The sequence below is a fragment of the Kribbella sp. NPDC059898 genome (assembly GCF_042730855.1).
Classification (GTDB): domain Bacteria; phylum Actinomycetota; class Actinomycetes; order Propionibacteriales; family Kribbellaceae; genus Kribbella.
Genome location: NZ_JBHWKR010000011.1, coordinates 105,791 through 161,894, shown reverse-complemented (window position 1 = coordinate 161,894; position 56,104 = coordinate 105,791). Strand labels below are relative to the sequence as shown.

The window sequence follows — 56,104 nt, the reverse complement described above, 5'->3', positions numbered from 1 at the left end:
GCAGCGACAGCGGGTACGACCCGTGCGGGCCCTCGTAGGTGTCGGTGACCACGTGGTACGGACCCGCGACGACCGCGGTGATGTACGTCGAGATCCGCTCGGTCGGCGGGAACTCCCAGCGCGCCAGCTCCTCGCCGTTCGCGCCCTGGTACGGCGCCGGCTCCGGGGTCGGGGCGTTCGAGATCACGACCCAGCGGGCCGGTGCGGAGACGGTGAAGGTGAAGGGGGCCTTGAGGTCGGGCTGCTCGAAAGTCGTGAACACCCGGCGGGCGTCCGGCACCTCGAACTGCGTGTAGAGGTAGGTCTCCTTGTCAGCCGGGTCGACCGAACGGTGCAGCCCTTCACCGGTCCGCGAGTACAGGCAGTCCGCCACCACGGTGAGCTCGTTGCGCTCGGCCAGCCCGTCCAGCTGGATGCGGGCGCCGTCGTAGACCGTGTCCGGGTCCAGGGCGACGCCGTTCAGCGTCACCTCCCGGACCTGGTCGGCGATCAGGTCGGCGAACGTGCTCGCGCCGGCCTCGGCGGCGAACGTGACGGTGGTCACCGACGGGAACGTCGGTGCGCCGGTCGGGGCATCGGCCAGATCGAGCTCGATCGCGTAGCTCACGTCACTGACCACTGCCGCACGGGAACGCGCCTCGTCGCGCGTCAGGTTGGTTCCAGGCATGTCCGCATCCTATGCACGTGGTTCTCAGGTTCGCCGAGGGTTTCCCCGCGACATTGGGTATTGGATACCAAGACGGTATCCGTGTTCTTCAACTTTGTATGATGGTGAATATGACAGCCTCCGCTGATTTCTGGTTCGACCCGGCCTGCCCCTGGGCCTGGATGACGTCTCGCTGGATGCTCGAGGTCGAGCAGGTCCGGGACGTGAAGACGACATGGCACGTGATGAGCCTCGCCGTCCTGAACGACGGCCGGGACGAACTCCCGGAGCAGTACCGCAGTTTCCTGACCAACGCGTGGGGCCCGGTGCGGGTGCTGATCGCGGCCGAGGAGGCGCACGGCAACGACGTACTGCTGCCGCTCTACACCGCGCTCGGCAAGCGGATCCACATCGAGGGCCGGGGCATCGTTGACGGCGTCGACGGGCTGATCCGGGAGGCGCTGGCCGAGGTCGGGCTGCCGGAGTCGCTGGCCGAGGCGGCCGGCACCGACCGGTACGACGACGCGCTGAAGAAGTCCCACCACGCCGGCATGGACCAGGTCGGCATGGAGGTCGGTACGCCGGTGATCGCGGTCGAGGGCACCGCGTTCTTCGGCCCGGTGGTCACGCCCGCGCCGAAGGGCGAGGCGGCCGGCAAGCTCTGGGACGGCGTGCGGCTGGTGGCCGGCACCGAGGGCTTCTTCGAGATCAAGCGCACCCGGGACCGCGGCCCGATCTTCGACTGACGGTTCAGGGCTTGAACTGGAGCCGTCACTTCGGTGAAAGTTGCTCACTCAGGAATCCGTCCAGTGGGTGAGTAGGTTTCAGATGACCCTGACCGCAGGCATTGCGGTGTTCGACCGCCAGACCGGGCAGTTCGTCCAGCAGCAGCACGCCGAGCGGCAGTTCCGCTCGGCGTCGGTGGTGAAGCTGCTGATCGCGCTCGACTTCTTCTGGGACCGCGGTCCGGAGTACGCCGTACCGGACGAGGACCGGGCGCGACTCGAGGTGATGCTGCGCAGTAGCGACGACGATGCGGCCAGTTACTACTGGGACCAGCGTGACGGTGCGGCGTTGGTGGAGCGCATGGTCGGGCGGCTCGGGCTGGCACGCACAGCAGGGCCGCCCGCGACTCACCCGGGCTTCTGGGGGTACGTCGCTATCACGGCCGCCGACACCGTCCGGATCTACCGGTACCTGCTGGAAGAGGCGCCTGCGCCGGTGCGTGAGTTCGTGATGGGCCAGCTGCACCAGGCGACACGGAGCGGCACCGACGGGTTCGACCAGTACTTCGGGATCGCGTCGGTGTTCGCACCTGGCTTCAGCATCAAGCAGGGCTGGTCCGGGTTCCAGGGCTCCAGCGGCTACAACATCGACAAGGCGAAGCCTGAGTCCGTGGTTGACCTCGTCAGCGAGGCCCTGCACACCACTGGCACCGTGGGCGCGGACGACCGGACCATCGTCGCCGTTTACACGCTGCACCCGTGCGGAACGCCGTACGAGCAGGCCTATGCCGCTGTCACGCAGTTGACCGCGGCCCTGACTGTGCCGGGCGGCGTGCGGGCAGCGGTGAGCTGACAAGTAGATTGCCGCCATGCGAGTGCACATCGGCTGTGACCACGCCGGCTTCGAACTGAAGAACCACCTCGTGCAGCACCTGACCGCTGCTGGGCACGACGTCGTCGACCACGGTCCGGCGGCGTACGACGCCGTCGACGACTACCCGCCGTACTGCCTGCGCACCGGGCAGGCCGTGGTCGCCGACCCGGGCAGCCTGGGCATCGTGATCGGCGGCTCGGGCAACGGCGAGCAGATCGCCGCGAACAAGGTGAAGGGCGTCCGGGCGATCCTGGCCTGGAGCACCGACACCGCACGGCTCGGCCGCGAGCACAACAACGCCAACGTGATCAGCGTCGGCGCCCGGATGCACAGCGAGGAGGAGGCCGCCGGATTCGTCGACACCTTCCTGGCGACCGACTACTCCGGTGAGGAGCGGCACACCCGGCGGATCGAGATGCTGGACGGCTACGAGTCGACCGGCGAGCTCCCGCCGCTGCCCTGATCGCCGCTGCCCTGATCGTCGCTGCCCTGATCGTCGTCCGGTCCGGTCGCCGGCAGGACCGGCCGGCGGTGCACCGGCTGCCGGGGCTTGGACACGTCCCTCGCCCGCATGCTCCGGCCGGTGCCGACCACGGCCGGACTGGCCGGCGAGGCCTTACCGCCCTTGGAACCACCTGTCGTCCCCATAAGAGGAATCATGCCTGAAGGTCACACCCTGCACCGGCTGGCGAACGACGTCTGGGACGCGTTCGGCGGCCGTACTGTCCGGGCGTCCAGCCCGCAGGGCCGGTTCGCCGACGGCGCCGCGCTGCTCGACGGCCACCTGCTGCGGCAGACCGAGGCCCACGGCAAGCACTTCCTCGCCGATTTCGAGGGCGCCGGCTGGCTGCACATCCACCTCGGGCTGATCGGCAAGATGGACATCAAGCCCGCCCCGGTGCCCGAGCCCGTGGGCGCGGTCCGGGTCCGGCTGCAGAACGCCACGTCGTACGCCGATCTCCGCGGCGCGACCGTGTGCGAGGTGATCACCGACGAGGAACGCGACAAGCTGCTGGGCCGGCTCGGGCCGGACCCGCTGCGCGACGACGCGGACCCGGAGGCGGCCTGGAAGCGGATCCACCGCAGCAAGCTGCCGATCGGTCAGCTGCTGATGAACCAGGACGTGCTCAGCGGCGTCGGCAACGTGTACCGGGCCGAGGTGCTGTTCCGGGCCAAGCTGAACCCGATGACGCCCGGCAACGTGGTGAAGAAACGCGAGTGGCAGGGGATGTGGGACGACCTGCTCGAGCTGATGAAGTACGGCGTCGAGACCGGGCGGATCGACACCGTCGCCGACGACCACACACCGGAGGCGATGGGGCGCGACCCGCGGCAGGACGACCACGGCGGCGAGGTGTACGTGTACCGGCGCCAGGGGCAACGATGCCACGTCTGCCAGTCGGTGATTCGGACGAAGATCCTCGCGGGACGTAACTTGTTCTGGTGTCCCAGATGCCAGCGAACCGGTCTCACTCGCAAGAGCTGACAGTCTTCGGTTGTGTCTCGAATTGATGCGCGGACCGATCGGTACCGTTATCTTCTTCACAGCATGAGGAAGAGCGGCGGTCTTGCACTGGTACGACGCATCGGCCGCCGGGTCGAGGCGCTGGGCCGACGCGCCCGCCGTTCGCACCGGGTCGCGTTCGTTCTCCTGATGCTCCTGCAGTTGGTCATCGCGATCGCGAGCCTCGCCTGGCCGGACCTGACGCCGGCCTCGTTCCTGATCGTCCCGCTGGTGGTCGGCGGCGTGCTGCTGCAGTTCCGCGAGCTCGTAGCGCTGTCCGCGATCACCGCGCTCTTCGGGGCGTACGTCGTACTGTCCCGCGGCCCGTCACTGCCCCGGTTCGGGTTCGTGCTGGTGCTGCTGGTGGTCGGCTGGATCATGATCACCAGCGCCAAGGTGCGCAGTCGGCTCGGGGTGCCGGGGACCCGCGGCGAGTCGATGCTGATGGAGCTGCGGGACACGTTGACCGCGCAGGGCGAGATGCCGACGCTGCCGCCCGGCTGGCGGGTCGAGGTCGCGATCCAGTCCGCGGGCGGGTCGACGTTCTCCGGCGACTTCGTGGTGTCGACCGTGCACGACCAGGTGCTCGAGGTCGCGCTGGTCGATGTCTCCGGCAAGGGCATCGACGCCGGGACCCGGGCGCTGCTGCTGTCCGGTGCGTTCGGCGGCCTGCTGGGCGTCGTACCGGAGGAGGAGTTCCTGCATTCGGCGAACCGGTACATCCGGCGTCAGGAGTGGGACGACGACTTCGCCACCGTCGTGCACGTCGCGATCGACCTCGCGACCGGGGAGTTCGACGTACGGACGGCCGGGCATCCGCCGGCGATCCAGTTCGACGCCTGGTCCGGGCGGTGGCAGACGCGGGACGCCGACGGGCCGCTGCTCGGGCTGGTCGAGGCGCCCGAGTTCGCCGTGAACCACGGGCAGCTGAAGCTGGGCGACGCGCTGTTCCTGTACAGCGACGGGATGGTGGAGACGCCGCGGCGGGACATCGGCCGCGGTACCGACCGGCTCGCCGGGCACGCGGAACGGCTGGTGGCGCAGGGGTTCCTGGGGGCCGCGCAGGAACTGGTCGCGACCGCCGGCGGGCCGGGGGACGACTCGGCGATCGTGATCATCCACCGCAAGGCGCATGCCTGAGGCAAGTAAGTCTCTCGTTGTCAGTTCGCGTGTTTGTTGACTTGGGCAACGAGAAGGGCATACTGCTGCTGAGATGTCCGCCCGTGTTATGACCATGTTGACACTGGGGAGCGGGAATGGTCGGCAAGGGGGTTCGTGCTCAGGCTGCCGCGATCGCGGCAGCCGCCGGAGCACTCACAGTTCTGGCGGGTGCCGGGGTGCTGTTGCTGTCCGGGCCGGGTACGTCGGTGGCGCCCGTGGCCGCGATGGCCGCGCCGCCGGGGAACAACGGGACGATCAAGATCGACGGCGTCGAGGTCGGGGACCGGCCGCCGGACAACAACCCGCACCAGGGGTGCACGTTCACGATCGAGTTCTACAACTTCGATCCTGGGCCGAACTACGCGACGGTCACCTTCGCCGATCAGCCGCCGACGGCTGATGGTGGGTTGCAGGTGGTGTCGGGGAATCTGAACCCGTTCATCGGCGGTGGGCCGACGAACAGCAGTGGGCTGGACGCGCGCGAGGTCTACACGCTGAAGTTCACCGGCCCGCCACAACCGCAGCAGGGCTACCACGTCAAGGTCACGATCCACGCCGACGGCTCGATCGGCAACGACACCAAGTCCAAGGTCTTCTGGGTCCAAGGCTGCAACGCCACCCCACCCACCACCCCACCGACCACACCGACCACCACACCTCCCACGACGCCGCCCACCACGCCGCCTACGACACCTCCGACCACGCCGCCGACCACGCCGCCTACGACACCTCCGACCACCCCGCCTACGACACCTCCGACTACGCCACCGACAACCCCGCCGACGACGCCGCCCACCACGCCGCCGACGACACCACCCACGACGCCACCGACAACACCGCCTACGACGCCGCCCACTACGCCTCCGACAACACCGCCTACAACCCCACCGATGACGCCACCGACTACTCCGCCCACCACGCCGCCGACGAGTCCGCCGACGACGCCTCCTGCGACACCACCCACGACGCCGGTGACCTCGCCTCCGACGACGCCCGCGAGTACGGCTCCGACGACTCCGGCCACGACGCCTCCTGCTTCTCCGGTGAGCACGCCGACCAGTGCTCCGGTGGTCTCGCACCACCCGAGCTCGACGACGAGCGGGCTGCCGACGGCAGTTGAAGCCGGACTAGCCAGCGCGCCGACGCGGACCGTGGCCGCCACTACGACCACCGGCAAGAGCGCGACCGGCGGCATCCTGATGACACTCGGCGGGATGCTGCTCGCCGGCGGTGCCATCGCCACCCTGCGACGCCACGGCCGCCACACCCGCTGACCGAGCTTGTCCTCGGCAACAAGCAGCTCACGCACCGGGAAGGTCACCACCAGCCCCCGGTGCGTGAGCGTCAGCCGCAGGCTGTGGAAAACCCAGGATCCACAGGATCAATCGTTACAGAACCGTCTTGACTGCTGTAACGGAACCGAAATACTTCTCCTGGACTTCTTTCCCCTGTTTCTGCACGAGGACGGACATGACCCACACGGGTGTTCGCTCCCGCGCGGCCGGCATCTTCGCCGGCGCCGGAGCGCTCTCACTGCTACTCGGCGCCGCGGCCCTGCTCGTCGCGCCCCAGGCCAACGCCGACCAGGCCACCAACGGCCACAACCCGCCGGGCAACAACGGCACCGTGAAGATCGAAGGTGCCGACATCCAGAGCGGCCCGCCGGACAACAACCCTCACCAGGGTTGCACGTTCAGCGTCGAGTTCTACAACTACGACAAGGGCGACTACTACGCCACGGTCACGTTCGAGGACCAGGCGCCAACCAAGGACGGTGGGCTCACCGTCGTCTCCGGCAACCTGCACCCATTCATCGGCGAGGACCCGGCGGGTGGCGGCAACGACCTGGACGCGCGTGAGGTCTACACGCTGAAGTTCACCGGCCAGCCGCAGCCGCAGCAGGGCTATCACGTGAAGCTGACCGTGAACGCGCCCGGCTCGATCGGCGCGGACAAGAAGCACAAGGTGTTCTGGGTGAAGGGTTGTGACGCCCCGCCGACCACGCCGCCGTCGACTCCGCCGACCACGACGGACACGCCTCCGGCGACGACCGACACCCCGCCCGCGACAACTGACACGCCTCCCGCGACCACGGACACGCCGCCCGCGACGACCGACACGCCGCCGGCGACCACGGACACGCCTCCGGCCACGACGGACACGCCTCCGGCGACCAGCGACACGCCTCCGGCCACGACCGCGTCGCCGGGTTCGTCCGAGACGCCGCCTGCGACCACCCCGGCTTCGCCCAGTACGTCGTCCTCGCCGGCGGCCAGTACTCCGGCCGCCGGTGGGCCGTCCGAGACGCCGACCGGTGGTGTGCCGACCGAGGTCGACGCAGGTTTCGGTGGCACCGCGCACGGCAATTCGGTTGCCGGTGGCAACAGTCCGTTCGGGCTGGTGGGCGGTCTGCTGCTCGCCGCCGGTGGTGCGATGCTCGCCGGTGGTGGATTCGTCGCGCTGCGGCGCCGCGGGAAGCACAGCCAGGCCTGAGATGACCCCTGCCCGTCGCCGCGGCCGTCCCGCTCCGTTCCGGTGGAGCGGGGTGGTCGCGGTGGTGGGGGCGGGGGTGCTTGCCGCCGGCGCGTACCTGCAGTTCGGCGGCGACGACCATGCGGGCGCGGCGACCCGGCCGTCCCCGTCGGCAACGGTGCCGGCCCCCGCGGAGTCGTCGGGGACACCAATGAGTAGGTCGATCCCGAAGCCGGCCGGCCCGAGCAGCCGGATGCCGGTGACGACCCGCCCCGGCCGCCCGACCGGGATCACGATTCCGCAGCTCGACGTGAACGCGCCCGTCGTCTCGATCAAGACGGTCCACTCCGCCCTCACCCCGCCGTCCGACCCGACCACGGTCGGCTGGTGGTCGGGCGGTGCGCAGCCGGGGGCGAAGCGCGGATCGGCCGTCATCACCGGTCACACGGTCCACACCGGCGGCGGCGCCTTCGACGACCTCGGCAAGCTCGTGCCGGGTTCGGTGGTGCAGGTCGCGACGGTGCGGGGCAAGCTGCAGTACCGGGTCGCCACGGTCACGACGTACCGGAAGGCGACGCTGGCGAAGCAGGCCGCGCAGGTGTTCGACCAAGGTGTTCGCGGCCGGCTGGTGCTGGTCACGTGCGAGGACTGGAACGGGCAGGTGTACCTCAGCAACGTTGTCGTTGTCGCCCTGCCGATGGCGTAGCCTGCTCCGTCGTGACGATCGATGGGCTGGGCGACACCTTCGGCGCGGATCGGGCCGCGCCGGACGTCTCGTTCGACGAGCTGGTCGCGATGATGCCGGACACGTTGCGCGAAGTGTTCCCGCCGTACCACTGGCAGCTCGCGAAGCTGTGGGAGCTGGACCTGAAGGTCGAGCCGGTCGAGATCGCGGACCTGCTCTGGATGTTCGACCTGCCGCTGTGGCAGCTGGCGGGGGAGCGGTTCAGGGTCACCCCGCACCAGGTCGCTGAGACGCCGATGAACTTCCGCGCGCACTACCAGCGGGTGATGGACGCGGACCTGGACTTCCCGATCAACCTGGTCGCGTACCGCGGGCGGCTGGTCGTGCTGGACGGCATGCACCGGCTGCTGAAGGCGCACTTCCTGCGCCGCCGCTGGATCGAGGCCACGATCGCCACCGCGACCCAGCTGCGGTCCTGCGCGCCGTGACGGCCGGATGCGCCTACTATTGGTGACATGACATCAAACTCTGACGACGAGTACGTGCCGAGTACGGCAGGCTGGGTCCGGGACCAGGTCGACAAGGTGACCGAGACCGGGACCACCGACGCGGTCAGCATCCAGGGCATGAAGGTGGTGCTGCTGACGATGCGCGGCGCGAAGTCCGGGAAGATCCGCAAGGTGCCGGTGATGCGCGTCGAGCACGACGGCGTGTACGCCGCGTTCGCCTCGCTCGGCGGCGCCCCGAAGAACCCGGTCTGGTACAACAACCTCAAGGCCGACCCGAAGGTCACCCTGCAGGACGGCGACGTCGCCGGCGAGTACGTCGCCCGCGAGATCGACGGCGCGGAGTACGACGAGTGGTGGGTGCGCGGCGTCGCGGCCTACCCGCCGTACGCGGAGTACCAGACCAAGACCTCCCGCAAGATCCCGGTCTTCCTGCTGGACCGGGTCAACTAAGTCCTTGCAAAGATCTCGCTCCGGACGACGGTCGGTGACAGGAGCGGGACCAGGCCTGTGAGACGCTGGCGGCGGCCGGGTTCACCTTGACCCGGTCCGGCGCCCTGCGTCGGCTGAGTTCTGGGAGTTGTCCTGACCACACACGACGCGGTGCGGGAACCGTTCGTCGGGTCGACGCGGCTGCGTCTGGCCGGACTTGCACTGCATGCCTATACCGCGAGCGGAACGGTGCTCGCGCTGCTGATCGTGATCGCCGCCATCGACGGCGACGCCGTCCGGGCGCTCTGGCTCGGGCTGGCGGCCCTGGTGATCGACGGTACCGACGGGATGCTCGCGCGCCGGCTGCGGGTGAAGGAGACCATCCCGTGGTTCGACGGGGCGATGCTCGACAACATCGTCGACTACCTCACGTACGCGTTCGCGCCGATCGTGCTGCTCTGGACCGGCGGGTACCTGCCGGCCGGCACCTGGGGCGCGGTGCTCGGCGCGCTGCCGCTGCTCGCGTCGAGCTACCAGTTCTGCCGGGTCGACGCGAAGACCGAGGACCACTTCTTCCTGGGCTTCCCGAGCTACTGGAACGTGGTCGCGTTCTACATCATCGTGCTGGGTCTCAGCCCGGTCGTCACCGGCGTACTGCTGGTGGTGTTCTCGGTGCTGGTCTTCATCCCGGTGAAGTACGTGTACCCGTCGCGGACCAAGGCGTTCCGCTCGCTCAACCTGCTGACCACGGCGATCTGGCTGGCGTCGTACGCCGTACTCCTGGCGCAGATGCCGCACCCGAACCCGGTGGTCGTGGCGATCTCGCTGGCCTACCTCGTGTACTACGCGGGCCTCAGCCTGTACCTCACCTGGCGCCGTAGGGTCGTTGCGTAGTGGTTCTAGGTCTTGGCGCGGCGCTCGGCGCCGCGGTGCTGTTCGGCGTCGGGGCGATCCTGCAGGCAGTGGGTTCGCGGAAGGTGCCGACCGAGTCGGAGCTGGATCCGCGGCGGCTCGGCGGGTTCGTGGTCAAGCTGCTCAAGCAGCCCGCGTTCCTCGGCGCGCTGGCGCTGAACCTGGCGGGTTTCGGGCTGCACTTCGTCGCGCTCCGCCTCCTGCCGCTGTACCTCGCCCAGGCGGGGATCGCGGTCAGCCTGGTGGTCACCGCGCTGCTCGCGACCCGGTTGATGTCGGACCGGCTGAGTGCGCTCGAGTGGTCGGCGGTGATCGGCGTCGTCGTCGGGCTCGGCCTGCTCGCGGTCGCGGCGGGCGACGCGGGTGCGGCCGCCCAGCACCACGGGCTCACCATCGGCATCGTCGTCGGCCTCGTCACGATCGCCGTACTCGGTGCTGTCGCGAGCCGTTCGCAACGTGGCGCGTCGACCGCGCTCCTCGGCCTGCTCGCCGGTCTCGGGTACGCCGGGGTCGCGATCTCCGCGCGCCTGCTCAAGGACGGGTCGGTGGCGGAGCTGTTCCACAGCCCGACCCTGTACACGCTGCCGATCAGCGGAGCGCTCGCGTTCATCCTGTACTCGCTGGCGTTGCAGCGTGGCTCGGTGACGCTGGCCACCACGCCGATGATCGCGCTGCAGACCATCACCCCGGCCGCCGTCGGCGTGTTCGTCCTGAACGACGCCGTACGCGCAGGCTGGTGGCCGGCCGCGATCGCGGGCTTCCTGCTCTCGGCAACAGGATCCGTGATCCTGGTGCGCTTCGAGAGCGTCAAGCACTAGCTATCGGCTGGGCCACTTCCACGGGGGCTCGTCGAGCGGGCCTTGGCCGGCGATGGTGGTGGCGCCCTTCTCCTTCACCAGCTCGATGGTCTGAAGGTCGGGGGAGAGGGCCTCGAGTGCGCTGATGAACGGGCGGGAGTGCGAGACCACGATCACCTGCGTCTCCTTCGCCGCGGTGACGACCAGGTTGGCAAGGGCCGGCAGCAGGTCCGGGTGCAGGCTGGTCTCCGGCTCGTTCAGGACCAACAGCTCGGGCGGTCGCGGCGTGAGTAGCGCGGCGACCCACAGCAGGTATCGCAGCGTGCCGTCGGACAGCTCGGCGCCCGACAGCGGGCGGAGCAGCCCGTGCTGGTGGAACGCGACCTCGAACCGCCCCGCGGTGTTGACGACCTGGATCCGGCTCCCCGGGAACGCCAGCTCGATCGCCTCATCCAGCGCGCCGCGCGGCCCCAGCTCGCGGACAGTCTGCAGCGCGGCCGCCACGTCGGCTCCGTCCGGGGCGAGTACGGCGGTCCGCGTGCCGACCTGCACCAACCGGGCGGGCGCTGTCGCGTCGGTCCGGAAGTGGTCGTAGAACCGCCAGCCCCGCAGGCGTTCCCGCACCACCATCAGCTCCGGCGCCCGCTCCGGGTCCGCGAACTCGCTGAGCATGCTGTCGAACGTCTGCAGCTTGTGCCCCGCGCGCTGCCACTCGCCGCTCGCGGACCGGATCCGCACCTCGCTGTTGCTGCGGTCCACGAGCAGCGCCGCGGGCCGCAGGAACGGGCCCGCCCACAGCGCCTCCCGTTTGATCTCCGGATCCAGGTCGAACTGCGACCCGTGCGCGATCGGCAGCCCGAGATCCATCAGGTAGCCGTAGTCGTCGCCCGCGAACCCCATCCGCAACGTCACCGGCCCGGTCCGCCGCGTCCCCTGCGTGGGCCGGTCCTTGCGCACATGCTCCGGCCCGGCCCACAACGTCGACTGCAGCCCACCCTCCCGCGCCAACGCCGCCACGGCCCCGTTCCGCGACGCATCGGCCAGCAACCGCAGCGCCTTGTACAGACTCGACTTCCCGGTCCCGTTCGCCCCGGTCACCACGTTCAACCCACCCAGCGGCATGACAACCCGCCGCAGCGACCGATAGTTCTCCACCGCCAGCGTCGTCAGCATCACGTCAACCTATCGGGCGCCACCGACAGCCTGACCGTTTCCTGCCATGGCCGGGGTGCGGCCGGCTGCCGTTCGTAGGGTTTCGACGTGCTGAAACGGATCCTTGCCTGCCTGATCGCCCTCGGTGCGTTGGCCGCCTGCGGGGCCTCGACCAAGCCACCTGCCGCCCCGCCGCCGCCCAGGCGGCCGACGACCGCCACGCCTACTGTCACGCCTACTGTCACGCCCAGTGCGACGCCGACGATTCGTGCGTTCACGATCTCCGCGAAGGGGCCCTTGATCGGTGCGGCGGCTACCAAGGACCCGCTGGGGCGGATCGTGTATTCGGACGCACCGTACGGCACGGACGACGAGTTCGTCGGGTCGGAGCCGGACTACAACAAGTACTACGACCTCGGTGTCGTCGCCTGGCGGTGATGTCACAGGATTCGGGGCTGTCTCGTCTCGGGGGTTAAAGACGAGAAGGGCACGAACTATGCGTGTGTTTGTTGCTGGCGGCAGCGGGGTGTTGGGGCGGCGGTTGGCGCCGCAGTTGGTGGCGCGGGGGCATGAGGTGACTGCTACGACGACCAGTGCGGCCAAGGTGGACCAGTTGGTGGCTGCTGGTGCTGTGGGTGTCGTGATGGACGGGCTGGACGGTGCGGCCGTGGGTGAGGCTGTGGCGTTGGCCAAGCCGGACGTGATCGTGCATCAGATGACGGCGATCTCGATGACGCATGCGGGCAAGCCGGACATCAAGCACCCGGACAAGTGGTTCGCCAAGACCAACCGGCTGCGTACGGAAGGAACAGACCATCTCCTGGCCGCAGCTGAGGCCGTAGGCGTCCCGCACTTCGTTGCGCAGGGCTACGCAAGCTGGAACGGCATCCGTGAAGGCGGTTGGGTCAAGACGGAAGAGGACCCGCTGGACCTCCTGGAAGGCACAGCAGCCAACGTAGGCCTCAAAGCACTCAGCCGGATCGAGGACCTCGTGCTGAAGATCGGTGGCGCGGTCATGCGGTACGGCGCGTTCTACGGGCCGGGTGCTATCGACGACCAGGTGGAGCTCGTACGCAAACGCCAGTACCCGCTGGTGGGGAAGGGGACTGGCTACAGTTCTTGGGTGCACCTGGACGATGCTGCGAGCGCTACCGTGCTGGCTGTCGAGCAGAAGGTCACGGGCGTGTTCAACATCGTGGACGACGACCCTGCGCCTGCCAGCGACTGGCTTCCATACCTGGCGCAGTGCGCCGGTGCTAAGCCGCCCATGCGTATCCCGGTGTGGCTGGCGCGTCCGCTCGCTGGGGACCAGGCTGTGGTGATGATGACCGAAGGACGTGGCTTCTCCAACGCCAAGGCGAAGCGGGAGCTCGGCTGGAGGCTGCAGTACCCGTCCTGGCGCCAGGGCTTCAAGGCTGAGCTGAGCTGATGCCTTCCAAGGACGAGCAGTTCGAGGAGCTGCGGCCGCTGCTGTTCTCGATCGCGTACCGCATCCTCGGCAGCGTCAGCGAGGCAGAGGACGCCGTTCAGGACACCTGGCTCCGGTACGCCGGTACGCCGACAGAACCCGTCTCCACGAAGGCCTTCCTGTCCGCGGTCGTCGCCCGTATCTCTGTCGACGTACTGCGCTCCGCCCGTCGCAGGCGGGAGGAGTACGTCGGGCCGTGGTTCCCGGAGCCGTTGCTGTCCGACCCGTACGAGGACCCGGAGCGGGCGGCCGAACTGGCGGACTCCGTGTCGATGGCGGCGCTGCTCCTGCTCGAGCGGTTGTCGCCGTTGGAGCGGGCGGCGTTCGTGCTGCGGGAGGTGTTCGGGTTCGGGTTCGCGGAAGTGGCTGCGGCGGTGGGGCGGTCGGAGGCGGCCTGCCGGCAGCTCGTCGTACGGGCGCGCCGGCACATGGACGCGGGGCGGCCGCGGTTCGCGGCGGATCGGCGGGAGCGGGACGAGCTCGCTGTGCGGTTCTTCGGGGCGTTCAAGGACGGGGATGTCGGGACGTTGATGAAGTTCCTGGCGGCCGACGTACAGCTGGTCGGGGACGCCGGCGGGAAGGCGCCGCAGTGGGGTCGTGGGCTGATCGCCGGTGCGGCGAACGTGGCGCGGATGCTGGCGGGGCTGGCGGAGCCGTTCGCACGGATCGGCGGCGTGGTCGAGCCGCACGAGGTGAACGGGCAGCCGGGCGCGATCTTCCGGGACGCGGACGGGCGGGTGGTGAACACCTGGACGCTGGACATCGCCGACGGCCGGATCCAGGCGATCCGCGCGGTGGTGAACCCGGACAAACTCCACCACGTCGGCCCGGTCGCCGACGCCTGGTCCGTGGTCCGGGACGCGGGCGCCGCCCGCCGCTCATGACGAAGGGGCGCAGCGAGTCGCTGCGCCCCTTCCCCTGATGCTGTTACGCCAGGGACTCTTCCCAGGCTTGGTGCAGGCCCGCGTAGTGGCCGTCGACCGTGATCAGGTGGTCCGGTGACCCGTCCTCGATGATCTGGCCGTACTCGAGCACCAGCACCCGGTCCGCCGTCTCCACCGTGGACAGCCGGTGCGCGATCACGATCGCCGTCCGGTCCGCCAGGATGGTCTTCAGCGCCCGCTGGATCAGCCGCTCGCTCGGGATGTCCAGACTCGACGTCGCCTCGTCCAGGATCAGCACGGCCGGGTCCGCCAGGAACGCCCGCGCGAACGCGACCAGCTGCCGCTGACCGGCCGACAGCCGCGACCCGCGCTTCTCGACCGCGGTGTCGTACCCGTTCGGCAGCGCGGTGATGAACTCGTGCGCCCCGATCACCTTGGCGGCCGCGACGACCTCCTCCATGGTCGCGTCCGGCTTGCCGAACCGGATGTTGTCGGCCACCGATCCGGTGAACAGGAAGTTCTCCTGCGTCACCATCACGACCCGCTCGCGCAGGTCGTCCTCGGTCAGGTCCCGCAGGTCCACGCCGTCGAGCAGCACCTGGCCGCCGGTCGGGTCGTAGAACCGCGACACCAGCTTCGCGATCGTGGTCTTGCCCGCACCCGTCGTACCGACCAGCGCCAGCGTCTGGCCCGCCGGTACGTCGAGCTGCAGGCCGGGCAGCACCGGTACGCCGTCGACGTACTCGAACCGGACGTTCCGCAGCTCCAGGTGACCGTGCGCCTTGCCGGGCTTGACCGGCTTGATCGGCTCCGGCACGTCCGGGGTCTCGTTCAGTACGCCGGACAGCTTCTCCAGCGCCGCCGACGCGGACAGGAACGTGTTGTAGAACTGCGTGATGTCCTGCAGCGGCTCGAAGAACTGCCGCAGGTACAGCAGGAACGCGGTCAGTACGCCGACCGTCACGTGCCCGTGGTACGCCTGGTAACCGCCGTACGCGAGGATCGCGACGATCGTGATGTTGCCGACGCCCTTGATGGCCGGCATGAACACCGCGTTCAGCCGGAACGACTCGAGGTTCGCCTTCCGGTAGCGGTCGTTGACCCCGTGGAAGATCTCCTCGTTGCGGGGTTCCCGGCGGAACGCCTGCACCGCACGGATCCCGGTCATCGACTCGACGAAGTGCACGATGACGAGTACGACGGCCTCCCGGGTCTGCCGGTAGACGACCGCGGACCGCTTCCGGAACCACGCCGTCAGCACGAGCAGCGCCGGGAACGACAGCAGCGCGATCAGACCGAGCTTGACGTCCAGCGTGAGCAGGATGATCGACGTACCGACCAGGGTCAGCACCGCGGTCACCAGGCTGTCGAACCCGCTGGCCAGCATCTCGTCGATGACCTGGACGTCGGACGTCAGCCGGGAGATCACCCGGCCGGACGTGAACCGGTCGTGGAACGCCGGGCTCAACCGCTGGAAGTGGTCGAACACCCGCTTCCGCAGCCCGAGCAGGATGGTCTGGCCGAGCCGGCCGGAGCGCATCAGGAAGATCTGCCGCGCCCACGCCTGCAGCAAGGCCGACGCCAGGACGGCGATGACGATCGTGATCAGCTGCTTCGAGCCCTGGCCCGCCAGGATCGGCGGGATGCCCTTGTCGATGCCCAGGTGGACCAGGTACGGCACCGCGAGCCGGGCGGCGTTCTCGACGATCACGATCACCACCAGCAGCCAGATCAGCTTCTGGTACGGCCGGAGCAGCTCACCGAGCAGCTTCCGGGAGTCCTCCTTCAGCCGGATGCTGGTAGCGCGGGAGATCTCCCGGTCGGGGTCCTCCTCGAACAACCCGCGCCACTTCTGCTCCTCGGGCTGCTCTTGCTGTTCCTTGTCGTGAGGAGGTGTCTGCTGGGTCGTCGACGACACGGTCATGCGTGCACCTCCTCTTCCTCCGCTGCCAGCAGGTGCCGGTACGCCGGTACCGTCGCCAGCAGTTCCTGATGGGTTCCTACGTGTGTGACTGTGCCGTTCTGCAGGAGCGCGACCTTGTCGGCCAGCATCACGGTGGACGCACGGTGCGCGACCACGATGCCGGTGGTGTCGGAGAGCACGTTCCGCAGCGCCTCTTCGACCAGGGCCTCGGTGTGTACGTCGAGAGCCGACAGGGTGTCGTCCAGCACCAGCACGGCCGGCTTGGCGAGCACTGCGCGCGCCAGGGCGAGCCGTTGCCGCTGGCCACCCGACAGTGACATGCCCTGCTCGCCGACCCGGGTCTCCAGACCCCACGGCAGGTCGTTGGCGAACTGCGCCTGTGCGACGTCCAGCGCCTGCTGTACCTCTGCTTCAGAGGCGTCGGGCCTGCCGAGCGTCAGGTTTTCCCGGACGCTCATGGAGAACAGCGTCGGGTCGTCGAACGCGGACGCGACCGCCGTCCGCAGTGACACCAGGGACAGGTTCCGGATGTCGTGGCCGTCGATCGTGATCCGGCCCGCCGTCACGTCGTACAGTCGGGGGACCAGCGCGGTCAGAGTGGTCTTGCCCGAGCCGGTGGCGCCGACCAGGGCGAGCGTCGTACCCGGAGCCAGGTCCAGGTTGATGTCGTGCAGCACCTCGGCCGAGTCGTCGGAGAACCGGAAGCCAACGTGTTCGAAGCGCAGGTGCCCGCGGGCGTCGGCGAGCTCGTCCGGGCCGGACGTGATCACCGAGTAGGTGTCGAGGATCTCGCTGATCCGGTCCGCCGCGGTCATCGCCTCCTGCGCCATCGCGAGGATCGCTCCCAGTGAGGTGACCGGCCAGACCAGCGACAGCATCAGCGTGATGAACGCGACCAGGGTGCCGAGCGTGATCGCCTCCCGGCCGACGGCGAGCGCGCCGAGCAGCAGCACGATCACCAGGGTCAGGTTCGGGATCACGCCGAGGAAGCTCCAGAACCGGCTGGCGAGCCGGACCTTCGCGACCTCGGTGTCGTACAGCGTGGTGGCCTCGTCGTCGAACTGCGACTGCACGTACGGCCGGCGGCCGAACGCTTTGATCACCCGGAAGCCGAGCGCGGACTCCTCGATCCGGGTGGCCAGGTCGCCCTGCTGGTCCTGCACCTTGCGGGAGATCCGCAGGTACTTCTTCTCGAACTTCAGCGACACCGTGACGATCGGCACGGCGGCGACCAGGACGACCAGGCCGAGGGGCCAGTACAGCTGGAGCAGCAGGATCGTGACCACGATCAGCTGCAGGACGTTCATCACCAGGAACAGCAGGCCGAAGCCCATGAACCGGCGGATCGTGGACAGGTCGGTGGTCACCCGGGACAGCAGCTGACCGCTCTGCCAGCGGGTGTGGAACTCCATCGGCAGTGACTGCAGCCGGACGTACAGGTCGTGCCGCAGCGTGGCCTCGAGGTCGCTGACGGTCCGGGACTGCGCCCAGCGGCGCATCCAGACCAGGATGACCTCGGAGATGCTCAGCCCGAGGGCCAGCAGGGCCAGCGGGACCAGCAGGCTCAGCTCGCGGCGGGTGACCGGGCCGTCGATGATGGCTCGGGTGACCAGTGGGACGGTGAGGCTGACACCGACGCCGAGCATGGCGGTGGTGAACATCACCGTCAGCCGCCAGCGGTGTGGCTTCAAATAGGGACGCAGCCGCCAGAGGTTTCGGCTACGTTCGGGGGCACGGGTGGAAGGGGCAGCGATCGACGGCGCTTGGGCACGGTGCTCGGAGGGCATCTGGACGGGCGCACTTCCCATCTACTTCGATTCGAAATTGGGTTTGGCGACCTGAAAACGGCGCACTTTCCAGTATCGCCCACTAGGTAAGCGCTTGTCCTGCCAATTCCATTCCCGGTGAATGAATCGCAATAGGCCGTCGCGGCTCCACGCGGAAGCGGCCTCCGGACCTATCACGGATCGCTATCAGTCCCGCGCGATCGATCGCGCGACTTCGGGCAGGACCCGCAATCCGCGGAGTGGTGAGACCGCCGCGACCAGCAGCCCGGCGAGCATGCCGGCGGTGACGATCAGCAGCGTGGGACGGATCCCGAGAGCGGTCGCGAGTCCTCCGCCGGCCACGGCGCCGACCGTCTGCCCGCCGATGACGAGGGTTCGCCAGGACGCGGTCACCTGCCCCAGAAGATGCTGTGGCGCCATTGCCTGCCGCAGGGTGCGTTGCGGTACGGCGAACAGCGACATACCGAGTCCGGTGCACACCTGTCCGAGAAGGATCACCGGTGTCAGGCCGGTGAACAGAGAGACGCCGCTGAGTGACGCAAGGAATACACCGGACAGATAAGCGCGACCAATGCCGACCCGGTTGCACCAGCCGGTGGCGACAAAGCTGCCTGCCACCGCGGCGGCTCCGAACGTCGTCAGACTCAGCCCGACGAACGCCGGGGACTTGTGCAGCTCCCGGATCAGGAACAGTACGACGAGGGGTCCCTGCATCGCTCCGGCCATGGCCGCAATTGCCGCCGACGTGACGAGCGGCCTGAGCATCCGGTCGCCGAACAGCACCCGCAGCCCCGCTGTCAGCCGTACCTCGGACCGCGGCCGTGGGGGTGGCCGATCCGGTTCACGGATGAGGTACGCCGTCACCGTGGACACGACGTACGACGCTGCGTCGACAAGGATCGCGAACGGTGCCGTGAGCACCTGGACGAGCAGGCCGGCCGCGGAAGGCCCTAGCGTCGACGCGAGGTTCAGGTTGAGCAGGGCCGCGCTGTTGGCGCGCATGAGGTCCTCGCGGGGCACCAGGGCCGGGATGATCGTCTGCGAGGCGGTGTCGAAGAGCAGAGTCAGCACTCCGGTCAGTACGGCGACGACGTACAACTGCTCGATCCGCAGCCAGCCCAGGCCCGCCGCCAGGGGCACAGAGCTGAGCAGTACGAGTCGGCCGAGGTCTGTCCAGATCATCACGCGGCGCAGGGACCACCTGTCGACCCAGACACCGGCCAGGAGCCCGAAGACCAGGTGCGGTGCGATGGACAGCGCCGACAACGCACCCATCTCCACGGCCGAGGCATGCAGGGTCACGACGGCGACCAGCGGCAGTGCGACCGTCGTGACCGCACTACCGGACGCGGACACCAGTTGTCCGAGCCAGAGCTTCCTGAACTCACCTCTCACGACCCATGCCATGACGGTGAACCTGTCACGCAGCAGAGCGACGCGACTACGCCTGTTCGCCTGCAGCAGAGCGGTTTCACTCCACGCGAAACACAGGACCCCTTGCGGTGAACGGCAGTGATGCACCACGCGGGATCAGCCACGCGTGCTCCCGCCGGACCCGGACGACGTCGCATTGCCCGTCCGTGATCAGCAGGATCGGCCCGTGCGCCGGGAAGTCGTCCGCACGCTCCAGCAGGTCCACCCCCGGCTGCAGTACGGTCCCGCCGCGCCCGTGCACCTTCATACGGCCGGCAATGTCGTCCACGGGCACGTAGCCGGCGTCGTACGCCGCGGCATCGCAGTACACGACCCGCGCGGCCGGTACGTCGCGAGCCCGTGAGTACGACGCGATCGCACCGAGCGCCTTGCCGAGCAGTTCGCGGTTCATCGACCCGGACGTGTCGAGAACGACGCCGTACGTCGGGAGGCGCTCCAGTTCGAGCGGGCGGATCCAGCCGGGTCGCGGGATGTCCGGCGTACCGGACTGGCGACGGGAGGCCCGTGCGTACGTGCGGCGCTTCTCGACGGCGGGAACGTGCTCCTCGAACCAGCGGGCCAGTTGTGCGTCCCAGGCGAGCGGCGGGTGGTCCAGCGCGCCGATCTCCTCCACCAGACCGGCAGGCAGCGTGCCGCGGCTGGGGTCGTGGTAGGCGAGACCCGTGTTCAGCGCGCGGCGGTAGATGTCGTCGAGCCCGGCTGCTCTGGCTGCCTCTCCCGCGTGCGGCAGCGGGTGGCCGAGTACGTCGCCCAGTCCGACGCCGCGCAGCGTCGCCAGCTTGCGGTAGCGGCGCAGATCCGTGGTGATGCGGTCGTAGACCTCTTCCGCGGACATGCCCTTCAAGACTGGGTCGTGCAGTGCGCCGTCGGGCATGGTGCCGACGCCCATCTCCAGCAGCCAGCCGTTGATGACCAGGTCCGCGGCGACGTTCCACAGGTACGGATCGCGGCCGCCGACGCGCTCGCCGTGCCGGAGGGCGGCGTGCAGCATCTCGTGCGCCATCACGAACCGCCACTCGTTCTGCGTGAGGTCGGTCAGCGGGTTCACATAGATCTCGCCGGCGGTAGCGTTCACCGCCGCCACCTGGATGTCCCAGCCGCGGGCGAGTTCCGGCTCCGCGACGAGCGTCATGCTCGCCGCGATCGCACCCAGCAACGGGTACGACGAGACGAACCAGCCGAGCGCCAGGTCCCACTTGTCGCGGCCTCTTGTGCCTAGCGACGAACGGACGCCGCCTGCGACCTCGACGGCCGCTGCGGCCGCTGCGGAGAGGCCTGCAGCGAAAAGCTCGCCCCAGTTCGGTGGCTTGCCCCAGCCGTTCCAGCGGGCCGTGATGATGTCGGCCGCCTGTCCGGCGACGCCTTGGCCCTCGTACTCGGGTGGCACTCCCGAACGCCGCCAGAGCCGAGCCAAGCGGTCTACTTCCATGCTGGGAAACGTCGTTGGGAGTTCGACCACCGGTGTGCCGAGCTTGAGCGAGTGTAGGTACCGGTTGACCTCTACGTCGTATGCAGGACCAGCTGTGGTGTGGCCGAGCCCCAGGTGGATCAGCAGGTGCGCGAAGACCCACGTCCACTCGTGTGGCGTTGCCCGGCGGGTGCGGTGGGTGTGGATCTGCCCGTTCGAGTCGATGACCGCCCAGCCGTCGTCCGGGCAGCTGTCGTCGCGCTGCGGGGCGTACATCCGGTCGATCATCGGCGCGAACAGCGGATGGGTCGTCACCGTGGTCCAGCCGGCCTGGATCGCCTCCAGCTCCGGGTCCTGCTTCTTCCGCTTAGGCACGGGCCGCCACCAGACGCGGCAGGTCGCGGCTCACCTCGACCAGGAACCAAGTTGGCAGCACCGGGCGGCCGTTGTCGTCGGAAGCGATCACCAGCTGCGCCACCTCCAGGGAGATCTCCGCCAGCTCCACCAGCAGCGCCTTGCCGCGGTGTGCGAGCTGCCGGGCCGCAGGGCTCGCGGACGCCTTGTCCGCGGCCAGCTCCTTGACCAGCCGCGCCCGGAACGTCTCGGCCAGGAAGTACAGCAGGTCGCGATCCTCGGGTGCAGCCGGCCAGCCGGCCTCGCCCTTGAGCACGGCGTCCAGCCCGAACGCGTGCCGGACCGTCTTCACGTACGCGCGGAACGCGGACGCGTGCCCGGAGGACAAGGTGCCGAAGGCAAGCACCCGGAGCGTCTCGTCGGACACGTCCTCGCCGTACGAGTGCAGGGCGTCCGACAGCATGTGCCAGCTGCGCGGGGTGGAGAACGGCTCCTCGGTCTTGGGCGGCGCGGTCCACAGGTGGTCCGGGCGGTTCCGCAGGTACTCCAGTACCCACGGGTGGATGCCCGCCGTACCGGCCCACTCCAGCCAGCCGGTCGCGGAGGCGCGCAGGTGGACGTGGACCAGCCGGTTGACCAGTGCGCTCGCCATCGGGCGGGCCAGGGCGTTGTCGGTGGCGCGGTTGCCGGCGCCGATCACGACTGACCCCTCCGGCAGTTCGTACTCACCGATGCGGCGGTCCAGGATCAGCGAGTAGAACGCCTTCTGGACCTCGGCGGAGGACGCATTCAGCTCGTCCAGGAACAGGCAGTACGGCTCGTCGCGGGCGATCGCCACCGGCGGGGCGAACCGGCTGCGGCCGTCGACGATCTGCGGTACGCCGATCAGGTCCTCCGGAGCGAGTTGGGTGCCCAGGAGCGTCACGCACTCCAGGCCGAGCGATTCCGCGAACGCCCGTACCAGGCTGCTCTTGCCGATGCCGGGTGCTCCCCACAGGAACACCGGGCGGACCACTGCGACGTGCAGTAGTACTTCTGGCAGTTCGGCTGCCGATACCGTGATTCCTGCCTGCATGCGTTCCTTCCGCTTGGTGGCCAACGTTCCAGGGTCCTCGGGAGGTCACGGGGTGTCACCTGGTTTTCGCGCGTCGCTTCCGTTACTGGCGGTTACTGGCTAGGGTGCGATGGCTTATCAGTGGCTGGGGGGTCCCGTGTTTCGTGCCAGAGCCGTTGCTGTCTGTTCCGTCGTACTGCTGCCGCTGACCGCAGTGCGGGCGAGTGCTGCCGATCCTGTCGAGGCCGGGCTGCTGGTCCCGGGCCACGCGGCGGCCGACGTGGGTCTGTCGGGTGCGCGGGTCGTCGTTTCGGACCCGTCCACGCATGCCGTGTACGAGACCAGCAACAACGGGACGTCCTGGACGGCGTCGGGTGGCACGTCGTCCGGCAAGCCCTTGCAGGTGGAGGGTGCGGCGCTGCTGACGTTCGACGGCAGTACGGCGAAGGTCGGTGGGCTCACGTTCCCCGCCGCGGACGACGTGGTGCTCGGGAAGGGCGGTGTGCTCGTTTCCCACCGTGCCGCGAGCGCTACGACGGCAGAGGTGTACGACGTTGCCAGCAAGACCAAGCTGGCCGACGTGGAGCCGCCGTTCGCGCTGTCGGGCAACAAGGTGTGGAAGGTGACCTCGCCTGGGCATCTGGACGGCAAGAACCTGACCACTGGTGACGTCAAGACCGTTCTTGTTGCCAGTGCGTGCAGTGTGGCGCCTGGTGCCGTCAACGGGCGCTGGGCGGTGCTGAGCGGCTGCAACCAGGTCGTTGACGTCAACGGCCCGCAGCCGCCGCGGAACCTATCCGTTGCGGCGGACTCCCAGTTGGGCAACGGGTTCGCCGTACAGACGTCAGGGTCGAACCTGCTGGTCACGGACCTGAACGACCCGGAGCTAGGGCAACGCAGTTACGGCCCGATCGGCCACAGCTTCCGAGTGGACGGGTCCGGGCTGGCCAAGCTCGTGTACGCCGACGCGTCCAACAACGCGCGGGTGGCGACGTTGGGCTGGCTTACCGCTGACCCGCAGCAGCACCCGGACACGGTGGCGCCCGTACTGACGTCCGCGTCCGCGGGCGACCGGGTGCGGGACAACACGAGCCTGTCGTTCGACTGGGCGTACGAGGACCCGCAGGACCCGAACTCTCCCGCCAGCGGGGTGCTGAGCTACGACGTACGGATCCAGCAGAGGCCGAACCGGACATCGCCGTACGGCGCGTGGAACGAGCTCCCGGCATGGCAGGGGCTCAAGACGACTGCTGCGAGTCTTACGGCAGCCATTGGTACGGATACGTGCTGGCAGGTGCGAGCGCGTGACTACGCGGGCAACGTGAGCGCTTGGAGCACGTCGTACTGCAGTGAAGTGGACGGTACGGCGCCTTCGCTCGTCACGTGGCGGATCGGGGACCGTGTCCAGCTGAGCGGGACGGCTACGGTGCGGTGGGCGTACAAGGACGACACCGACATCGCGTCGTACGACGTCGTCTACAAGACCGCGGCGACGGGCACCGCGCTCGGCAAGTGGATCTACCCGGCCAACTGGCAGAACACCCGCATCACCGCGATCACCTGGGCACCCAGGCTGGGCTGGGACGAGTGCTTCATGGTGCGAGCCCGCGACTACCTGGGCAACCAGTCCGCCTGGTCCGCCCCCATCTGCTCGGTAGCCCCCGAAGACGACCGCGCCCTCACATCAGCCGGCACCGTGACCCGCACCACAAGCACCCTGGCCTTCCAAGGCACCACCACGATCCTCAAGTCCAACGGCGCTTACCTGACGAAGGCCACCGAGGCCGGCCAACGCATAGCGCTCGTGGCGATCCACGGTCCCGGCCAGGGGCGCGTGGACATCTACCACGCCAACATCAAGATCGGCACAGTCTCACTGTCATCGTCGACCACCGGACGCGTCGTGACTTACTTGCCCACAACGGTTTTCCGCACCGGAGCGCTCAAGATCGTGTCCACCACGACGGCTCCGGCGTCGATCGACGGCATCGCCTTTCTGCGCGCTCCCTAGGCCCGGCAGAGAATTTCGGTACGACTCGGTCCCGATCGCGGTTTGGTCACGGCCGGAGTGGGGAAGACAGACGGAGTACTGAAAAAGACTCGGGGACTGAACTGGGAGGGAACCCTTGTCACTGCAGGATCCGTCGGCCGGCAACGGCGACGACCGCTACTTCGTGGTGCCCGTTGGTGGACCGTGCTTCTTCTCGACCGAGGAGGCGCCGCAGCGAGCCGGATAACGAACCCCGATGGACGCCTACGCCCTGCAGCACAGCTGGGATCGGGTCACGAAGCACGGAGAACAGGTAGCGCTCTACTTCTACTCGCACATCTTCGTGTCGAATCCCGAGGTGCGGTCGATGTTCCCGCTGCAGATGTCGAACCAGCGGGACAAGTTCGTCAGCGCACTCGGCCGGATCGTCAGCCACGCCGACCAGATCGACAACGACGCGGCCTTCCTCCAGCACCTCGGCCGTGACCACCGCAAGTACGCCGTCATCGCCGAGCACTACAACGCGGTCGGCGCCTCGCTCTGTGCGACCCTGAAACACTTCCTCGGCCCCGAGTGGGACGAGGAGCTCGCCGCCGAATGGACGGCGGCCTATCAGGTGATCGCGCGGATGATGGTCGAGGCCGCGGAGAACTCCCAGGAGTCCACGCCGGACTGGTGGGACGCCGACGTGCTCTCGGTCGAACGACGCACCATGGACCTCACGCTGCTCACGGTCCGGCCGCGGCGCGCGTACCACTTCCTGCCCGGCCAGTCGGTGTCCATGGAGATCCCGCAACGCCCGCGGCTGTGGCGGTACTTCAGCCCTGCCAACGCACCTCGCGCGGATGGTTCGATCGACCTGCACGTCCAGCAGATCGACGGTGGCCAGGTGAGCCCGAGCGTGGTGCGGAAGCTCCAGCCCGGCGACGAGGTCAAGCTCGGTGCCCCGGTCGGCGACCGGCTGACCAGACGGAGCCAGGACCCGGGGGACCTGCTGATGGTCGCGGGCGGTACCGGTCTGGCCCCGCTGCTCGCCGTACTGGAGCAGATCGACCACGAGTGGGCACGGACACGCACAGCGCCGCATGTCCAGCTGCTACACGGTGTTCGGATGCCCTGGCATCTCTACGAGCGCCCCCGGTTGCGTGAGCTTGCGCAGACGAGGCCCTGGTTCGACTACACCGAGGTCGTCTCGGCCGACGGCTCATACCCCGGGACACGCGGCAAGGTCGGCACAGTCGCGGCCCGGCAGGACCTGTCCGGCCGTACGGCGATGGTGTGCGGCGGCCCGCAGATGGTCGCGCACACGCTCGAACGCCTCGCCGCCGCCGGGCTGCCGACCGAGTACATCAAGTACGAGAACTTCTACTACGCGGCCGCGGACGACCACACGGCCAACCCAGCCTTCACCAGGTCAGGAGACGTCAAGTGACCAACACCAGCCGCCGCCACGGCTCTCGGCAGTACCAGACACCCGACCAGATCCGCGGCGAGCTGTTCCGCCGCAAGTGGCGCGGTCTCGACCCGCAAGAGGTCTTCGGGTACCTCGACGTACTGGCCGATCAGGTGCAGGACACGGCACGGGATCTCAGCACGAGTCGCGCCGAGAACGAGCGCCTCCAGGGCGAGTTGCGGCGGGCGCAGGCAGAGTTGCAGCGGGTGCAGGGTGAGCTGGACGAGTACGAGCAGGCCGGCGACAAGGTGAACGAGCAGATCGTCCAGCTGTTCAGCCAGGCGCAACTGGTGGCCGAGGAAATGGTCCAGGACGTCAGCCGGGACGCGCGCGAGCGGATCGGGCAGGCGCGGGCGCACGAGCGCCGGATCGTCGAGGAGGCGATGGACACCGCCGGCCAGCAGGTCCGTACGTACGCGCAGTCGGCGCAGCTGCGGATGCAGTCGATCGTGGACTCGTTCGGCACCGAGATCGAGCGGATGGGCGGCGACACCGCGGCCGGCGGTGAATCCGGGCGGCACCAGAAGGACGCGTGGTTCGACGACATGAGCGACTGGCAGCGCCGGCTGCGGAACGAGCGGGGCCCGGAGTTCCCGGGTCCGGAGTTCCCAGGCTCGGCGTGAGCGGTACGGACAGTGACATCATGGCGTACAGCGAAGGGCACTGCCCTGCCCGCACGAACCTGACACCGTCCCGGCCCCGCAGAGCCCTTGCCCGCCGGTTGCCCGCCGTACCGCTCGCGGTCCTCGGCCTGACGCTGGCCGGTGCGGCGCTCGGGCTGCTCGGGCTCGGGGGCGACGTACCTGGCGGTGTCCCGGCCGCCGTACCGATCACACTCGGGCTCGCGATGCTCGTCGCGGCCGCGGGGATCTGCGCGCACCACCTGGTGGCGGTGCGGGCCGGCGAGCAGTTGTTCCACCTCAGCGGACGGCGCGGCGTGCCCCGGCCGGGCCGGCGCGCGGCAATACGTCGCCCCTCGCGGGCGACGGCGGCACCGCGGCGTCCGGCGAACCGGCCTGAGGCGGAGCAGGTGCCCGCGCGCGTGGACACCGGGATGGTCCGGGCCGCGGCGAAGGAGTTCCTGGAACTCTTCCACGGCGAGAACCCGGAAGCCGGGCCGCTCGGGCCGCGGCTCGCCGCGGTCATGCGCGAGATCGACGCGACCGGGACGTACTGGCACACGTCCGAGGAGCTCGAGTTCGGGGCACGGGTCGCCTGGCGCAACAACAAGCGGTGCATCGGCAGGCTGTACTGGCGCAGTCTGCAGGTGCGCGACCTCCGCGGGGTGTCGGACGCCGGCGGGGTCGCCGGGCACTGCTTCGAGCACCTGTCCGCGGCGCACAACGGCGGGAAGATCCGGCCGATGATCACGGTGTTCGCGCCGGAGACCCCGTCCCGGCCGGGCCCGCGGATCTGGAACGAGCAGCTCATCCGGTACGCCGGGTACGACCAGCCAGGCGGGCGTCCGCTCGGGGATCCGCGGTACCGCGCGTTCACCAGCGGGCTGATCCGGCGCGGCTGGCGACCGCCTGAGCGCCGCGGGGCGTTCGACGTACTGCCGCTGGTCGTCGAGACCGTCGAGGAAGGGCCGAAGCTGTTCCGGCTGCCTCAGCAGGCGGTGCACGAGGTCGAGCTGCGTCATCCCGACCTGCCGTGGTTCGCGGACCTGGAGTTGCGGTGGCACGCGGTGCCGGTGATCAGCAACAACCGGCTGGTGATCGGCGGGGTCTCCTATCCGGCGGCACCGTTCAACGGCTGGTACATGGGTACCGAGATCGGCGCCCGCAACCTGGCCGACACCGACCGGTACGACCTGGTTCCGGAGGTCGCGGAGCGGATGGGTCTCGACACCTCACACGAGACCACCCTCTGGCGCGACCGCGCCCTGGTGGAGATCAACCGCGCCGTCCTGCACTCGTTCAACCTGAACGGCGTCACGGTCACCGACCACCACACCGAGTCCCGCCGCTTCCTCCTCCACCTCGAGAAGGAAGAACGCGCCGGCCGCACCTGCCCCGCCGACTGGAGCTGGATCGTCCCCCCGATGTCCGGCTCCCAGACCCCCGTCTTCCACCGCTACTACGACACCGACACCAAAACCCCCGCCTTCACCACCGACCCCGACTCCACCACCAGAGCCCTCCAAGCCGACCCCCCAGCCTTCCCCTGACAGCTCCCGCCCCCGCCCGACGCGGGTCGCCGCTCGAAGGTATGACCCCGCCGAACACACACCAGTACGCCGACAAACGCCCTCAGCCGACCGACCAACCCGACCCGAGCCGCCGAGCGAAGCGAAGGCGCCAGGGGGTGCGGGTGGCGAAGCCCCCGCCCGCGCCGAGCGGAGCGACGGCGCACAAACGACGAGGGCGAGCCGGTCCGCGCACTCTGCGGACACGGCTCGCCCTCGGCCGAGAGCGGGTGACGAGAATCGAACTCGCGTAATCAGTTTGGAAGACTGAGGCTCTACCATTGAGCTACACCCGCGTGGTGCTCGGACATGATTCCACATGCACCCGGGTGGACTCAAAACGGTATCTGGGGGGCCCGGTGGCGCGAGCACTGGTTCGGGTCGACTAGACTCGTGCGGTCACTGCGGGGCGTAGCGTAGTGGCTAGCGCGCCTGCTTTGGGAGCAGGAGACCGCAGGTTCGAGTCCTGTCGCCCCGACAAACCCCGTGCAGTACCGGCTGTGGCGTCGGCTGTCCGGCGTCGCAACATGTCACCGAATCAAGGAGAACCGCCACCGTGAAGAGCACCGTCGAGTCCTTGAGCCCGACCAAGGTCAAGCTCATCGTCGAGGTGCCGTTCGAGGAGCTCAAGCCGAGCCTCGACGCGGCGTACAAGAGCATCGGCCAGCAGATCGTGGTGCCGGGCTTCCGCAAGGGCAAGATCCCGCCGCAGGTCATCGACCAGCGCGTCGGCCGTGGCCCGGTGCTCGAGGAGGCGATCAACGACGCGCTCCCGAAGCTGTATTCGCAGGCGGTCAGCGACAACCAGGTCAAGGCGATCGGCCGGCCCGAGGTCGACGTGACCGAGTTCAACGACAAGGAGAGCCTGCAGTTCTCCGCCGAGGTCGAGGTGCGCCCGGAGATCACACTGCCCGACCTGGAGGGCCTGGAGGCCTCGGTCGAGGACATCGCGATCTCCGACGACGAGGTCGACGAGCAGATCGAGTCGCTGCGGCAGCGGTTCGGCTCGCTGAACCCGGTCGAGCGCGCGACCGCGGACAAGGACTTCATCACGATCGACCTGTCGGCCAGCAAGGACGGCGAGAAGGTCGAGGAGGCGCAGGCCACCGGCCTGTCGTACCAGGTCGGCTCCGGCCAGCTGCTGGACGGCCTGGACGAGGCCGTCATCGGCCTCAGCGCCGGCGAGAAGAAGACCTTCGTCACCCAGCTCGTGGGCGGCTCGCTGAAGGGCGAGGACGTTGACGTCGAGGTGACGGTGACCGCGGTCAAGGAGCAGGAGCTCCCGGAGTTCGACGACGAGTTCGCCCAGACCGCGTCGGAGTTCGACACCGCCGACGAGCTGAAGGCCGACGTACAGACCCGGCTGGAGCGCGGCAAGCGCCTCGAGCAGGCCGGTGAGGCCCGGGACGCGGTGCTGGAGAAGATCCTGACGCTGGTCGACGTGCCGGTCCCCGAGGGCCTGCTGACCGACGAGCTGGCCGCCCGCAAGGAGAACCTGGAGCAGCAGCTCGGGTACTCCGGGATGACCATGGAGCAGTTCCTCGAGGGTGAGGAGCAGACCCAGGACGAGTTCGACGAGGACCTGAAGAAGCGTTCCGAGGACGCGATCAAGGCGCAGTTCGTGCTGGACCTGGTGGCCGAGCAGCAGGAGCTGAGCGTCAACGACCAGGAGCTGACCGAGCACATCGTCCGGCACGCGCAGCGTTCCGGCGTCAGCCCGGACCAGTTCGCGCAGCACGCGGTCGAGAACAACCTGGTCCCGAGTCTGGTGTCCGAGGTCGTCCGCGGCAAGGCGCTGGCCTACCTGGTGGAGAACGCCAAGGTCACCGACGCCTCCGGCAATACGGTGGAGCTGCAGACCCTGCAGCCGGACGGCACGTACGCCGACCCGGAGGCCGCCGAGGCTGCCGAGGCTGCCGCGACCGAGACCCCGGCCGACGAGCCGGAGCCGGCCAAGGCCTGAGCAACCAAGGCCTGAGCAAACCAAGGGCCTGAGCAAGTCCGCCGACACGGCCCGGGAACCCCACGCGGGGTTCCCGGGCCGTTCGCATGCCGTCGTACATTCGCGATCCGGCTGTGAACTTCCTCGCCTAGCGTGCTCGGTGAAACGATTTCCACGCGGAGGAGGCGGGTGTGGCCACGCTGCTGGAGGAACCGGAGGTACGGCGGGACGCCGACCGCCCGGACGTCCGCGAAGTACCTGACGGGACAACCGTCGAGGAGTCCGGGTCCGTCCTGCTCTGCGGCTGGTGATTTCTTCCCGGATTCGCTGACAGCAGACGAGCGGTGCGCCGTGAGCGAACACCTCCGGCCCAGCCTTAGGTCTGTCGCCACGGACCAGTAATGTCGGGTTCGTGAACGAGACATTTGCAGCCAGCCCCACCGCCGCGGGCGGCAACGGATCCGGCGGACAAGACGACGACATCTACCGCGAGCTGCGGAAAAGCCGGATCATCTTCCTGGGGTCCGAGGTTCGCGACGACAACGCGAACGCGATCTGCGCGCAGATGCTGCTGCTGAACGCGCAGGACCCGACGGCGGACATCTGGCTGTACATCAACTCGCCGGGCGGCTCGGTGGACTCCGGCATGGCGATCTACGACACCATGCAGTGGATCTCGAACGACGTCGCCACCGTCGGGATGGGCCTGGCCGCCTCGATGGGCCAGTTCCTGCTCTGCGCCGGCGCGAAGAACAAGCGCTTCGCGCTGCCGCACGCGCGGATCATGATGCACCAGCCGTCCGGCGGCATGGGCGGTACGGCCTCGGACATCAAGATCCAGGCCGAGCAGTCGCTGCACCTGAAGGCGCTGCTGTTCCAGCTGATCGCGGAGCACACCGGCCAGCCGCTCGAGCAGGTGGAGAACGACGCCGACCGGGACCGCTGGTTCACCGCCGCGCAGGCCAAGGAGTACGGCTTCATCGACCACGTCTTCACCAGCGCCGCCCAGATCCCTTCGGGTAGCCCGAACTCCTGATCTCCCACTCCGTCAGTTAAGGACGCACCAATGAACTACTTCATCCCGCAGTGGGAGGAGCGCACGTCGTACGGCATGCGCCGGATCGATCCGTACACGAAGCTCTTCGAGGACCGGATCATCTTCCTCGGTACGCCGATCACCGACGAGATCGCGAACGCCGTGATGGCGCAGCTGCTCTGCCTGCAGTCGATGGACTCCGACCGTGACATCAGCATCTACATCAACTCCCCGGGCGGCTCGTTCACCGCGCTGACCGCGATCTACGACACCGTCCGCTACATCAAGCCGGACGTCCAGACGGTCTGCCTCGGCCAGGCGGCCTCCGCCGCGGCGGTGCTGCTCGCGGCCGGTACGCCGGGCAAGCGGCTGGCGCTGCCGAACAGCCGGATCATCATCCACCAGCCGGCCACCGAGGGCACCTACGGTCAGTCGAGCGACATCGAGATCCAGGCCAACGAGATCCTCCGGCTGCGCTCGCTGCTGGAGAAGATGATCGCGGACGCCAGTGGCAAGTCCCACGAGGAGGTCTCCCGGGACATCGAGCGGGACAAGTTCCTGACCGCCGAGCAGGCGATCGAGTACGGCCTGATCGACGACGTCCTGCAGACCCTGAAGACCCCGGTCCCGGCCGGCGTCTGAACGGGTTCGAAACTGGCTCGGCCGGTCTGACCGGCTGTCAAGAGCCTGACGCGTTCGCCACCGGCGTAGTCACAACCCGGTGGCGGGCGCGGTTTTTCGGCCCCGTACGGGGTACCGTCGAATTCGGTCCGACTGCGCATAGAAGGGATCTCCACCGGTGGCACGCATTGGTGACGGCGGCGACCTGCTCAAGTGCTCGTTCTGCGGCAAGAGTCAGAAGCAGGTCAAGAAGCTCATCGCCGGTCCCGGCGTCTACATCTGCGACGAATGCATCGATCTCTGCAACGAGATCATCGAGGAGGAGCTGAACGAGGGCTCCGAAGTCGGTCTCACCGAGCTCCCGAAGCCGCGGGAGATCTACGACTTCCTCAACGCGTACGTCGTCGGTCAGGACGTGGCCAAGAAGGCACTCGCGGTGGCGGTCTACAACCACTACAAGCGGGTCCGCGACGGCCAGGGCGGGTCCAGCGCCGGCCGGCACGCGAAGGACGAGGCCGTCGAGCTGGCGAAGTCGAACATCCTGCTGATCGGCCCGACGGGTTGCGGCAAGACGTACCTGGCGCAGACCCTGGCCCGGATGCTGAACGTCCCGTTCGCGATCGCGGACGCGACGGCGCTGACCGAGGCCGGGTATGTCGGCGAGGACGTCGAGAACATCCTGCTGAAGCTGATCCAGGCCGCGGACTACGACGTCAAGAAGGCCGAGACCGGGATCATCTACATCGACGAGGTCGACAAGATCGCCCGCAAGAGCGAGAACCCGTCGATCACCCGGGACGTCTCCGGCGAGGGTGTGCAGCAGGCGCTGCTGAAGATCCTCGAGGGGACGACCGCGAGCGTGCCGCCGCAGGGCGGCCGCAAGCACCCGCACCAGGAGTTCATCCAGATCGACACCACGAACGTGTTGTTCATCGTCGGCGGCGCGTTCGCCGGGCTGGACCACATGGTCGAGCAGCGGGTCGGCAAGAAGACGCTCGGCTTCAACACCAGCCGCGAGCCGGAGAAGCCGAAGGAGCTCGGCGGGTACGCCGACGTGATGCCGGAGGACCTGCTGAAGTTCGGGTTGATCCCGGAGTTCATCGGCCGCCTCCCGGTGATCACCACGGTGTCGCCGCTGGACCGTGACGCGCTGATCAAGATCCTCTCCGAGCCGAAGAACGCGCTGGTCAAGCAGTACCGGCGGCTGTTCGAGATCGACAACGTCGAGCTGGAGTTCAGCGACGACGCGGTCGAGGCGATCGCCGACCAGGCGCTGCTCCGCGGCACCGGCGCGCGCGGTCTGCGGGCGATCATGGAAGAGGTCCTGCTGAACGTGATGTACGAGGTGCCGAGCCGCGAGGACGTCGCGAAGGTCGTCGTCACCGGCGAGGTCGTGCTGGAGAACGTCAACCCGACGCTGATCCCGCGCGACCAGATCGAGCGCACCAAGCGCGACCGCCGCGAGAAGAGCGCATAAGCACCATCACTCCACAGAGGGAGGCCGGGTCCGCCGTACGGCGGGTGCCCGGCCTCCTTCTCGTGGTGGACGCGGCGGGAGGAACGGCGCGCCTACGGTCGGTGACATGACGCCCAGAAGAATCCTTCGAAGACTGTCTGTCGCCGGTGTGGCCCTGGTGCTGCTGACGCCGCTGACCACTGCCGTCGCGCAGGCGAAGTCCGTCGTACCGACGATCGTGTGGGGGAGCTGCGGGACCGACCCGAAGCTGAAGCCGTTCCAGTGCGCGAGTGTCGAGGTGCCGACCGACTACGACAACCCGCACGGTGCGACCACCACGATCGCGCTGACCCGGCTGCCGGCCACCGACCCGGCGCACAAGATCGGCACGTTGTTCACGAACCCGGGCGGTCCCGGCGGGCCGGGTGTCGTGTTCATCCATCAGGCCGGGCAGCAGATCTACTCGCCGCAGGTCCGGGCGAGGTTCGACATCCTCGGGTTCGATCCGCGCGGGGTCGGCGGCTCCGACCCGGCGACCTGCTACCCGACCAAGGCCGATGAGGCCAAGGCGATGGCTGACGTCCCGCCATTCCCGGTCGGCGCGAAGGAGGAGCGGCAGTTCATCGTCGACGGCGCGAAGCTCGCGATCAACTGCCGTACGACGTCCGCGGACCGGATGGCGCACTACTCGACCGCGAACGTCGCCCGGGACATGGACCTGCTCCGCCAGGCGGTCGGCGACGACAAGCTGTCGTACGTCGGCTACTCGTACGGCACCTACCTCGGTGCGACGTACGCCAAGCTGTTCCCGAACAAGGTCCGCGCGTTGGTCCTCGACGGCACGCTGCTCCCGGAGTGGTACTCGGGCTCCGACGGCGACAAGTCCCCGGTCGGCGTCCGGATGCGCCAGGGCGAGGGCGCGTACGACACGTACGAGCAGTTCCTTGCCGAGTGCAAGAAGGCCGGTGCGAACTGTGCGCTGAACAGCCTCGGTGACCCGAAGACGGTCGTCGAGGGCACGCTGGCGCGGCTGAAGACGCACCCGGTCGACTTCGCCCTGCCGGACGGATCCACGGTGAAGATGACGTACGCCCTCGCGGTGGCGGTCACGTTCTCGAGCCTCTACGACCCCAACGGGTTCCCGGCACTCGCCGACATGTGGGTCCAGCTGGCGCGCACGAACCGGGCGTTCGCCACGGCCAAGGCGCCGCAGGCGATCGTCGAGTGGAACCGGCGCAAGGACGACTACGCCTCGATCGGGACCGCCCTGCAGCCGTGCGTCGAGGCGCGGCAGTCCGGCCGTCCGCTCGCCTACCCGGCGTACGCCGCAGCCGCGGACAAGCGGGCGCCGCACTTCGGGGCGTACCGCGCGTGGATCGGCATCCAGTGCGAGTTCCTCGGCATCCGCGACCAGGACGCGTTCCTCGGCCCGTGGCCGAACAAGGTGAAGCAGCCTGTCCTGGTCTTCGGCACCCGCCACGATCCGGCGACGCCGTACGAGGCGACCCGGCCGTACGCCGACCTGTACCCGGACGCGCGGATGGTGACGGTCGAGGGGTGGGGCCACACCACGATCGGCAAGAGCGCCTGCGCCGACCGGCTCACCACGCAGTACCTGACCGAGCTGAAGGCGCCCGCGGACGGTACGACGTGCGACCAGGACCGCAAGCCGTTCGACCCGGTGCCTACAGGGCAGCGAGCACCGAGTCTGCTGCCGCAATAGTCTCGTCGACCTGGGCCGCGGTGTGCTCGGTGGACAGGAACCACAGCCCACGCGGGACGATGTTGATCCCGGCAGCGAACAGCCCCGCGTGGAACCGAGCCATCGCCGCCCGGTCGCAGGCGGCGAACGAACGGTAGTCGGTGACCTCGGCCTGATCCGTGACGTACGTCTGGAACACCGGGCCGGGGCCGTCGACCAGCAGCGGTACGCCGTGCCGCGTCGCCGCGGAACGCAGCCCGTCCATCAATCGGAGGCCCATCGCGTTCAGCGGCGGGTAGACGTCGGCACGGTGCTCGTCGAGGTGCCGCAGTACGGCGTCTGCCGCCGCCATCGCGACCGGGTGCGAGTTGAACGTGCCGGCGTGCGCGACCTTGCCGTCGGCGATCGTCGTCATCACCTCGCGGGACCCGACCAGCGCCGACACCTGCATGCCGCCGGCCATCGCCTTCCCGAAGGCGGCCAGGTCGGGTACGACGTTCAGCAGCTCGCCGGCGCCGCCCGGGCCGACCCGGAAGCCGGTGATGATCTCGTCGAAGATCAGCAGCGCACCGTGTTGCCGAGTCAGCTCACGCAGTCCTTCGAGGTATCCGGGCGACGGCGTGATGCAGCCGGTGTTGCAGAGCAGCGGCTCGAGGATGACGGCAGCGATGTCGTCGGCCATGACCTCTTCGACCGCCTGAAGATCGTTGTACGGCAGGACGATCAGGTCGTCGGCGTCGTGCCGCGGCTGGCCCGCCGAACCGCCGACCGCGGTCGGGTGCCGGGCGTCGCCGGCCAGTGCGAGGTCCGGGTGCACGCTGTACAGCACCGGGTCGAGCCAGCCGTGGTAGTTGCCCTCGAACTTCACGATCTTCGGCCGTCCTGTGTGCCCGCGGGCCAGCCGGATCGCGCCGTGCACCGCCTCGGACCCAACGCTGTTGAAACGCACCAGTTCTGCCGCTGGAACCATGCTGCACAGGCGTTCGGCGACCTGTGCTTCCAGTTCGTGCTGTGCGGCGTAGGCGACGCCACGACGTACCTGTGCCGACACCGCGTCAGCTACGAGCGGTGCGGCGTGACCTAGCAGGTTAGGACCCTGGCCAAGCACGTAGTCGACGTACCGATTGCCGTCCACGTCCCACAGCTCCGCACCGCTCGCGTGGTCTACGAAGAGAGGGCGCTCTGCGCGGCGGGCGTCGCTGGACACTCCTCCCGCGAGCACCTGCTTGGCGCGGGCGTACAGCTGGTCGGCTTGGGTGTGCACAGCGTCCTCCAAGGGCGGTCAGTCGAGCTTTTCGGTCAACAGCCGGAACTGCTGGCGTGGCCGGCCGCCGCCGGTGGACCGTGCCGGTGGCAACGGCCAGGCGAGGCCTGCGTCGACCAGTTCCTTCAACATGCGGCGGCCGGTGCGCTGGGTGACCTGCATGATCGCGGCGACGCTCTCGACGTCCACGACGACCTGCCGGCCGGGCGTTGGGCTCATGGCGGACGCGATCGACGTGACAATCTCCAGCGCCCGCTGGTCGCTAGGCGTCTCGTCCGGCGCAGCGTCTGTGGTGGCAGGGCCTGGCTCCAGGTCCAGCCGCTCGCTGCTGCCGTCCAGGTACACGGCCACCTTCCCGCCAGTTGCTACGGACTCCTCCACAGCCATCAGGGCGTTGGCCTCAGCAGCACGAGCGGTCTGGCCCGTTCCAGCACCTACAGCCACAGGTACGCCGAGCTGCGCCGTCAGCGCGCCCAGAAACGGCGCAAACGCGAACTGCTCGGTCAGACGCACCAGGGCGCCGTACGTTGTGGTCACCAGGAACAGGGTGTCCGAACGGCGCGTGACCGAGGCTCCCACCTGCCGTGCCTCGGCCAGCAGCTTCTGGTGCGTCAGCAACGCCAGCTCCTGCTGCCAGTAGTCCCCGGACTCAGCACGCGACGGAATCACCTGTACGGCGATCATCGCCAACTGGTGCGCCCCCATCCGCGTGCCCTGTCCCAGCAGTACCGCGGTCTCCAACGCGTCCCGCACACTCGACCGCGTCGGCGCGATCCGCAGTACGGGTACACCGGCCGCCTGCAGGTCCCGTTCCACCGACAGGATCGTGGTCAGCGCGACCGTGGTGTGCTGCCGCTCGTACTTCTCCTGGTGGAACGCCGCGAACCCGTCCACGGAGGCGGGCCCTTCGTACGGCACGTCATACACCTCGGCGGTGTCCAGGCCGATCTCGGCGTACGCCTCCGCGACGTCCGCGAGCGAGAGCGAGTCGATACTGACTCGGCTGAGGTCGACGTCCTCGATCGTCAGCGACGCCCGCAGCAGGGCGGCGTACAGTGCGGCGCCCGTGAGCGGCAGGTGGGTCGACGGGACGGTCAGCCAGTGGCCGGTCGTGGCCAGGTCGAACGCCCACGGGCCGGGGAACACCGCCGAGTCGATGCGGTCCCGCAGCCGCAGGTAGCGCTCCTCCGCCTCGGACTGGTCGTCGTACCCGCCGGTGAGGAACCGGATGCCGTGCGCGGACCGCTCCGCGACCTCCTGGCCGACCTCCGCCATCGTCTTCACCAGCCGGCGCGGCCCGAACAGGCCGACCGTCACCGCCGGCAGCGTCTCGTCACTCATCCGTCAGCCCCTCGTTCTCCCGGCCCTCCCGGCAGCGGCCGCCACCGGAACAGCTTGCGGGCGTTCCCGCTGAGAACATCTTGGCGTTGACCTTCCGTCAGCGGCGCGCACACCACCCGGCCGAGCGACATCCGCTGGTCGATGAACGGGAAGTCCGAGCCGAACAGCACCCGGTCGCTGCCGACCTGGTCGACCATCGAGCGGATCAGCGGACCGGTCATGTGCGAGCCGCACACCTCGAGCAGCAGCGACTCGTACCGGCGCGCCGCCTCGATCGCCTCGTCCACGCCAGGCGGGGTGATCCCGGCATGTCCGAGGATCACCGACGTACCCGGGTAGCGTTCCGCGACCTCCTGGAACATGACGGGGGAGTCGTACGGCGACCTGTGCTCCGAGTGCGTGAGCACCGGGCAGCCCGTGTCCTCGGCGAACTTCCAGACGGCGGCGTACCGGGCGCCGCTGACGGGGTAGTGGTGCAGGCTCGGGTGCACCTTGATGCCCACGAACCGCTCGTCCTCGGCGAGCCGCGCGAGTTCGCGCTCCGGGTCCTGCCACGGGTTGATGACGGCGTACGCCGCGATCCGGTCCGGGTACGCGTCGACCGCGGCGAGGGACTGGGAGTTGCCGAGGTGCGCGTCCTGCTGGATCGCGCGGTTGGCCGCGAGCACGGTGACGTCGGTGCCGGTCAGGTCCATCACCGCGACCATCGTCGCGGCGTCCGGCTCGGGAATGAAGAACAGCGAATACGGGCCGAGATGCGCGTGCACGTCGACACTGCGGTACTGCGGCCGGCGGCCGATCACGCTCGCTCCCCGAAGAACAGCCGGCGCGCGTTGCCGACGCCGACCTGACGGACCGTGGCGTCGTCGAGCCCGGACCAGGCCAGCCGTACGACGCTCTCCCCGGGGTCGCGGACGCCGAGGCCGGTGGCGAACAGGAGCCGGACGGCGCGGCCGTTCGCGGCGAGCCACTCGACGCCCTGGTGTGCCGCGAAGTCGACGAGGTCGAGGTGAACGTTGGGGTGACCATCGAGTGCGGCCCAGAGCTCGCGGAGCTTCCGGTAGCCGAGGGCGGAGATCACGATCGGGAGCCCGGGGTGGCGGGTCGCGATCGTGCCGAGGTCTCCCCAGGAGAGCTCGGCCGCGTCGACGCACAACGGGAGGTGGTTCGCCTCGAGCGCTTCGTACAAGTCGTTGAGCAGGCCGGGGGAGTAGCCGTGCGACGCGGGATGAATGCGGAACGCGGCCACGCCTTCGTCCATTGCTTGGGCGACCAGCCTTGGCAACGAGTCCAGCTCACCGGCGGTTGCGGGTACGGCGGTCCAGCAGGCGAGGACGCCACGATCGGCCAACTCGTGCGCCACGGCGGACGCTTCCAGGTTCCCGCCGATCGGGTCGTGCAGCCAGGACGCCATCGCGCTCACCAGGGCGCCGGACAACGCGAAGCGTTCGAGATGGGCAGCCACATCCGTCGCCGGCAGCAGGCTTCGAGGATGCCTGCCCGTCACCACCCGCGCGTCGAACCACCCGTGCGTCACCGCCTCAGCCATCACGCCCCGCCTCTGCATCCACAGTCCAGGGACCGGCGTACGGGAGGGTGAGGTGTGCCCATTCGCCCTCGACCTCGACGTCCAGAGGTATGCCGTTCAGCCGGAGCTGTCCACAGGACCGAATCCACAGACCACAGCGTCCGGAGCTGTTGACCTCGAACTGAAGATGAGAGCCGGTGAGCCTTGCCAGGACGTCGATGTCGTGGGTGGACCGGAGTAGTCCGCGAAGCTCGCGGGTGCGCCAACCGGTTGCCCATGACAACTTCCCGTCGACGGTGCGGGTGCACGTCGACGTACTCAGCCGATCGACCGTCGCCCCGAAGCGGATCACCAGCTCGTCGCTGTGCTCGACGGTGACGTCGGGTGGTTCGGGTTGGGCGTGCGGTACCAGGACCGTGGTCAGGTCGCCACCCGCCAGCGCGAGCGAGTGCATCGGACCGTACTCAGCCGACTGAGTCTCCAGAACCGGTCGGCGAGCAGTTCCCACAGTCTGTTCGGCGCTGGTTGTGGTGAGGAGGAGAAGGTTGGCTGTGTTGTAGACGCCTGGCCCCACTTCCTGCCACGGGTGCAGCGCGTGCCAGTAGGTGCGGCACGGCGCGGCCTCCGTCTCGTCCAGCACGACGAAGTACGTCGGTTCTTCGCGGACCATGACAATCCTCCGCGACTGAGGGACCCCATAGCCGCTGTGTCGCCCGGAGAAGACAGCAACCGGTCCCGTGTCGACCAACGAGTCGACCTCCACGCGACGGTCCGTGGACAGTTCCTGGCCGTCCACCACCACGGTGTTGTGCCCGACGCCCGACTGATACCAGGTCAGGTACGACGGATCGTCGTAGCTCGGCGGACCACCCGCCTCCCACAGCACCGGCTGCCCCCACCCGTCCACCACCAGGTCGAGTACGGCGCGGTGGGAGTGGGACTCGAGCTCGTGCTCGATGTGCGGCCCGTGGTTGATGACGGCCCGCATGTCCGCACCCCGCAGGACCGTGTAGCCCGACTCAGGGAGGACCGTCGACGGCGTCAGCTCACCGACCGTCGGAAAGCCCCAGCGCTCGAGGGACTCGGCCGGCCACTCGATCCCGCTGTCCTGCAGGTGTGGCATCCAGCCGCCGGAGGACACCAGCTCACGCATCCACTGGTGCATGGCAGCAAACCGAGGATGTGCGGCAACAGCCGGGTCGATCCTGGCAGCGGTCTGCAGCGCGGTCAGAACCATCCGGTGATACCCAGGCGACCGCTCGTAGTGCCCGCCGTCCGGATACACATCCAGCAGCAGATGCTCCGAGATCCGCTCCCGCGCACGCGAGGCCCAGTCCGCAGACTCCACCAAACTCGGAAGGACGGCGCTGATGTGCAGCAGTTCGGTAGCGCACACCAACTGCCAGTTCCCATGCCGGAACACGTCATGCTCGTCGTACGCCCACCGCGCACCACCCACAAGCGTCGCGACCAGCCGTCCCCAGACGCGGTCCGAGAGCGGTGAGTCGGTCAGCACCTCAAGAGTCGGCAACAGGCTCCGGCAACGAGCCCAGGTGCCTAGCGAGTACCAGATAGGGTCCAGCCCCGGCCACTCGCCGACCACGGAGTCGCGTTGGGACACCCAGTCGTCCAGGTGCTGCTCAAACGCTTGCAGATAGCGAAGATCGTCCGTCAGCTTCCAAGCCTGCACCCCAGGCAGCAGCCAGCCGAGGTAGTGAAAGCCGTAGAGCTGTGAGCGCCCAAGACCGCTCCCCGTGACATCAACACCCTCCAGCAGCGGAGCCGCAGCCGCTTCATTGCCGACCGCGAGCGGCCAAGCAGGCGGCCGCAGCTCCGCACCCACGAACGCCCGAAGCCCAGCGAGATCAGCGGCCGGTGAACCAAAAGCCTTCAGCAGGTCGTCGGTCGAGATCCGGTTGATCCGCCCGTCGATGTGCCGGGGTTTCTCGGGACCCGGGTTCACGAGACCTCGACCGGTTGCCGCGTCTCGATCGACCGGTGCGCCGCCTCGAGGACGGCGGTCACGTCCCGGCTGCTCTCGATCGTGATCAGCGGCTGCCGCCCGGTCCGGCAGCAGTCGACCCAGTGCGCGATCGCGTCGGCGTACGCACCGGACGGGATCCCGTGCATCACCCGCTGCAGCATGTTCCGCGGGTACGTGTAGCCCTCCGGCCGCGCCAGTACGACGCTCTCCTTCTGCCGGTCGAGCTGTACGACGCCGTCGTCCGCGATCACCGAGACGTACGAGTCCACCGTGGTCGGGAACGTGTTCGGGTAGATCCACGCCGACTCGAACGTCGCCACCGCGCCGCGCGAGTACTCCGCCTGGATCTGGATCGCGTCCGGCGTGTCGATCCCGAGCGACCGCAACTTGCCCCAGCGCGCCGTCGCGTACACCCGCCGGACCTGGTCGCGCAGCAACCACGAGACCAAATCTATGTCGTGGCTGGACAGGAACCACGCGCACGTCGTCCGGTCCGCCCAGGACAGCATCTCGGTCGGCACGAAGATCGTGTCGTCCTTGCGCGCGTACGCGACCGCTCCCTCGCCGAGGCCGGCGAGCAGCTCGTAGGCCTGCGCGTACGCCGGCACCCACCGGTGGTTGAACAGGCACATCGCGACCACGTCGTTCGCCCGGATCGCGGCCACCGCCGCGTCCGCCTCCGCGACCGACGTGGTCAGCGGCTTCTCGACCAGGATGTGCTTGCCGGCCGACGCCGCCCGCACCATCATCTCGCCGTGCAGGTCGTCCGGCGTGGTCAGTACGACGGCGTCGACCGAGTCGCTCGCGAGCAGTGCCGCGAGATCGGGATACACCTCCGGCCGGGAGCCGCGGCCGGCGATCTCGTCGGCCAGCTGCCCGGCCGACGCCGCCGAACGGCTGGTGACCGCGGTGATCACGGCGTCCGGCCGGGCGGACAACGACAACGCGTTGCCACGCCCCATGATCCCGGCGCCGACGATCCCGATCCGTAGCGTGTCCATCAAGTCACTTGCCCTTCGCCAGTGTGTCGTTCCAGGCCTTCTCGGCGGCGTCCAGCGCCTGCTGAGCGGTCTTCGTCCCGGACATGTACGCCCGGACCTGGTCGTCGAACAGCTGCCGCAGCTGCTCGTCGTTCCCGGAGCCCATCGACGCGTCCACGCTCTGCTTGAAGGTGTCGATCAGGATCTTCCGGGCCTGGTCGGCCGGTGACGTCCCGGTGATGTCGGTGAAGAACGGGTCCTCGAGCGCCTTCACCGAGGACGGGTAGATCGGCACCAGTTTGCAGAGCGCGAGCTGTTGCTCGGGCGCCGCGACGTACTTGAGCCACGCGGCCGCGGCCGCCTGATGGCTGGACTTCGCCGGGATGCCCATCACCTGCTGGCCGGGCATGTAGAACTTGCCGTCGGCACCGGTCACCGGCGGGCCGACCACGATCGACGAGTACACCGCGGGCGCGTTCTTCTGCACGTTGAGCAGCGAGCTCGACACCGCGGCCGGGTTGAACGCGATCAGCTTGTTCTCCAGCGACTGCGGCAGATCCCGCTGGTTCTCGCCGAGGCTGCCGGGAGCGATCGCGCCGGAGTCGAAGAGCTTCTTGAACTTCTCCAGCAACGCGAGCGTCCCGGGTGTGTTGAACGCGGCCTTCTTGCCGTCCTCGGAGAGCAGCTTGACGCCGTCCGCCTGCACGACGCTCGAGTACGCCATGAAGTTCGTCGCGGACTTCCCGGTCGCGTCGTGGTACTTCGTGGCCAGCGTGAGCGCCTCGTCGTACGTCGTCGGCGGCTTCGCCGGATCGAACCCGGCCTTGGCCAGCAGATCCTTGTTGTAGAACGCCAGCGACGTACCGCCGTTGTACCAGGGGATCGCGATCCGCTTGCCGTCGACAACCAACGGCTCGGTCAGGTTCGGCAGGTACGCCGCCACGTCTTCCTTGCTGAACAGCGAGCTCAGGTCGGCCATCGAGGAGGCGAACAGCCCGGTGGTCGCGGAGGTGAAGTTCACGACGTCGGGGACCTTGCCGCTGGCCAGCGCGGCGAGCAGCTTCGTGGTGATGTCCTGCCCCGGGACGTCCACCCACTTGATGTGCACGTCCGGGTGGTCCTTCTGGTACGCGTCGATCCATTTCTGGATGTCCGGTCCGTAGTTCTTCTGCAGGTTGATCGTCCACCACTCGACGTCACCGGAGTACGCGTCGCCGGACTGCTTCTGGTCGCCGCCGCCGGCCGGACTGCCGGAGACACAGCCGGCCAGTGCGAGTACCAGGGTGGCAACGAGTGCGAGTCGGAGTCGGGCCATCATTGGCTCCTCAGAACGGAATGTCCTAAACCTGACTTACAGACACCAGAGTGTTCGCCATCGATTCGCCCGAGTCAACGGAACAAGCCAGAAATTTTCTGGAGTTAGCGCTTCCAAGGCTCGTCGATCGTGCGCTACGGTTCCGGTCTGAAAGCCAGGTTTCAGACACAAGGAGCATGGATGCCGGGTCTGAAGGGCCGCGTGGTCGGTCAGCACTGGTACACGCCGTACGTGTTCATGCTGCCCGGGCTGCTGTTCTATGCCGCGATGTTCGCCTGGCCGGCGGTGATCGCGATCCAGCTGGCGTTCTCGGACTACGACATCGTGCATCCGGTGCGCTTCTCCGGCCTGGACAACTTCGTCCACCTGGTGCACGACCCGCGGGTCTGGATCGCACTGCGGAACTCGCTGCTGTTCGTGCTGATGTTCCTGCCGCTGACCGTGGTCGCGCCGTTGTTCCTGGCGATGCTGGTGAACCTGAAGCTGCGCGCGATCCAGGCGTTCCGGATGCTCTACTACCTGCCGGTGATCACGTCGATGGTCGCGGTGGCGGTCGCCTGGCGGTACGTCTTCAACCGCGAGGGAGTGGTGAACTGGCTGCTCGGCCTGTTCGGCGCCGGCCCGACGGACTTCCTGCTCGACCGGCACTGGGCGCTGCCGACCGTCGTCCTGCTGGAGGCGTGGAAGAACGCCGGCCTGTTCATGATGATCTACCTGGCCGGGCTCCAGGCGGTGCCGTCCGACCAGGTAGAGGCCGCGACGATCGACGGTGCCGGTGGGTGGCAGCGGCTGCTGTACGTCGTCGTACCGGCGCTGCGGCCGACGTTCGCCGTGACGCTCGTACTGAGCATGCTCGAGGCGATGCGGGCGTTCGAGTCCGTCTACGTGCTGACCCGCGGCGGTCCGCTCGACGCCACGCTCACCCTTGGCTACTACATCTGGTCGAAAGCCTTCCAGGACTACGACATGGGCTACGCCAGTGCCGTCGGATTGTTGCTGTGGGCAATCATGATCGTGCTGGCCGGGTTCAACCTGCTGGTGACCCGGCGGAGGGACGTCTGATGAGTCGCCGAATCGGCTGGTACGTCCTGCTCGTCGCGGTCGCGGCGTTGTTCGTCGGCCCGTTCCTCATCCTGCTGAGCGCCGCGACCAAACCGGCCAGTCAGGACGTGTTCGGCTTCCCTCCGGACCTGATCCCGCGGCCACCCGTCGGCACCTGGTTCCGCGAGGCCTGGACGACGATCCCGTACGCACGGTTCCTGCTGAACTCGGTGATCTACGTCGGCATCACGGTCCCGGTGTACCTCGTGGTGTCGGCGCTGACGGCGTACCCGCTGGCCAGGATCGCGTTCCGCGGCCGCGGCGTGTTCTTCATGCTGTTCCTGTCGATCATGTTCCTGCCCGGCGAGCTGATGCTGATCCCGCGGTTCCTGGTGATGAGCCAGCTCGGGCTGACCGACACGTTCGCGTCGGTGATCCTGCCGGCGATCCTGTCCTCGCTCGGGATCTTCCTGCTCCGGCAGGCGTTCGCGCAGATCCCGGACGAGGTCGTCGAGGCCGCCCGGGTGGACGGCGCGAACGAATTCCAGATCTTCGGGCGGATCTGCGTCCCGATCGTCGCCCCGACCCTCGCCGTGCTCGCGATCCTCGGATTCGTCTCGGTGTGGAACAGCTTCATCTGGCCGCTGGTCGTGCTGACCAGCCAGTCCAAGTTCCCGATCGCCCTCGGGATCGCCTACCTCAGCGGGGTCGCCGGTACCGATGTCCGCGGTCTCGCGGCCGGCACGGTGATCTCGCTGGTACCCGTCATCGCGGTCTTCCTCCTGCTGCAGAAACGCATCCTCAACAGCATGGGCGGCGCCGTCAAAGGCTGATCCGCCCCGACCCTTGTGAGGCTCTCATGCAACCCTCCCGCCGCACCTTCGTCCTCGGCGCCACCGCCGGCGGCATCGCCGCCTGGGCAGGTCTCCCGTCGTTGACCGCGTCCGCCGACCCACTCGTCTACGACTCGCCGCAAGCCTTCGACGTCGCGCAGGCCGGCTATCTCGCCTCGAACCCACAGGACAACGAGGCCGGTGTGTACGCCTGGGGCGAGTCGTACTTCGGGCTCAGCCTGCTCCGGATGTACGAGGCCTACCAGGACGAGCACTACCTGCAAACGTTCGAGGACCGGGCCCGGCTGCTGATGCGGACCACGGACCACGCCCGCCACGTCGTCGACTACGCGGGCCGCTCGGGCAAGGTCTGGCGTACCGCGGGCAACTACACCGCGGGGCACGCCGTAGTGCCCGACGGCACCGGCAAGCCTGCGGTCCAGCTGCGGTGGGCCGGCACCCGTTCGGCCGAGTCGACCGCGGAGGTGTCGAACGTTGCCGGCAGCACCTTCACCCTCGTCCTCCGCAACCCGGGCACCACCTCGGTCGTGACACTGCGGAACGTCGACCTCGACCCGGCGTCCCCGGCATACGTCGTGACCGCGGTGAACAACGCGTACAACGCCGGGCTGCGCTGGACCGCGGTCGAGCTGCGGGACGCCCCGGCCGCGGCACCCGCGCCGGCAGCGAGCACGATCACTTTCCAGTCGCAGTACTACGTGTTCGCCGTGCACACCGGGATGATCGCGTTCCCGCTGGCCCGGTACGCGCGGATGGTGTTGCAGTCGTCCAAGCTCGGGTCGCGCCAGAAGTTCGCGAGGGAGGTGCTGGACGCGGCGATCCAGGCCGTCAGGTTCCACGACCCGGAGTGGGACGGCAACGGGAACTACCTGTGGCCGAAGGGCGCGCCGATCCCGTTCGACGGCACGATCCAGCCGTACAACCAGAGCCAGGCGCTCGGTCAGGTGATGGTCGAGTTGTACCGCGTGACGAAGAAGCCGGAGTACAAGACCCGGGTCCAGCAGCTGCTGACGTCGTACCAGCCCGCGCTGCGGTCCGTTGACGGCGCGTACGTGTGGACGTACTGGCCGCCGTACAGCCAGTTGTACACCGGGTATCCGAAGACCGCGGGCATCTCCGAGTACACGCCGTCGTACCCGGCGTCCACGCAGGTCGAGGACCTGAGCCATGCGGCGATCACTACCGAGTTCGTGCACGCGGCGTACGACGCGGGCATCGACGGCGGGTCGGCGACGGACGTGCGGGCGTTCGCGAAAACCTTTACGCAGAAGCTGGTCCGGTCCGCGAACGAGGTCTGGTTCCGCGTCGACGGGACAGGGGACGCCGTACCGGCGAACGCCGTGCAGTGCGCGCGCTGGGTCGAGTATGCCGAGCAGGACCTGGTGATCTACCAGCAGTCGTTGCGCGTGTACGAAGCGGTGCAGCTCCAACCCGTGCAAGGCTCGCACGCGTTGGGCATCGCCTACCTGAACTGGGCGAAGAACTCTGGATGGAGGAACAAGTGAGACTGCTCCGGATCCATACGCCGGACGGCCTGCGCGACGCGATCCTGACCGACGACGGCAGGGTCCAACTGCCGGACGGCGCTGCCCTGGACCTCGCGGAGGTACGGCTGGCGGCCCCGCTCGACCCGGGGAAGATCGTGTGCGTCGGCCTCAACTACGCCGACCACGCGGCCGAGGGCGGGCAGGAAGCCCCCGCCGAGCCGATCCTGTTCCTGAAGACTCCGGACACGGTCGTCGGTCCGTACGACGACATCGTGATCCCGCGGGGGAGCGAGAAGACGGACTGGGAGGTCGAGCTCGGCGTGGTCATCGGCCGTACGGCGGCGTACCTCGGCTCCGCGGCGGAGGCGCTCGACCACGTCGCCGGGTACGTGCTGGTGAACGACGTGTCCGAGCGGCACTTCCAGCTCGAGCGCGGCGGGCAGTGGGACAAGGGCAAGAACTGCCCGACGTTCTGCCCGCTCGGCCCGTGGATCCTGACCGCCGACGAGGTCCCCGATCCGCAGGCGATCAAGCTCGGCCTGGAGGTGAACGGCGAGCCGTTGCAGGACAGTTCGACCGCCGAGATGATCTTCGGCGTCGGCTACCTCGTGCACTACATCTCCCAGTTCATGACCCTGTACCCAGGCGACGTGATCAGCACCGGTACGCCGGCCGGCGTCGGCGCGGGCCAGAAGCCGCCGCGCTACCTGAAGGAAGGCGACGTACTCCGGACCTGGGCCGACGGGCTGGGAGAGCAGCGCAACAAGCTGGTCGCTAGCTCTTGAGTGCGGCGGCGATCGAGTCGGCGACCGGCGTGGTCGGGCGGCCGATCAGGTCGGCGAGATCGCTGCCGCGGGAGTCCAGCAGGCCGCGGACGACCGCGCCGTCGATGTCGAGGAGCACCCCGACGTACGGCGCCGGGATGCCGGCCGCGGTCAGCGCCTGGGCGTGCTCGTCCGGCGACACGTTGCGGTAGGCAACGTCCTGGCCGGACTGCTCCGCGACCTCGGCGGCGTACTCCGCCATCGTCCAGGACACGTCGCCGTTCAGCTCGTACGCCTTGTTCTCATGGCCGTCACCGGTCAGTACGGCGGCCGCCGCGGCCGCGTAGTCGCGCCGGGCCGCCGAGGCGATCCGCCCGTCGCCCGCGCTGCCGAGGATGCCGTGCGCGAGCTGCCCGGCGAGCTGGTCGGTGTACACCTCGTTGTACCAGCCGTTGCGGAGGAACGTGTACGGCAGCCCCGAGTCGAGGACCGCCTGCTCGGTGGCGAGGTGGTCCGTGGCCAGCTCGAAGTCGGCCTTCGACCCGCCGAGGACGCTGGTGTAGGCGATCCGCGCCACGCCGGCGTCCTTCGCGGCGCCGATCACCGCGCGATGCTGGTCGCGCCGGTTCGGGTCCATGCCCGAGATCAGCAGGACCGTGTCGCCCGCCCCGAACGCCTTAGCGAACGCGTCGGGGTCGTTGTAGTCGGCGATCCGTACCTCGACGCCGCGCTCGGCGATCGGTGCGGCCTTCGCGGCGTTCCGCGCGACCGCGACGACCTGGTCGGCGGGCACGCGCTGCAGCAGTTCGTCGATGACGAGAGTGCCCAGGTGGCCGGTTGCTGCGGTGACGACGATGCTCATCGGTAGTCCCTCTCAGTTGATGTCTGTCACCGACAGTAGACGCGGGGCGCGAGCGGATCTATGTCCATCAGGCGCTGGTTTATGTCCGATCGTCTTGATCATGGCGCGTATGATGCAGGTATGGATGTGCTCGCCGATGTTGTCTCCGCGATGAAGACCGGTCCCGCCACCTCCGGACGCACCGTCGTCCGCGGTCCGTGGGGCCTCGGGTTCGCGCACTCGTCCGGTGCCACCTTCCACCTCGTGCTGCAGGGTACGGCGTGGTTGCTGCCGCCGGACGGTTCGCCGATCCCGCTCGGTCCCGGGGACGCCGTGCTGCTGCCGCGCGGCCTGGACCACGCGCTCGTCGACCACCCGGACTCGCCGGTGGTCCCGTTCGACCCGTCGGTCGAGGAGCCGCCGCAGGGGCAGGGTGCGCGGGCGTTGCTGCTCTGCGGGACGTACCGGCTGGACCGCGAGCGCCCGCACCCGGTGCTGACCCGGCTGCCGGACGTTGCCGTCGTACCGGCGGATCCCGGGCGGCACCGGACGTTGCACACGGCAATCAGCATCCTGGGGGAGGAGCTCGACGCGCAGCGGCCCGGTGCGGCGGCCGTCGTACCGGCGCTGGTGGACGCCTTGCTGGTGCTGATCCTCCGGGCCTGGATGGAGGACCACGACTGCCCCACAGACCGCGGGTGGGCGCGGGCGCTGACGGATCCGTCCGTCGTGCAGGCGTTGGAGTTGCTCCACGAGCGGCCCGGCGCGGCGTGGACGGTCGCCGACTTGGCATCGGACGTCGGTCTGTCGCGGGCGGCGTTCGCGCGCCGGTTCACCGAGGCGGTCGGGGAGCCGCCGCTGACGTACCTTTCGCGCTGGCGGATGACGACCGCGGCCCGGCTGCTGCGCGACCACGACCGCCCGCTCGCCACGGTCGCGAAACAGATCGGGTACACGTCGGAGTTCGCGTTCGCGAAGGCGTTCAAGCGCGACTTCGGCGTACCGCCGGGGACCTATCGCAAGCAGCTCACTCCGGCCTGAGGGTCGCCACCAGTTCGCCGCGGCTGCGGACGCCGACCTTCGCGAACGCGGCCTTCAGGTGGTCCTGGATTGTGTGCGGCGAGATCGCCAGCCGGTCGGCGATCGCGACGGTGCTGTGCCCGGCGATCACCTCCAGGCAGATCTCCCGCTCCCGCGTGGTCAGCCCGTACGCCGCGAGCAGCATCCCGAGCAGGTGCCGCCCGGACGCCGGCTCGATCGTCACGACGACTTCCTCGTCGTCGCTGATCAACCGGCTGCCCTGCATGAGGATCCAGCCGCCGGACGGCGTCTGAAGCCGCGCCTGGAACGTGCCGGACGTCGCCGCCCTGGTCCCGGTCACGACGGCGTTCAGCAGTACGTCGAACCGCTGCCCGAGCTCGTCCTGCCAGGTCCGCGCGGCGGCCGTGATCGCCCGCGGCGTACCCGTCGGGCCGGTGACGACGATCGACGGCCCGGCCCCGCCGCGGTACCCGTGCGCGTCCGTCCGGACGGCGACCCGGGTCGCCGCGCCGATCACCGGCGCCACCGAGCCGAGGAACTCCAGCTCCCGGTCGCCGAAGTCCGGCCCGCTGCGGACGAAGCCGGCCGCGCCCCAGCAGTCCCCGTCGACGACGAACGTGGTCCGCACCTCGTGCTCGATCCCGAGCGGCCGCCACACCTCGTTCAGCCGCCGGTGCCCGACCACCTCGCGGTGCGGCAGGTCCGACAGGCGCGCGACCGGGTGCGACGTCCGCGCCAGTTCGGCGAACGAGTTCGGCACGGTGCCGGCGTACTCCGTCTCCGCCAGCCGCGGCTCGTACTCCGCCGGAATGCGGGCCGCGCCGCTGGTCATCGAGCTGATCACCAGCGTGGCCGGGTCGATGCCCGCCCAGCAGGTCAGCTCGCTGCCGACGATCCGTTCGACCACCTCGATCGCGGCCGCGTGCAGTTCGGCGACGCCCATCCCCGCCGTCGCCAGTGCCGCGATGTCCCGGCGCGCGGCCCGCGCCCGGCCCTCCCACATGGGCTCAGTATGCGCCGCCGTACCGCGGCCGCCTATCCCGTAAATGTGGGGATCCCGGCCTGTTTCCAGGGCCTGTTCGCACGGGATGGTTCGCCGCTGGGGTGCCGCCTAGCGTGCGGTTCATGAGCGAGACAGTGCATCTCAGCAGCGCGGGCACCGGCGTCGAGTACGCCGCCCCGGACGCGACCGTGACCGTGAAGATCGGCACCGAACACACCGCCGGTCAGTACGAGGTGTTCGAGATCGACGCCCCGCGTGCCGACGCGGCACCGCCGCACCGGGAGGCGTGGAGCAAGGCGTTCTACGTCCTGCAGGGCCGGATCCTCGTCCAGGCAGAGGATCAGGGCTACGACCTCGGTCCCGGCGCCTCGATCAGCATCCCGGCCGGGACGCTGAACACGTTCTCGGTGCTGACGCCGACGGCCAAGTTCCTGACCATCAGCCAGACCGGGCGGATGGGTGCGTTCTTCGCGGAGTTGGCAGGCGCCGACCCGACCGACTACGCGGCGCTCGGGCAGGTCGCCGCGCGCCACGGGGTGGAGCTCCGATGAGTACGGCGGCGCAGGTGCTCGCGTCCGTCATCGCCGTGCTGCTCGCGTCGGTGTGGTTGATGGAGTCGTTCTTCTACCGCCATTCACGGCTGTATCCGCTGTTCCTGCTCGAACGCCGGGACTTCGACGCGGTCAGGCTCTGGATCGTCAACCTCGGCTTCTACAACCTCTCGACAGCCATCGCGCTGGCGCTCGGCGTCGTACTCGCGCGGTCGGGACATGTTCCGCAAGGCGAGGCGCTGGTCGCGTTCACGGCCGGGCAGCACGTGTTCCTGGCACTGGTGCTGCTCGCGACCGAACGCCGGCTCTGGCTGAACACACTGCTCGAGGGAGTTCCTGCCCTGGTTTTGCTCATCCTCGTCCTGTAGGAAAGTTACCGATTCTGCGCCATCATGGGTACGAATGCACCGCACACACTCAAGGTTCCCGAATGGTCACCGAACGTTCGGCCTGACCGGGGACCCACCGCCCTGAGTATCCGTGAAGGTGAGGCCCATGAGCTCGATCAGCCGCAGGACCCTCGTTCTCGGCGGACTCGCCGTGGCCGGCGCCGGCGCACTCCCTGCCGCCGCCGTCTCCTCGGTGATGACCGCCACCGCCGCCGTCCCGTACCCGTTCCAGCTCGGCATCGCGTCCGGCGAGCCCGACGCGAACAGCGTCGTACTGTGGACCCGCCTGGCGCCGTCGCCGACCAACGCCGACGGGCAGGGCGGGATGGCGAACGCCGACGTCGCCGTCGACTGGCAGGTGTCGGCGACCGACACGTTCGCCACCCTCGTCGCCTCCGGCACTGTCACCGCGCAGTACGCCGCCGCGCACTCGGTGCACGCGATCGCCGGCGGCCTCGCCTCGGACTCCGACTACTTCTACCGGTTCCGCGCGCAGGGCCACATCTCGCCGGTCGGCCGGACCCGCACCACGCCCGCCGTCGGCGCCGCCGGCCGCGACCTGCTGATGGCGTTCACGTCCTGCTCGCACTACGAGGAGGGCTACTTCACCGTGTACCGCCGGATGGCCGAGGAGAACCCGGGCGTCATCCTGCACCTCGGCGACTACATCTACGAGTACGGCGCGACCGCGGGCCGGACCCGGTTGCACCTCGGCAGCGAGATCGTGTCGCTCGCGGACTACCGCCGCCGGTACGCGCAGTACAAGACCGACCCCGATCTGCAGGCGGCACACGCCGTCGCGCCGTGGATCGTCGTACCGGACGACCACGAGGTGGAGAACAACTACGCGGGGACGATCCGCGAGAACAACACACCCGCGCTGACGGCGGCGCAGTGGACCGCGCGACGTTCCGCGGCGTACCAGGCGTACTACGAGAACATGCCGCTGCGGCCTGCTCAGGTGAACAGCGGCAACAGCATCCAGCTGTACCGGCGGTTGCGCTGGGGGAGCCTCGCGACGTTCCACATGCTCGACACGCGCCAGTACCGCAACGACCAGGCCTGTGGTGACGGCTGGAAGGTGTGCTCGGACGCGGACCTCGCGTCCCGCAGCCTGCCCGGCAACCCGCAGGAGAGTTGGCTGCTGGACGGTCTGGGGCAGCACCTGGGGACGTGGGACATCATCGGCCAGCAGGTGTTCTTCGCGCGCCGGTTCAACTCGACAGGGGCGAGCATGGACTCGTGGGACGGGTACCGGGCGTCGCGGGCGCGCATCCAGCAGGGTTGGGTGGACCGGTCCGTCCGCAACCCCGTCGTACTGACCGGGGACGTGCATCGGGCGTGGGCGAGCGATCTCAAGGCCGACTACAACAACGCGAGCTCCGCGACGATCGGCACGGAGCTGGTGACCAGCTCGGTGACCTCCAGCGGTGACGGCGACGGGGCGACCACGGTGCCTGACGTGGGTACGAACCCGTGGCTGAAGTTCTACAACAACCGCCGCGGCTACGTGCGGGCGACGGTCAGCCCGACCGAGCTGCGGGCCGATTTCCGCAACGTGGCAAAGGTTTCCGAGCACGGCGCCGCTGCCGCGACCGTGAAGTCGTTCGTGGTCCAAGAGGGCCACCCGGGCCTGCAGGCGGTGTGACGTCCCATGAAGAAGCTACTCGCGTTTGCTGCTGTTGCTACTGCCTTGACCTTCACTGCGAGCCCTGCATCGGCTCACATCGCCGCGCCTACCTGGACAACGGCCAACAGTGTTTCGACCGGTGACCAGGACAACTCCTCCGTGGCGATCAACAAGAACGGGTACGTCGCCGTGGTCTGGGAGGACGACCGCGACACCGACAATGCGACCGACAACGTCCACAGCGAGATCTACCTACGCCTGTTCCACAACGGCACAGCTGTGTACGAGAAGAAGCTGTCCGCGGGCGGCAACACCGGCGTGACGACCTGGCGGCACCTGCACCCGGACGTCGGCCTGGACGACAACGGCAACGCCGTCGTGGTCTGGCAGGACGACCCAGACGGCAACGGGTACTACAACATCCCGTACCGCGTCGTGAACACCGCAGGCACCGTCACGGCGTCCGGCAACGCCAACAGCAGCTCCACTGGTCAGCAGATCAACCCACGGGTCGCCGTAGATCCGGACGGTGCACCCTCTGGTGCCGCGGTTGCATTCACGGTCGTGTGGGAGGACATCCAGACCGGCGCACAGGCCTCCGTGAAAGCTGCTGGCTTCACGGGGCCTTCTACGCGTGCCTGGGAGGTTTCGGCCTCGGCCACGACAGGCCAGCACCACAACCCGGACGTAGCCGTGTCCGCATCGGGGGACGCCGTAGTCGTCTGGGACGACGACGCCGACGGCAACGGCTACTACCAGATCGGCCTGATCCGGCTGGCTCGGACGAACGGTGCAGCAACGCTGTCACGGCGCTCCGCAAACGCGTCCGGTGGCGGCCAGCAGAGGCACGCGTCGGTCGCGGCCAACTTCAACGGCGACTTCGCAGTCGCCTGGGAGTCCGACCACACCGGTACGCCGGGCGTCTGGACCCGCTCGTTCACACCGGCCGGTACGGCGCGCTACGCCGACACGGAGGTCGCCGCCGGCGGCACGGCTCCGTCGATCGGCATCGACGACCAGGCGCAGTCCGTGGTCGGCTGGACGGTCCAAGGCGCTGACCCTGACGTCTGGGTCCGCGGCTTCGGCACCGATGGCACCGACACGAGCCGCCTGTCCGCGCAGAAGCTCAGCTCGGTCACCACGGGCCGGCAGGAGCAGATGGCGGTCGCGGTCTCGCCGTACGCCGAAGTGGCTGTCGCGTACACCGACGACAACGACGGCAATACCTACGACCAGGTCATGCTGGGCACGGGCATCTCCAACAACAGTTGGTGAATCAGTGCGTCGTCGGGGACACCGTGCTGAGTACGGTGTCCCCGGTGTCGACCACATCGAGGTGGTCGATGTCCTGCAGCGGGATCGACGTACTGGCCGGGACGTTCGCCTGGTAGCTGCCGTTGGCCGCCCACCAGCCCGCTACCTGGGTGCTCCCGTCGCGGCCGTGGACGACCAGCATGCAGTGTTCGTACGGCTTCAGGTCGGTTATCCGGAGTTGGATGTCCGTGCCCCAGTTGCGGCTGACCAGCTTGGCCGTGGTGTCGATCCCGCCGACGCCGTTCGTGGCAGTCCACGTCACTGCGGCCGGTGCGCTCACCAGAGCCCAGCTGACGAGCCCAGTGAGCGTGGCAGCCACTGCGGCACCAAGCATCCACCAGGGTCGCTTCTTGGTGAGCTGCAGCGGCGCAGGCTCCGGCTGATCGATCTCGATGTCTTCCACGGGTACTGCGTGCAGCAGCCCCGGCAGGTGCGCGAACTGCAGCAACGTCTCGCGGCACGCCGTACACGTCGGCAGATGCTCCTCGACCGCATGCCGTTCCGACGCCTCGAGCGCACCAAGCACATAGGCGCCGATCGACGTCGTCTCGGGGCACGTCATGAGCCGGTCACTCCTCGTTCCTCCAGCGCCGCGCGGAGGGCGTGCAGCGCGTAGTAGCTGCGCGACTTCACCGTCCCCGGCGGTACGCCGAGAACGACGGCCGCCTCGTTGACGGTGCGCCGGCGGTAGAACAGTTCGACGATCACCTGCCGGTGGTCCTTGCTGAGACCCCGCAGTACGTCGATCACCTGCCAGACCTGCAGTACCCGGTCGATGTCGTCGCCGAGCGCCGGGAACTCGCGGTCGTCGATCGGCACCTCCGTCACCCGGGCGCCCTGTCTGCGGCGGCCGGAGATCACCAGGTTCCGGGCGACCGTGAACAGCCAGCGGCCGGCCCGGTCCGGGTCCAGCTCGGCGGCGTGCGCCCAGGCGCGGGTCATCGTCTCCTGCACGATGTCCTCGGCGTACTGGCGGTCGCCCACCGAGCGCAGCACGTACCCGAACAGCGGCCGCCGGTACCTGTCGTACAGCGCGCGGATCACCGTGTCGTCATCCACACCCCCGAACTACGTCCGGCGGCGGAAAACGGTTCAATCTGAACCGGGCGGCCGGATCGCGCGTATCTGCGGGGTGAGAGGAGATCCTGATGAAAACCACGATCTTGTTGCTAGGAGCAACGGTAGCCGCGGTCGGCACGCTGGCCGCGTGCGGCGGTAGCAACAGCAGCAACAGCAGCTCGCCGCCGGCCGGGGGCGGGGCGGCGGCGGCCGTGTCCGTCAAGGACGTCAGCGGGGTCGGCCAGACGCTGGTCGACGCGTCCGGCAAGACGCTGTACTTCGCCGAGCAGGAAGCCGGCGGGACGATCAAGTGCACGGCCGGCTGTCTGGACATCTGGGTGCCCGCGACCGGGACTGCCGCCGACGCGAAAGCGGTCAGCGGGCTGGGCACGATGAAACGCTCCGACACCGGCGCGGACCAACTGACCTTCCAGGGCAAGCCGCTGTACAGCTTCAAGCTCGACAACAACGGCCAGGCCAAGGGCAACAACGTGTCCGACAGCTTCTCCGGCATGAGCTTCACCTGGCACGCTGCGACCACGTCAGGTGCGGTGGCTCCGTCACCGGCCCCGTCGTCGTCCTCCGGCGGTGGTTACGGCAACGGCTACTGACGTTCGTAGACAGCCGTCAGTCGTCCGCGGGCGATCGCGCTGCTGTCGATCGCCTTCAGGGCGTCGGCGAGTTTCGTACCGGCCGGAAGGTTCGTTGCCTTCGACAACGCATAGACGGTGAACCGGTAGTGGTGCGTTCCGCTGGGAGGGCACGGACCGTAGTACGACGGCTTGCCGGCCGAGTTGGCGGCCGGTACGGCGCCGGTCGGCGTACTGCCCGCGGTGAGCGACGTGGTCTTCGGGTCGACGTCCAGGAGCACCCAGTGGGTGAAGGTACCGCTCGGCGCGTCCGGGTCGTCGACGACGATCGCCAGCGCCTTCGCGTCGCCCGGCGTACCGCTCCAGGCGAGCGGCGGCGACGTACCGGCGCCGTCGCAGGTGTACTCGACCGGGATCGAGCCGCCGTCGTGGAACGCCGGACTGGACACGGTGATGCGCGACGGCGCGGTGGTGGGGGGGGGCATAGGCCCCCCCCCCCGGCCACCCCCCCGGCCCAGCCGCCACACCCCCCCCACCAACACACCACAACCCACAACACCA

General features: G+C 68.8%; 54 protein-coding genes and 2 tRNA genes (1 of these 56 only partly in view). 35 read left to right on the top strand and 21 right to left on the bottom strand.

The features are described from left to right. Window positions 1-667: the 5' end (the start) of an aminopeptidase N gene (gene pepN, locus ACFV9C_RS30395; protein WP_380198971.1), read on the bottom strand. Its footprint begins 1,910 nt before the window's first position; the window shows 667 of its 2,577 coding nt (coding positions 1-667); it begins with the start codon at window positions 665-667; its stop codon lies off the left edge, out of view. A 110-nt stretch (window positions 668-777) separates the two neighbouring features. On the opposite strand from pepN, the gene ACFV9C_RS30390 reads away from it, so the two are divergent. From ACFV9C_RS30390 to ACFV9C_RS30380, 3 genes are all read left to right on the top strand, one after another. Then, window positions 778-1,392, top strand: coding sequence for a DsbA family protein (locus ACFV9C_RS30390; RefSeq protein WP_380198970.1), 615 nt, complete (start codon window positions 778-780; stop codon window positions 1,390-1,392). 82 nt (window positions 1,393-1,474) lie between these two features. Then, on the top strand, window positions 1,475-2,224 hold the full coding sequence (locus ACFV9C_RS30385; protein WP_380198969.1) for a hypothetical protein: 750 nt from the start codon (window positions 1,475-1,477) through the stop codon (window positions 2,222-2,224). Window positions 2,225-2,240: 16 nt separating this feature from the next. After that, window positions 2,241-2,708, top strand: coding sequence for a ribose-5-phosphate isomerase (locus tag ACFV9C_RS30380; RefSeq protein ID WP_380198968.1), 468 nt, complete (start codon window positions 2,241-2,243; stop codon window positions 2,706-2,708). Here the strand turns inward: ACFV9C_RS30380 and ACFV9C_RS30375 are convergent. Further along, window positions 2,672-2,893 (bottom strand): hypothetical protein, encoded by a 222-nt coding sequence (locus ACFV9C_RS30375; protein ID WP_380198967.1) that lies wholly within the window; start codon window positions 2,891-2,893, stop codon window positions 2,672-2,674. The genes ACFV9C_RS30380 and ACFV9C_RS30375 overlap by 37 nt on opposite strands. Before the next feature lie 10 nt (window positions 2,894-2,903). Between ACFV9C_RS30375 and ACFV9C_RS30370 the strand changes: the two genes are divergently transcribed. From ACFV9C_RS30370 to ACFV9C_RS30330, 9 genes are all read left to right on the top strand, one after another. Further along, window positions 2,904-3,731: an Fpg/Nei family DNA glycosylase gene (locus ACFV9C_RS30370; RefSeq protein ID WP_380198966.1), complete on the top strand. Its 828-nt coding sequence runs from the start codon at window positions 2,904-2,906 to the stop codon at window positions 3,729-3,731. 63 nt (window positions 3,732-3,794) lie between these two features. Next, the gene (locus ACFV9C_RS30365; protein WP_380198965.1) at window positions 3,795-4,889 is read left to right on the top strand and encodes a PP2C family protein-serine/threonine phosphatase; all 1,095 of its coding nucleotides are present in this window, start codon (window positions 3,795-3,797) and stop codon (window positions 4,887-4,889) included. A gap of 116 nt (window positions 4,890-5,005) precedes the next feature. Next, window positions 5,006-6,184, top strand: a complete 1,179-nt coding sequence (locus ACFV9C_RS30360) for a hypothetical protein (RefSeq protein WP_380198964.1) — start codon at window positions 5,006-5,008, stop codon at window positions 6,182-6,184. 196 nt (window positions 6,185-6,380) lie between these two features. Beyond that, window positions 6,381-7,403 carry a hypothetical protein gene (locus ACFV9C_RS30355; RefSeq protein WP_380198963.1) on the top strand — a complete coding sequence of 341 codons (1,023 nt, stop codon included), beginning with the start codon at window positions 6,381-6,383 and terminating at the stop codon, window positions 7,401-7,403. A gap of 1 nt (window position 7,404) precedes the next feature. After that, window positions 7,405-8,088, top strand: a complete 684-nt coding sequence (locus ACFV9C_RS30350) for a class F sortase (protein WP_380198962.1) — start codon at window positions 7,405-7,407, stop codon at window positions 8,086-8,088. An 11-nt stretch (window positions 8,089-8,099) separates the two neighbouring features. Beyond that, window positions 8,100-8,555, top strand: a complete 456-nt coding sequence (locus ACFV9C_RS30345; protein ID WP_380198961.1) for a hypothetical protein — start codon at window positions 8,100-8,102, stop codon at window positions 8,553-8,555. Window positions 8,556-8,582: 27 nt separating this feature from the next. Then, window positions 8,583-9,026 carry a nitroreductase family deazaflavin-dependent oxidoreductase gene (locus tag ACFV9C_RS30340; protein ID WP_380198960.1) on the top strand — a complete coding sequence of 148 codons (444 nt, stop codon included), beginning with the start codon at window positions 8,583-8,585 and terminating at the stop codon, window positions 9,024-9,026. 150 nt (window positions 9,027-9,176) lie between these two features. Then, window positions 9,177-9,899 carry a CDP-alcohol phosphatidyltransferase family protein gene (locus ACFV9C_RS30335; RefSeq protein WP_380198959.1) on the top strand — a complete coding sequence of 241 codons (723 nt, stop codon included), beginning with the start codon at window positions 9,177-9,179 and terminating at the stop codon, window positions 9,897-9,899. Beyond that, complete coding sequence (locus ACFV9C_RS30330; protein WP_380198958.1) at window positions 9,899-10,735, top strand: hypothetical protein; 837 nt, start codon at window positions 9,899-9,901, stop codon at window positions 10,733-10,735. Before ACFV9C_RS30335 ends, ACFV9C_RS30330 begins: the two co-directional genes overlap by 1 nt. Here ACFV9C_RS30330 and ACFV9C_RS30325 read toward each other — a convergent pair whose 3' ends face one another. Beyond that, window positions 10,736-11,887, bottom strand: coding sequence for an AAA family ATPase (locus ACFV9C_RS30325; protein WP_380198957.1), 1,152 nt, complete (start codon window positions 11,885-11,887; stop codon window positions 10,736-10,738). 87 nt (window positions 11,888-11,974) lie between these two features. Between ACFV9C_RS30325 and ACFV9C_RS30320 the strand changes: the two genes are divergently transcribed. Genes ACFV9C_RS30320 through ACFV9C_RS30310 form a run of 3 tightly spaced genes read left to right on the top strand, consistent with a single transcriptional unit; the run spans window position 11,975 to window position 14,218 of the window. Continuing rightward, window positions 11,975-12,304, top strand: a complete 330-nt coding sequence (locus ACFV9C_RS30320) for a hypothetical protein (RefSeq protein WP_380198956.1) — start codon at window positions 11,975-11,977, stop codon at window positions 12,302-12,304. Between the two features lie 58 nt (window positions 12,305-12,362). Continuing rightward, window positions 12,363-13,295 (top strand): NAD-dependent epimerase/dehydratase family protein, encoded by a 933-nt coding sequence (locus ACFV9C_RS30315; protein ID WP_380198955.1) that lies wholly within the window; start codon window positions 12,363-12,365, stop codon window positions 13,293-13,295. Next, window positions 13,295-14,218 carry an RNA polymerase sigma-70 factor gene (locus ACFV9C_RS30310; RefSeq protein WP_380198954.1) on the top strand — a complete coding sequence of 308 codons (924 nt, stop codon included), beginning with the start codon at window positions 13,295-13,297 and terminating at the stop codon, window positions 14,216-14,218. Before ACFV9C_RS30315 ends, ACFV9C_RS30310 begins: the two co-directional genes overlap by 1 nt. Window positions 14,219-14,261: 43 nt before the next feature. Here the strand turns inward: ACFV9C_RS30310 and ACFV9C_RS30305 are convergent, their stop codons facing one another. The 5 genes from ACFV9C_RS30305 to ACFV9C_RS30285 form a co-directional block, all read right to left on the bottom strand. Beyond that, a complete protein-coding gene (locus ACFV9C_RS30305) occupies window positions 14,262-16,142 on the bottom strand; it encodes an ABC transporter ATP-binding protein (protein ID WP_380198953.1) in 1,881 nt (626 codons plus the stop codon). After that, complete coding sequence (locus ACFV9C_RS30300; protein ID WP_380198952.1) at window positions 16,139-17,803, bottom strand: ABC transporter ATP-binding protein; 1,665 nt, start codon at window positions 17,801-17,803, stop codon at window positions 16,139-16,141. The genes ACFV9C_RS30305 and ACFV9C_RS30300 overlap by 4 nt, the downstream gene beginning before the upstream one ends. Window positions 17,804-18,115: 312 nt before the next feature. Next, window positions 18,116-19,336 (bottom strand): MFS transporter, encoded by a 1,221-nt coding sequence (locus ACFV9C_RS30295; protein ID WP_380198951.1) that lies wholly within the window; start codon window positions 19,334-19,336, stop codon window positions 18,116-18,118. 64 nt (window positions 19,337-19,400) lie between these two features. Continuing rightward, window positions 19,401-21,146 carry a hypothetical protein gene (locus tag ACFV9C_RS30290; RefSeq protein ID WP_380198950.1) on the bottom strand — a complete coding sequence of 582 codons (1,746 nt, stop codon included), beginning with the start codon at window positions 21,144-21,146 and terminating at the stop codon, window positions 19,401-19,403. Then, window positions 21,139-22,224 (bottom strand): ATP-binding protein, encoded by a 1,086-nt coding sequence (locus tag ACFV9C_RS30285; RefSeq protein WP_380198949.1) that lies wholly within the window; start codon window positions 22,222-22,224, stop codon window positions 21,139-21,141. The genes ACFV9C_RS30290 and ACFV9C_RS30285 overlap by 8 nt, the downstream gene beginning before the upstream one ends. 112 nt (window positions 22,225-22,336) lie before the next feature. On the opposite strand from ACFV9C_RS30285, the gene ACFV9C_RS30280 reads away from it, so the two are divergent. The 4 genes from ACFV9C_RS30280 (at window position 22,337) to ACFV9C_RS30265 (ending at window position 27,792) form a co-directional block, all read left to right on the top strand. Further along, the gene (locus ACFV9C_RS30280) at window positions 22,337-24,190 is read left to right on the top strand and encodes a hypothetical protein (protein ID WP_380198948.1); all 1,854 of its coding nucleotides are present in this window, start codon (window positions 22,337-22,339) and stop codon (window positions 24,188-24,190) included. Window positions 24,191-24,425: 235 nt separating this feature from the next. Next, window positions 24,426-25,601 carry a globin domain-containing protein gene (locus ACFV9C_RS30275; RefSeq protein ID WP_380198947.1) on the top strand — a complete coding sequence of 392 codons (1,176 nt, stop codon included), beginning with the start codon at window positions 24,426-24,428 and terminating at the stop codon, window positions 25,599-25,601. Continuing rightward, on the top strand, window positions 25,598-26,245 hold the full coding sequence (locus ACFV9C_RS30270; RefSeq protein ID WP_380198946.1) for a DivIVA domain-containing protein: 648 nt from the start codon (window positions 25,598-25,600) through the stop codon (window positions 26,243-26,245). Before ACFV9C_RS30275 ends, ACFV9C_RS30270 begins: the two co-directional genes overlap by 4 nt. Before the next feature lie 20 nt (window positions 26,246-26,265). Further along, the gene (locus ACFV9C_RS30265) at window positions 26,266-27,792 is read left to right on the top strand and encodes a nitric oxide synthase oxygenase (RefSeq protein ID WP_380198945.1); all 1,527 of its coding nucleotides are present in this window, start codon (window positions 26,266-26,268) and stop codon (window positions 27,790-27,792) included. A gap of 243 nt (window positions 27,793-28,035) precedes the next feature. Here ACFV9C_RS30265 and ACFV9C_RS30260 read toward each other — a convergent pair. Then, window positions 28,036-28,106, bottom strand: a tRNA-Gly gene (locus ACFV9C_RS30260). 109 nt (window positions 28,107-28,215) lie between these two features. Between ACFV9C_RS30260 and ACFV9C_RS30255 the strand changes: the two genes are divergently transcribed. The 6 genes from ACFV9C_RS30255 to ACFV9C_RS30230 all read left to right on the top strand — a co-directional run bounded on the left by ACFV9C_RS30255 (window position 28,216) and on the right by ACFV9C_RS30230 (window position 34,588). Further along, window positions 28,216-28,288, top strand: a tRNA-Pro gene (locus tag ACFV9C_RS30255). Between the two features lie 78 nt (window positions 28,289-28,366). Then, on the top strand, window positions 28,367-29,773 hold the full coding sequence (tig, locus tag ACFV9C_RS30250; RefSeq protein WP_380198944.1) for a trigger factor: 1,407 nt from the start codon (window positions 28,367-28,369) through the stop codon (window positions 29,771-29,773). 391 nt (window positions 29,774-30,164) lie between these two features. Further along, complete coding sequence (locus tag ACFV9C_RS30245; RefSeq protein WP_380198943.1) at window positions 30,165-30,788, top strand: ClpP family protease; 624 nt, start codon at window positions 30,165-30,167, stop codon at window positions 30,786-30,788. 30 nt (window positions 30,789-30,818) lie between these two features. Further along, complete coding sequence (locus ACFV9C_RS30240) at window positions 30,819-31,430, top strand: ATP-dependent Clp protease proteolytic subunit (protein WP_380198942.1); 612 nt, start codon at window positions 30,819-30,821, stop codon at window positions 31,428-31,430. A 157-nt stretch (window positions 31,431-31,587) separates the two neighbouring features. Then, on the top strand, window positions 31,588-32,886 hold the full coding sequence (gene clpX / locus ACFV9C_RS30235) for an ATP-dependent Clp protease ATP-binding subunit ClpX (protein ID WP_380198941.1): 1,299 nt from the start codon (window positions 31,588-31,590) through the stop codon (window positions 32,884-32,886). 106 nt (window positions 32,887-32,992) lie between these two features. Continuing rightward, window positions 32,993-34,588 carry an alpha/beta hydrolase gene (locus ACFV9C_RS30230; protein WP_380198940.1) on the top strand — a complete coding sequence of 532 codons (1,596 nt, stop codon included), beginning with the start codon at window positions 32,993-32,995 and terminating at the stop codon, window positions 34,586-34,588. Here ACFV9C_RS30230 and ACFV9C_RS30225 read toward each other — a convergent pair. From ACFV9C_RS30225 to ACFV9C_RS30195, 7 genes are read right to left on the bottom strand one after another with little or no spacing between them, the layout of a single operon-like run. Continuing rightward, window positions 34,551-35,831: an aspartate aminotransferase family protein gene (locus ACFV9C_RS30225; protein WP_380198939.1), complete on the bottom strand. Its 1,281-nt coding sequence runs from the start codon at window positions 35,829-35,831 to the stop codon at window positions 34,551-34,553. The genes ACFV9C_RS30230 and ACFV9C_RS30225 overlap by 38 nt on opposite strands. A gap of 18 nt (window positions 35,832-35,849) precedes the next feature. Continuing rightward, a complete protein-coding gene (locus ACFV9C_RS30220) occupies window positions 35,850-37,172 on the bottom strand; it encodes a hypothetical protein (RefSeq protein WP_380198938.1) in 1,323 nt (440 codons plus the stop codon). After that, window positions 37,169-37,975 (bottom strand): amidohydrolase family protein, encoded by an 807-nt coding sequence (locus ACFV9C_RS30215; RefSeq protein ID WP_380198937.1) that lies wholly within the window; start codon window positions 37,973-37,975, stop codon window positions 37,169-37,171. Before ACFV9C_RS30215 ends, ACFV9C_RS30220 begins: the two co-directional genes overlap by 4 nt. Further along, complete coding sequence (locus tag ACFV9C_RS30210) at window positions 37,972-38,721, bottom strand: amidohydrolase family protein (protein WP_380198936.1); 750 nt, start codon at window positions 38,719-38,721, stop codon at window positions 37,972-37,974. The genes ACFV9C_RS30215 and ACFV9C_RS30210 overlap by 4 nt, the downstream gene beginning before the upstream one ends. Beyond that, complete coding sequence (locus tag ACFV9C_RS30205) at window positions 38,714-40,663, bottom strand: heparinase II/III family protein (RefSeq protein ID WP_380198935.1); 1,950 nt, start codon at window positions 40,661-40,663, stop codon at window positions 38,714-38,716. The genes ACFV9C_RS30210 and ACFV9C_RS30205 overlap by 8 nt, the downstream gene beginning before the upstream one ends. Continuing rightward, entirely contained in the window at window positions 40,660-41,685 is a 1,026-nt protein-coding gene (locus tag ACFV9C_RS30200; RefSeq protein ID WP_380198934.1) for a Gfo/Idh/MocA family protein, read from the bottom strand. Before ACFV9C_RS30200 ends, ACFV9C_RS30205 begins: the two co-directional genes overlap by 4 nt. 4 nt (window positions 41,686-41,689) lie before the next feature. Continuing rightward, on the bottom strand, window positions 41,690-42,979 hold the full coding sequence (locus ACFV9C_RS30195) for an ABC transporter substrate-binding protein (protein ID WP_380198933.1): 1,290 nt from the start codon (window positions 42,977-42,979) through the stop codon (window positions 41,690-41,692). A gap of 180 nt (window positions 42,980-43,159) precedes the next feature. Between ACFV9C_RS30195 and ACFV9C_RS30190 the strand changes: the two genes are divergently transcribed. From ACFV9C_RS30190 to ACFV9C_RS30175, 4 genes are read left to right on the top strand one after another with little or no spacing between them, the layout of a single operon-like run. Then, the gene (locus ACFV9C_RS30190; protein WP_380198932.1) at window positions 43,160-44,041 is read left to right on the top strand and encodes a carbohydrate ABC transporter permease; all 882 of its coding nucleotides are present in this window, start codon (window positions 43,160-43,162) and stop codon (window positions 44,039-44,041) included. Next, complete coding sequence (locus ACFV9C_RS30185; RefSeq protein ID WP_380198931.1) at window positions 44,041-44,853, top strand: carbohydrate ABC transporter permease; 813 nt, start codon at window positions 44,041-44,043, stop codon at window positions 44,851-44,853. Before ACFV9C_RS30190 ends, ACFV9C_RS30185 begins: the two co-directional genes overlap by 1 nt. A gap of 26 nt (window positions 44,854-44,879) precedes the next feature. Beyond that, on the top strand, window positions 44,880-46,379 hold the full coding sequence (locus ACFV9C_RS30180) for a hypothetical protein (protein ID WP_380198930.1): 1,500 nt from the start codon (window positions 44,880-44,882) through the stop codon (window positions 46,377-46,379). Then, window positions 46,376-47,146, top strand: a complete 771-nt coding sequence (locus tag ACFV9C_RS30175; RefSeq protein ID WP_380198929.1) for a fumarylacetoacetate hydrolase family protein — start codon at window positions 46,376-46,378, stop codon at window positions 47,144-47,146. Before ACFV9C_RS30180 ends, ACFV9C_RS30175 begins: the two co-directional genes overlap by 4 nt. On the opposite strand, the gene ACFV9C_RS30170 is transcribed toward ACFV9C_RS30175, so the two are convergent. Beyond that, window positions 47,136-47,987: an NAD(P)H-binding protein gene (locus tag ACFV9C_RS30170; RefSeq protein ID WP_380198928.1), complete on the bottom strand. Its 852-nt coding sequence runs from the start codon at window positions 47,985-47,987 to the stop codon at window positions 47,136-47,138. The genes ACFV9C_RS30175 and ACFV9C_RS30170 overlap by 11 nt on opposite strands. 120 nt (window positions 47,988-48,107) lie before the next feature. Here ACFV9C_RS30170 and ACFV9C_RS30165 point away from each other — a divergent pair, with 120 nt between their 5' ends. Then, a complete protein-coding gene (locus ACFV9C_RS30165; RefSeq protein WP_380198927.1) occupies window positions 48,108-49,007 on the top strand; it encodes a cupin domain-containing protein in 900 nt (299 codons plus the stop codon). Here ACFV9C_RS30165 and ACFV9C_RS30160 read toward each other — a convergent pair. Continuing rightward, a complete protein-coding gene (locus tag ACFV9C_RS30160) occupies window positions 48,994-50,010 on the bottom strand; it encodes a helix-turn-helix transcriptional regulator (protein ID WP_380198926.1) in 1,017 nt (338 codons plus the stop codon). The genes ACFV9C_RS30165 and ACFV9C_RS30160 overlap by 14 nt on opposite strands. A gap of 122 nt (window positions 50,011-50,132) precedes the next feature. Here ACFV9C_RS30160 and ACFV9C_RS30155 point away from each other — a divergent pair, with 122 nt between their 5' ends. The 4 genes from ACFV9C_RS30155 (at window position 50,133) to ACFV9C_RS30140 (ending at window position 53,855) form a co-directional block, all read left to right on the top strand. After that, window positions 50,133-50,561: a cupin domain-containing protein gene (locus ACFV9C_RS30155; protein ID WP_380198925.1), complete on the top strand. Its 429-nt coding sequence runs from the start codon at window positions 50,133-50,135 to the stop codon at window positions 50,559-50,561. After that, entirely contained in the window at window positions 50,558-50,929 is a 372-nt protein-coding gene (locus ACFV9C_RS30150; RefSeq protein ID WP_380198924.1) for a DUF1304 family protein, read from the top strand. The genes ACFV9C_RS30155 and ACFV9C_RS30150 overlap by 4 nt, the downstream gene beginning before the upstream one ends. 127 nt (window positions 50,930-51,056) lie before the next feature. Next, window positions 51,057-52,598: an alkaline phosphatase D family protein gene (locus ACFV9C_RS30145; protein ID WP_380198923.1), complete on the top strand. Its 1,542-nt coding sequence runs from the start codon at window positions 51,057-51,059 to the stop codon at window positions 52,596-52,598. 141 nt (window positions 52,599-52,739) lie between these two features. Continuing rightward, window positions 52,740-53,855 (top strand): hypothetical protein, encoded by a 1,116-nt coding sequence (locus ACFV9C_RS30140; protein WP_380198922.1) that lies wholly within the window; start codon window positions 52,740-52,742, stop codon window positions 53,853-53,855. 1 nt (window position 53,856) lies between these two features. Here the strand turns inward: ACFV9C_RS30140 and ACFV9C_RS30135 are convergent, their stop codons facing one another. Further along, on the bottom strand, window positions 53,857-54,456 hold the full coding sequence (locus ACFV9C_RS30135; RefSeq protein ID WP_380198921.1) for an anti-sigma factor family protein: 600 nt from the start codon (window positions 54,454-54,456) through the stop codon (window positions 53,857-53,859). Continuing rightward, entirely contained in the window at window positions 54,453-54,953 is a 501-nt protein-coding gene (locus tag ACFV9C_RS30130) for a sigma-70 family RNA polymerase sigma factor (protein ID WP_380198920.1), read from the bottom strand. The genes ACFV9C_RS30135 and ACFV9C_RS30130 overlap by 4 nt, the downstream gene beginning before the upstream one ends. An 89-nt stretch (window positions 54,954-55,042) precedes the next feature. On the opposite strand from ACFV9C_RS30130, the gene ACFV9C_RS30125 reads away from it, so the two are divergent. Then, window positions 55,043-55,564, top strand: coding sequence for a hypothetical protein (locus ACFV9C_RS30125; protein WP_380198919.1), 522 nt, complete (start codon window positions 55,043-55,045; stop codon window positions 55,562-55,564). Here the strand turns inward: ACFV9C_RS30125 and ACFV9C_RS30120 are convergent. Further along, complete coding sequence (locus ACFV9C_RS30120) at window positions 55,558-56,028, bottom strand: YbhB/YbcL family Raf kinase inhibitor-like protein (protein ID WP_380198918.1); 471 nt, start codon at window positions 56,026-56,028, stop codon at window positions 55,558-55,560. The genes ACFV9C_RS30125 and ACFV9C_RS30120 overlap by 7 nt on opposite strands. Window positions 56,029-56,104 lie beyond the last annotated feature (76 nt).

Coding starts and splice junctions, on each gene's coding strand:
- ACFV9C_RS30195 (WP_380198933.1), bottom strand. CDS start 42,979: ATGGCCCGACTCCGACTCGCACTCGTTGCCACCCTGGTACTCGCACTG.
- ACFV9C_RS30165 (WP_380198927.1), top strand. CDS start 48,108: ATGGATGTGCTCGCCGATGTTGTCTCCGCGATGAAGACCGGTCCCGCC.
- ACFV9C_RS30135 (WP_380198921.1), bottom strand. CDS start 54,456: ATGACGTGCCCCGAGACGACGTCGATCGGCGCCTATGTGCTTGGTGCG.
- ACFV9C_RS30390 (WP_380198970.1), top strand. CDS start 778: ATGACAGCCTCCGCTGATTTCTGGTTCGACCCGGCCTGCCCCTGGGCC.
- ACFV9C_RS30220 (WP_380198938.1), bottom strand. CDS start 37,172: ATGAGTGACGAGACGCTGCCGGCGGTGACGGTCGGCCTGTTCGGGCCG.
- ACFV9C_RS30375 (WP_380198967.1), bottom strand. CDS start 2,893: ATGGGGACGACAGGTGGTTCCAAGGGCGGTAAGGCCTCGCCGGCCAGT.
- ACFV9C_RS30125 (WP_380198919.1), top strand. CDS start 55,043: ATGAAAACCACGATCTTGTTGCTAGGAGCAACGGTAGCCGCGGTCGGC.
- ACFV9C_RS30295 (WP_380198951.1), bottom strand. CDS start 19,336: ATGGCATGGGTCGTGAGAGGTGAGTTCAGGAAGCTCTGGCTCGGACAA.
- ACFV9C_RS30365 (WP_380198965.1), top strand. CDS start 3,795: ATGAGGAAGAGCGGCGGTCTTGCACTGGTACGACGCATCGGCCGCCGG.
- ACFV9C_RS30155 (WP_380198925.1), top strand. CDS start 50,133: ATGAGCGAGACAGTGCATCTCAGCAGCGCGGGCACCGGCGTCGAGTAC.
- ACFV9C_RS30385 (WP_380198969.1), top strand. CDS start 1,475: ATGACCCTGACCGCAGGCATTGCGGTGTTCGACCGCCAGACCGGGCAG.
- ACFV9C_RS30200 (WP_380198934.1), bottom strand. CDS start 41,685: ATGGACACGCTACGGATCGGGATCGTCGGCGCCGGGATCATGGGGCGT.
- ACFV9C_RS30180 (WP_380198930.1), top strand. CDS start 44,880: ATGCAACCCTCCCGCCGCACCTTCGTCCTCGGCGCCACCGCCGGCGGC.
- ACFV9C_RS30275 (WP_380198947.1), top strand. CDS start 24,426: ATGGACGCCTACGCCCTGCAGCACAGCTGGGATCGGGTCACGAAGCAC.
- ACFV9C_RS30355 (WP_380198963.1), top strand. CDS start 6,381: ATGACCCACACGGGTGTTCGCTCCCGCGCGGCCGGCATCTTCGCCGGC.
- ACFV9C_RS30340 (WP_380198960.1), top strand. CDS start 8,583: ATGACATCAAACTCTGACGACGAGTACGTGCCGAGTACGGCAGGCTGG.
- ACFV9C_RS30120 (WP_380198918.1), bottom strand. CDS start 56,028: ATGCCCCCCCCCACCACCGCGCCGTCGCGCATCACCGTGTCCAGTCCG.
- ACFV9C_RS30190 (WP_380198932.1), top strand. CDS start 43,160: ATGCCGGGTCTGAAGGGCCGCGTGGTCGGTCAGCACTGGTACACGCCG.
- ACFV9C_RS30350 (WP_380198962.1), top strand. CDS start 7,405: ATGACCCCTGCCCGTCGCCGCGGCCGTCCCGCTCCGTTCCGGTGGAGC.
- ACFV9C_RS30305 (WP_380198953.1), bottom strand. CDS start 16,142: ATGACCGTGTCGTCGACGACCCAGCAGACACCTCCTCACGACAAGGAA.
- ACFV9C_RS30160 (WP_380198926.1), bottom strand. CDS start 50,010: ATGTGGGAGGGCCGGGCGCGGGCCGCGCGCCGGGACATCGCGGCACTG.
- ACFV9C_RS30310 (WP_380198954.1), top strand. CDS start 13,295: ATGCCTTCCAAGGACGAGCAGTTCGAGGAGCTGCGGCCGCTGCTGTTC.
- ACFV9C_RS30185 (WP_380198931.1), top strand. CDS start 44,041: ATGAGTCGCCGAATCGGCTGGTACGTCCTGCTCGTCGCGGTCGCGGCG.
- ACFV9C_RS30230 (WP_380198940.1), top strand. CDS start 32,993: ATGACGCCCAGAAGAATCCTTCGAAGACTGTCTGTCGCCGGTGTGGCC.
- ACFV9C_RS30360 (WP_380198964.1), top strand. CDS start 5,006: ATGGTCGGCAAGGGGGTTCGTGCTCAGGCTGCCGCGATCGCGGCAGCC.
- ACFV9C_RS30315 (WP_380198955.1), top strand. CDS start 12,363: ATGCGTGTGTTTGTTGCTGGCGGCAGCGGGGTGTTGGGGCGGCGGTTG.
- ACFV9C_RS30150 (WP_380198924.1), top strand. CDS start 50,558: ATGAGTACGGCGGCGCAGGTGCTCGCGTCCGTCATCGCCGTGCTGCTC.
- ACFV9C_RS30170 (WP_380198928.1), bottom strand. CDS start 47,987: ATGAGCATCGTCGTCACCGCAGCAACCGGCCACCTGGGCACTCTCGTC.
- ACFV9C_RS30300 (WP_380198952.1), bottom strand. CDS start 17,803: ATGTTCACCACCGCCATGCTCGGCGTCGGTGTCAGCCTCACCGTCCCA.
- ACFV9C_RS30325 (WP_380198957.1), bottom strand. CDS start 11,887: ATGCTGACGACGCTGGCGGTGGAGAACTATCGGTCGCTGCGGCGGGTT.
- ACFV9C_RS30370 (WP_380198966.1), top strand. CDS start 2,904: ATGCCTGAAGGTCACACCCTGCACCGGCTGGCGAACGACGTCTGGGAC.
- ACFV9C_RS30265 (WP_380198945.1), top strand. CDS start 26,266: ATGGCGTACAGCGAAGGGCACTGCCCTGCCCGCACGAACCTGACACCG.
- ACFV9C_RS30240 (WP_380198942.1), top strand. CDS start 30,819: ATGAACTACTTCATCCCGCAGTGGGAGGAGCGCACGTCGTACGGCATG.
- ACFV9C_RS30145 (WP_380198923.1), top strand. CDS start 51,057: ATGAGCTCGATCAGCCGCAGGACCCTCGTTCTCGGCGGACTCGCCGTG.
- ACFV9C_RS30380 (WP_380198968.1), top strand. CDS start 2,241: ATGCGAGTGCACATCGGCTGTGACCACGCCGGCTTCGAACTGAAGAAC.
- ACFV9C_RS30210 (WP_380198936.1), bottom strand. CDS start 38,721: ATGGCTGAGGCGGTGACGCACGGGTGGTTCGACGCGCGGGTGGTGACG.